Source organism: Kitasatospora sp. NPDC005856 (genome assembly GCF_040629945.1).
Lineage (GTDB): Bacteria > Actinomycetota > Actinomycetes > Streptomycetales > Streptomycetaceae > Kitasatospora.
Genome location: NZ_JBEXWT010000051.1, coordinates 1 through 57671, shown reverse-complemented (window position 1 = coordinate 57671; position 57671 = coordinate 1). Strand labels below are relative to the sequence as shown.

Genomic DNA, 57671 nt, shown 5'->3' with positions numbered 1-57671 from the left:
GCCAGCTCCGGCCAGTCCTCGCCGGGCGCGCCGGCCGGGGCCTGCGGCCGGGCCGGCGCGTCGGCGATCGCGGCCGTCCCCCGGCCGGCCGCGCTGAACACGCCGTGGCCGACGATGTCGATCGGCAGGACGGACGGCGCCGGGTGCTCCCGGTCGTCGGCCGGGCCGGCGGAGGGGGCCGCGTCGAGCAGAGTGGTTCCGGTCATGCGTCGACCTTCCCTAGCAGGAGGACCGCGTTGTTGCCGCCGAAGGCGAAGCCGTGGTTCTGCACGACGCGGGGAGCGGCGGCCCGGGCGGTGCCGGGGACGACGTCCACCTCACCGAGCTCCGGGTCCACCGTGCGCAGCGTCGCGCTCGGCGGCAGGAACCCCTCGTGCAGGGCGGCGCAGGACACCAGCGCGCCGAAGGCCGCGGCCGCGCCCATGGTGTGACCGAGCATCGACTTGATGGAGCTGATCGGGGGCAGGGCGTCCCCGAACACCTCCCGCACGGCGCTCACCTCGGTGACGTCGTTGGCCCGGGTTCCGGTGCCGTGCGCGCAGATGTAGTCGACGTCCCCCGGCTCGACCCCGGCGTTGGTGTGCGCGATCCGCACGCACTCGGCGATGGTCGCGGCGTTGGGGTTGGTCATGTGCTTGGCGTCGCAGGTCATGCCGTAGCCGAGCACCTCGGCGTAGATCCGCGCGCCGCGGCGCAGCGCCTCGTCGAGGGGCTCCAGGACGAGCGCCGCACCGCCCTCGGCGGTGACGATGCCGTCGCGGTGCTCGTCGAAGGGGCGCGGCACGGTCTCGGCGAGCGCGCCGAGCGCGTGGAAGCCCGCGTGGGTGGCCCGGTTGGAGGCGTCCGCGCCGCCGCAGACGGCGAGGTCGGTCTCGCCCGAGCGGATCAGGTCGTAGGCGTAGCCGATGGCGTAGTTGCCGGCGGCGCACGCCGTGCCGAAGGTGATCGCCTCACCGGTGAGGCCCAGTTCGGCCGAGACCGCGCCGGCGATGTTGCCCGGCGAGGTGCGGGCGATCTGCTCCGGCTGGAGCGCGGCGGGCCCGTCGGCGACCCAGCGGGCCACCGCGTGCTCGACCGCCTGGGACTCGCCGTTGGTGGTGCCGAAGCAGCTGACACCGCCGTCCGGGAGCCCCTCCGCGGTGTCCAGGCCGGCGTCGGCGACGGCCATCCTCCCCGCGGCGGCGGCGAGTTGACCACTGCGCCCCCAGCGCTCCGGGGCGGTGCGGCGCAGGTGCTCCGACGGGTCGAAGCCGCGGACCTCACCGGCCAGGGTGTGCTCGAAGCCCGTCGGGTCGAACTGCTCGATCGGACCGATGCCGCTCCGGCCGTGCCGGATGCCCTCGATCAGCTCCCCGACCCCGAGCCCGAGGCCGCTGACGGCCCCGAGCCCGGTGACGACGACCCGCCGGGGCGCCCTGCTACGCACCTACGGCCTCCGCGGCGTAGTGCTTGGCGACGAGCTCGTAGGCCTCGGGGAGGGTGTCCAGCTCGGACAGGTCGTCCTTGGGGATCTTGATGTGCAGGTCACGCTCGAACCTCGAGATGATCTCGATCACCAGGAGCGAGTCGGCGTCGAGGTCGTCGACGAAGCTCTTCTCGTCGCTGAGGTCGGCAATGTCCGCTTCGAGCACCTCGGCGACGATTTCGCGGACCTTCTCCCGAATTTCGCCCGGAAGCTGGCTGCTGCCCATATTCCTCATCCCCTCAATTGGTCACGACTGCCGGTAATCCGGCCCTCCGGATTTCCCCGGAGCCGGTCGGCGAGTGCCCCGCAATTCGAATCCAGCAACCAGGGAGGCGGCAACCCGTCAATAGTTGCAGGCGGTCGTGTGTCGAAGGTGGCATGGCCCAAATCGGCACATTCGGGCCGTTCGCCCGGGAGTTGACGCCGTTTTTTAACCCGCTTCTATCTGCCCGCCGCAGACTCGGTCGGGAAGTACCCGCAGAGCGAATTTCCGGAAGGAGGTCGGGGATGAGGCTGGCGGAACCGGTGAGCATCACGGCCGCGGCGCTGTGGCTCCCCGAGGAACGCGACCGCGTCGAGTGCGCGGTCCAGGAGGGCCGGCTGACGCCCCGGCACGCCCGGGACCTCGGTCACGAGGACGTCCCCGCCGCCGTCGAGGAGACGGCGCCCGACATGGCGGTCGCCGCCGCCCGCAAGGCCATGGACGCGGTCGGCGTCCAGCCCAAGGAACTCGACCTGACCTTCCACGCGAGCATGTACTACCAGGGGCACGACCTGTGGTCGCCCGCCCACTACATCGCGCACCGGATCGGCGCCGACCGCGCCCTGCCGATCGGCATCCAGCAGGTGTGCAACGGCGGCAGCACCGCCATCCAGCTCGCTTCGACGTACCTGACCGCGGGCGGCGGCGGGGTCACCCCCAGGCGCGCCCTGGTCACCACCGCCGACCGCTTCACCGCGCCCGGCTTCGACCGCTGGGCCAGCGACTACGGTGTGGCCTACGGCGACGGCGGCACCGCGGTCGTGCTCAGCGGCCCCGGCGCGGAGACCGACGACGGGCTGCTGCTGCGCTCGACGGCGAGCACCGCCGCCGCCGAGCTGGAGGCCATGCACCGGGGCGTCGACCCCTTCGCCCCGGTCTCGCGCGGCGTGCGCGACCGGGTCGACATGCGGATCACCAAGCGCGCCTACCTGCGCGAACACGGCAACGAGCGGTTCGTCGAGGTCAACCGGCGCAGCATCCGCACGATCATCGCCGACGCCCTGGACGGCGCCGGCATGCACCCGGGCGACCCCCGGCTGCGCTACGCGGTGCTGCCCCGCTTCGGCCGCAAGACCCTGCAGGACTCCTGGCTCACCATCCTGGCCGAGGAGACCACGGCCGAGCCGCTGGACTTCGGCCGCTCCACCGGCCACCTCGGCGCGGGCGACGCGGTGGCCGGACTCGCGGACCTGCTGGAGGCGGACGTGCTCGCCCCCGGCGAGGCCGCCCTGGTGTTCAGCGCGGGCGCCGGGTTCACCTGGTCCTGCCTGCTGGTCCAGGCCCCGGAGCGCTGACCGCGCCCGCTCCGTCCGCACGCCCGCCGACGGCTCGGCGGGCCGCACCGAACGACCACCTCATGAAAGGCGACCCACGAACCATGTCTCGATCAGTCTTCATCACCGGGGCCAACCGCGGCATCGGTCTGGCGGTGGCCCGCGCGATGGCGGCGGACGGCGACCGGGTCGCGGTCGGCCACCGTGGCGGAGACGTCCCGGAGGGCTTCCTCGGGGTGCGCTGCGAGGTCACCGACCAGGCGTCGGTGGACGAGGCGCTGGAGACCGTCGCCCGCGAGCAGGGCCCGGTCGAGGTGCTGGTCGCCAACGCCGGGATCACCCGGGACACCCTGCTGCTGCGGATGGACGACAAGGCCTTCGACGAGGTGCTGGACGTCAACCTGCGGGGCGTGTTCCGCACGGTGCGCGCGGCCTCCTCGACCATGCTCGCCGAGCGGCGCGGCCGGATCGTGCTGCTCTCCTCCGCGCTCGGCTTCCTCGGCTCCCCCGGCCAGACCAACTACGCGGCCACCAAGACCGCGCTGCTGGGCTTCGCCCGGTCGCTGGCCTGGGAGTTGGGGCCGCGCGGCATCACCGTCAACCTGGTCGCCCCGGGCATCATCGAGACCGACATGACCAAGTCGCTGTCCGACCGCCGGATGCGCGACACCATGAAGATGACCCCGCTCGGCCGCCCCGGCACCGACCGCGAGGTGGCCGCCGCCGTGCGCTTCCTCGCCAGCGAGGAGGCCAGCTACATCACCGGCGCGGTCCTCCCGGTCGGCGGCGGCATCGGCATGGGCATCTGACGCGACCGCGTCCGCCCACCCCCTCAGACTCCCGGTCCGGGCACCGACCGGGCGGGCACCCGCCCGCCCGGTGTCGATGCCCCCGCTCCGCCCGGACCGGGCAGATTCATCGCGTGACCAGCCCACCGGCCGGCTCCGGGGAGCCGGCCGGCCCCCACTCGGCACTAGGGAGTCGGAACCGATGGACCAGCCGCCCGTCGACGGACAAGCCCTCGACGGGGCGCCCGACGTCCCCATCGCGGTGATCGGACTGGCCTGCCGGTTCCCCGGAGCGTCCTCCCCCGAGGCGTACTGGCGGCTGCTGCGCGAGGGCCGCAGCGCCGTCGGCCCGACCCCGCCCGAGCGCTGGGACGCCGAGGCCTGGTACGGCGACGGCGACCTCGACGCCCCGGGCCGGGCCGACCTGCGGCACGGCGGCTTCCTGGACTGGCCCACCGTCACCGGCTTCGACGCGGAGTTCTTCGGCATCGGCCCGCGCGAGGCCGCCGCGATGGACCCCCAGCAGCGGCTGGTGCTGGAACTCGGCTGGGAGGCGCTGGAGGACGCCCGCCTGGTGCCCGAACGGCTGGCCGGCAGCGCGACCGGCGTCTTCGTCGGCGCGATCTGGGACGACTACGCGGCCCTGCTGCGCCGCGACGGCGCCGGTGCGACCACCCGGCACTGGGCGGCGGGCCTGCAACGCGGCGTGATCGCCAACCGGCTCTCCCACGCCCTGGGGCTGGCCGGGCCGAGCCTGGTGGTGGACACCGCCCAGTCCTCCTCCCTGGTCGCCGTGCACCTGGCCTGCGAGAGCCTGCGCCGCGGCGAGAGCACCCTCGCCCTGGCCGGCGGGGTGAACCTGGACCTCGCGGTGGAGAACGCCGTCACCGCCGCCAAGCTCGGCGGCCTGTCCCCGGACGGCCGCTGCTTCACCTTCGACGCCCGGGCCAACGGCTACGTCCGCGGCGAGGGCGCCGGCCTGGTGGTGCTCCAGCGGCTCGACGACGCGCTCGCGCAGGGCTCGCCCGTCCTGTGCGTGATCCGGGGCAGCGCGGTGAACAACGACGGCGGCGGCGCCGGCCTGACCGCGCCCGACGCGCGCGCCCAGGAGGCCGTGATCCGGCGGGCCTACCACCGCTCCGGGGTCGACCCGGCCGAGGTCCAGTACGTGGAGCTGCACGGCACGGGCACCCGGGCGGGCGACCCGGTGGAGGCGGCCGCCCTCGGTGCCGCCGTGGGCCGAGCGCGCGGGGACGCCCCCGACGGTGCGGCCGACGGCCCGCTGCGGGTGGGGTCGGCCAAGACCAACCTCGGCCACCTCGAGGGCGCGGCCGGCATCGCCGGCCTCCTCAAGGTCGCCCTGAGCATCCGGCACCGGCTCGTCCCGCCGAGCCTCAACTACCGCACGCCCAACCCGGACATCCCGCTGGACGAACTGAACCTCGCCGTCCACACCGAGCTGTCGCCCTGGCCGCGGCAGGACCGCCGACTCGTCGCCGGGGTCAGCTCGTTCGGACTCGGCGGCACCAACTGCCACGTGGTGCTGACCGAACCGCCGGCCGCCCCGGCGGGCGAGACCGACCGGCCGCCGGCCGAACCGGCCGCCGTGCCGTGGCCGCTGTCCGCCCGCAGCGGCGCCGCGCTGCGCGCCCAGGCCGCCCGCCTCGCCGACTTCCTGACCGGACACCAGGACGCCGGGCCGGTCGAGGTCGGACACGCCCTGGCCACCACCCGGTCGGTGTTCGAGCACCGCGCGGTGGTGGTCGGCACCGACCGCGCCGAGTTGCTCGCCGGTCTCACCGCCCTGGCCGAGGACCGGCCCGCCCGCAACGCCGTGGCGGCCACCGCCGCCGCCGTGCGGGGCCGCACGGTGCTGGTCTTCCCCGGCCAGGGGTCCCAGTGGGCGGCCATGGGACGGGAGCTGCTGGCGGACAGCGAGGTCTTCGCCGAGCGGATCGCCGCGTGCGAGGAGGCGCTCGCCGAGTTCGTCGACTGGTCGCTCACCGCCGTGCTGCGCGGCGAGCCCGGGGCGCCGTCCCTGGAGCGGGTGGACGTCGTGCAGCCCGCCCTGTGGGCGGTCATGGTCTCGCTCGCCGCGGTCTGGCGGGCCCACGGCGTGACGCCGGACGCGGTGGTCGGCCACTCGCAGGGCGAGATCGCCGCCGCCCACGTCGCCGGGGTGCTGTCGCTGCGGGACGCCGCCAAGATCGTCGCCCTGCGGTCGCAGGCGCTCACCCGGCTCGCCGGGACGGGCGCGATGGTCTCCGTGCCGCTGCCCGTCGCCGAGGTCGCCGAGCGGATCGCGCCCTGGCGCGACCGGGTCGCGGTGGCCGCCGTCAACGGCCCCTCCGCCACCGTGCTCGCGGGCGACGGCGACGTCCTCGACCGGTTGCTCGCCACCTACCAGGCGGAGGACGTCCGGGCCCGGCGGATCGACGTCGACTACGCCTCGCACTCCCCCGGTGTCGAGGCCGTCCGGGACGAACTGCTCGCCGCCCTCGCCGACATCACCCCGCTCCCGGCCACGGACGTCGCCTTCTACTCGACCGTCACGGCCGGCCCGGTCGCCGACACCACCGCGCTGGACGCCGACTACTGGTACCGGAACCTGCGCGGGACGGTCTGGTTCGAGCAGACCGTCCGCGCCCTGCTCGCCGACGGCCACCGGCTCTTCGTGGAGTCCAGCCCGCACCCCGTCCTCGCCGTCGGCGTCCAGGAGGCCGCCGAGTCGTGGACCACCCCGCAGGACCCGGCCGCCGTCGTCGGCACGCTCCGGCGTGAGGACGGCGGCCGGACCAGGCTGCTCAGCTCGCTCGCCCAGGCCCAGGTCGCCGGCGCCGCCGTGGACTGGACGCCGTTCTTCGGTGCCACCCGGCCGGTCGCACTGCCCACCTACGCCTTCCAGCGCACGCCGTACTGGCTGCCCGGGACCACCGCTGCCGCCCCGGCGGCACCCGCCCCCGCCGCCGAGGCCCCCGAGCCGCGCGCCTCGAGCGCCGACCGGCCCGGGGAGCCGCGGCCACTGGCCGAGCGGCTGACCGCGCTGCCGCCGTCCGAGCGCGACGACCTGCTGCTCGACCTGGTGCGGGAGCAGACCGCGGCCGTCCTCGGCCACGGTTCCGGCGCCTCGGTCGGCCCGGGCCGCGCCTTCAAGGACGCGGGCTTCGACTCGATCGCCGCCGTCGAACTGCGCAACCGGCTGAACGCGGCGACCGGACTGCGGCTGCCGACCACCGCCGTCTTCGCCCACCCCACCCCCCGCGCACTGGCCGCCCACCTGCTGACCGGGCTGCTCGACACCCCCGCCGCCGCGCCGTTCGAGGCCCCCGTCGCCCCGACCGCCCCCGACACCGACGACCCGGTGGTGATCGTCGGCATGGCCTGCCGCTTCCCCGGCGGAGCCGGCGGCCCCGAGGAGCTGTGGCGGCTGGTCGCCGAGGGGCGGGACGCCGTCGGCGGCTTCCCCGACAACCGGGGCTGGGACCTCGACGCGCTCCACCACCCCGATCCGCAGCACCCCGGCACCTCCTACACCCGGCACGGCGGCTTCCTGCACGACGCCGACCGCTTCGACGCCGAGTTCTTCGGCATGTCCCCGCGCGAGGCGCTGGCCACCGACCCGCAGCAGCGGCTGCTGCTGGAGGTCGCCTGGGAGGCCTTCGAGCGGGCCGGGATCGACCCCGCGCCGCTGCGCGGCAGCCGGACCGGCGTCTTCACCGGGCTGATGGCCTCCGACTACGGGCCGCGCCTGCACAAGGGCGAGGACGGCACCGACGGCTACCTGCTCACCGGCAGCGCGGGCAGCGTGGCCTCCGGCCGGCTCGCCTACGTGTTCGGGCTGGAGGGCCCGGCCGTCAGCATCGACACCGCCTGCTCGTCCTCGCTGGTGGCGCTGCACCTGGCCGCCCGGTCGCTGCGCTCGGGCGAGTGCTCGCTGGCGCTGGCGGGCGGGGTGACGGTGATGTCGACGCCGGGCACCTTCGTCGAGTTCAGCCGCCAGCGCGGACTGTCCGAGGACGGGCGCTGCAAGGCCTTCGCCGCCGGGGCGGACGGAACCGGCTGGGGCGAGGGCGTCGGCGTCCTGCTGTTGGAGCGGCTCTCCGACGCGCGGCGTCACGGGCACCGGGTGCTGGCCGTGGTGCGCGGCTCGGCGGTCAACCAGGACGGTGCCAGCAACGGCCTCACCGCCCCGAGCGGCCCCGCCCAGGAACGGGTGATCCGCCAGGCCCTCGCCGACGCCGGCCTGACCCCCGCCGACGTGGACGCGGTCGAGGCCCACGGCACCGGCACCCGCCTCGGCGACCCGATCGAGGCCCAGGCCCTGCTCGCCACCTACGGGCAGGAGCGTGAACTCCCGCTGCTGCTGGGCTCGGTGAAGTCCAACCTGGGCCACCCCCAGGCCGCCGCCGGCGTGGCCGGCGTGATCAAGACGGTCATGGCCATGCGCCACGGCGTCCTGCCCCGCACCCTCCACGTGGACGAACCCACTCCCCACGTCGACTGGACCTCCGGCGCGGTCACCCTGCTCACCGAGAACACCCCCTGGCCCACCGGCGACACCCCGCGCCGGGCCGCCGTCTCCTCCTTCGGCATCAGCGGCACCAACGCCCACGTCATCCTGGAGGAGCCCCCGGCCGAGCCCCGGCTTCAGCCCGAACCCGAACCCGTCCCTGCGGCTGCCGCCGGCCCGCTGCCGCTGGCGCTGTCCGCGAAGACGCCCGAGGCGCTGCGCGAGCAGGCCGTACGGCTCGCCCGGCACCTGACCGCCGACCCCGGGGCCCGGCCGGTCGACGTGGCGTACACCCTCGCCACCGCCCGCGCCGCCTTCGAGCACCGCGCGGTGGTCCTCGGCACCGACCGCGCCGAGCTGCTCGCCGGGCTCGCCGCCGTCGCCGCCGGCACCGAGGGCGTGACGGCCCCCGCCGAGGGCGCCGCCGGCCTGATGGTGGCCGCCGCCGAGGACTTCGTCCAGGGGCTCACCGTGGACTGGGCGGTGCTGTTCGCCGACGCCGGCGCCCGGGTGGTCGAGCTGCCCACCTATCCGTTCCGCCGGGACCGGTACTGGTGGCAGCCCGCCGACCGCCCGGGCTCCGGCACCGCCGCGCCCGACGAGGCCGAACAGCGGTTCTGGGCCGCGGTGGAGCAGGGCGACACCGAGGCCGTCGCCGCCGAGCTCGACCTCGGCTCCGCCCCGGACGCCCCCGCCGCCGAGGCGCTGTCCGCCGCGCTGCCGGCGCTGTCCCGCTGGCACGGGCGCCGACGCGCGCGGGCGGAGCTGAACTCCCTGCGCTACCGGGTCCGCTGGCACCGGGTCGACCCGCTCCCGGCCGCCGCCCCGGGCGGACGCTGGCTGGTGGCCGTCCCCGCGGACACCGCGCGCAGCGGCCCCTGGGCACGGGCGGCCGTCCGGGCGCTGACCCTCCGCGGCGCCGAGGTCCGGCAGGTCGCCGTCGACCCGGCCGCGGACCGGGCCGGCGTCGCCGAGCGGCTGCGCGCCGCGCTGGACGGGTTCCACCCGACCGGAGTGCTGTCCCTGCTCGCCCTGGCCGAAGGGCCGCTGGCCGGCCACCCGTCCGTACCCGTCGGTCTGGCCGCCTCGCTCGCGCTGACCCAGGCCCTCGGCGAGCTGGAGCCGGTCGTCCCGCTCTGGTACGCCACCAGCGGCGCCGTGGGCACCGGCGCCGGGGACGGGGTGCGCGACCCGGAGCAGGCCCAACTGTGGGGCCTGGGGCGGATCGTCGCCCTGGAGCACCCCGAGCGCCGGGGCGGCCTGGTCGATCTGCCGGCCGAGGCCGACGACGCCTCCGCGGACCACCTGGCCGAGGTGCTGTCCGGTGAGGGCGCGGAGGACCAGCTCGCGGTCCGGCCGCTCGGCGTGTTCGCCCGCCGCCTCGAACGCTCCCCCGCCCCGCCGCAGGCCCACCGCGCCTGGCGCACCCGGGGCACCGCCCTGGTCACCGGCGGCACCGGGGCGCTCGGCGCGCTGGTCGCCCGTCGGCTGGCGGCGGCCGGCGCCGAGCACCTGCTGCTGGTCAGCCGGCGCGGCGAACAGGCGCCCGGCGCCGAGGAGTTGCGCGCCGAACTGGCCGCGCTCGGCGCCCGCGTCACGCTCGCCGCCTGCGACGCCGCCGACCGGGACGCGCTCGCCGCCGTCCTCGCCGCGCTGCCGGACGACCTCCCGCTGACCACCGTGGTGCACGCCGCCGGGCAGCTCGACGACGCCCTGCTCGACGCCCTCACCCCCGACCGGCTGGACCGGGCGCTGCGCGCCAAGGCCACCGCCGCGCGGAACCTGGACGAGCTGACCCGGGACGCCGACCTGTCCGCCTTCGTGCTCTTCTCCTCCGTGGCCGCCACCTGGGGCCTGCCCGGGCAGGGCGGCTACGCCCCGGGCAACGCCTTCCTCGACGCCCTCGCGGAGCACCGCCGCGCCCAGGGCCTGCCGGCCACCTCCATCGCCTGGGGGCCGTGGGCCGGTGCCGGGATGGCGGCCGGTACCGCCGTCGCGGACCAGCTCCACCGCCTCGGCCTGCCCGCTCTCGCCCCCGAGCAGGGCCTCGCCGCACTGGAGGGGGCGCTCGTCGCCGGGGACGACTGTGTGACGGTGGCGCGGGTCGACTGGGACGTCCTCGTCCCCGCCCTCACCCTCGCCCGCCCGCGCCCGCTGTTCGACACCGTCCCCGAGGCCCGCCGGGCGGCCGCCGCCCCGGCCGCCGCGGGCCCGGACGGCGAGGAGCTCGCCCGACGGCTGGCCGGACTCGATCCGCAGCTCCGCGCGGAGGCGGTGTCGGAGCTCGTGCGCGGGGCCGTCGCGACCGTCCTCGGCTTCGCCTCCGCCGAGCAGGTCCGGGAGCGCCGGGTCTTCTCCGAGCTGGGCCTCACCTCGCTGACGGCCGTGGAGCTGCGCAACCGGCTGAACGCCGCGACCGGGCTGCGGCTGTCCCCCACGCTGGTCTACGACCACCCCACCCCGCAGGCGGTCGCCGAGGCCGTCCTCGCCGGGCTCACCGGCGAGGACGCCCGCCCGGCCCCCGCCCTCGTGGCGCCGGCCCCCGCCGACGAACCGATCGCCATCGTCGGCATGGCCTGCCGCTACCCCGGCGGCGTCACCTCCCCCGACGGCCTGTGGGACCTCGTCCTCTCCGGCACCGACGCGATCGGCGAACTGCCCGACGACCGCGGCTGGGACGTCGGGCGGCTGTTCCACCCGGAGCCCGGCCGGCCCGGCACCTCGTACAGCCGGCACGGCGGATTCCTGTACGACGCGGGCGAGTTCGACGCCGCGTTCTTCGGGATCAGCCCGCGCGAGGCGCTCGCCATGGACCCGCAGCAGCGGCTGCTGCTGGAGACCGGCTGGGAGGCCGTCGAACGGGCCGGCATCGACCCGGCCACCCTGCGCGGCAGCGACACCGGGGTCTACGTCGGCGCGTCCAACGGCGAGTACGGCCCCCGCCTGGCGGAGCCGGCCGGCACCGCCGAGGGCTATGTGCTGACCGGCAGCGCCGCAAGCGTGGTCTCCGGCCGGCTCGCCTACGCGCTCGGGCTGGAGGGCCCGGCCGTCAGCATCGACACCGCCTGCTCCACCTCGCTGGTGGCGCTGCACCTGGCCTCCCGGTCGCTGCGCTCGGGCGAGTGCTCGCTGGCGCTGGCGGGCGGGGTGACGGTGATGTCGAGCCCGGGCGTCTTCGTCGAGTTCTCCCGGCAGCGCGGGCTCGCCCCCGACGGCCGCTGCAAGCCCTTCGCCGCCGGGGCGGACGGCACCGGCTGGGGCGAGGGCGTCGGCGTCCTGGTCCTGGAGCGGCTCTCCGACGCCCGCGCCAACGGCCACCCCGTGCTCGCCGTGGTCCGCGGCTCGGCGGTCAACCAGGACGGCGCCTCCAACGGCCTCACCGCCCCCAACGGCCCCGCCCAGCAGCGGGTGATCCGCCAGGCCCTCGCCGACGCCGGCCTCACCCCCGCCGACGTGGACGCGGTCGAGGCCCACGGCACCGGCACCCGCCTCGGCGACCCGATCGAGGCCCAGGCCCTGCTCGCCACCTACGGACAGCACCGCCCGGCGGAACGACCCGTTCGCCTCGGTTCGGTGAAGTCCAACATCGGCCACCCCCAGGCCGCCGCCGGCGTGGCCGGCGTGATCAAGACGGTCATGGCCATGCGCCACGGCGTCCTGCCCCGCACCCTCCACGTGGACGAACCGACCCCCCACGTCGACTGGACCTCCGGCGCGGTCACCCTGCTCACCGAGAACACCCCCTGGCCTACCGGCGACACCCCGCGCCGGGCCGCCGTCTCCTCCTTCGGCATCAGCGGCACCAACGCCCACGTCATCCTGGAACAGCCCGAGCCCCGGCTTCAGCCCGAACCCGAACCCGTCCCTGCCGCCGCCGGCCCGGCGGTCCTCCCGTGGGTGCTCTCCGGGCGGACGCCCGGCGCGCTGCGGGCCCGGGCCGAGCAACTGATCGCCCTGGCGGCCGATCGGCCCGGGCTCGACCCGGCAGCCGTGGCCCGGGCGCTGGCCACCACCCGGTCGGTCTTCGAGCACCGCGCCGTCGTGGTCGGCCGGGACGGTGCGGAGCTGCTCGCCGGTCTCGCCGCCGTCGCCGCCGGCACCGAGGGCGTGGTGGGCTCCGCCGGACAGGTACCGGCCGCCGCCGAGGACTTCGCCCAGGGACTCGCAGTGGACTGGACGGCCCTCCTCGGCCCGGCCGACGGTCCCGCGGTCGAGCTGCCCACCTACCCCTTCCAGCGCACCCGGTACTGGCTGGACGCCCCCACCGACCCGGCCGGGGCCGCGCCGCGCGCGACCGGTCAGCGGCCGGTGGACCATCCGCTGCTGTCCTCGGTGCTGCACCTCGCCGGCACCGACGAGTACGTCCTCACCGGCCGGCTGGCCGAACGGGCGCAGCCCTGGCTGGGGGACCACCGGGTCGCCGGCGCCGTCCTGCTGCCCGGCACCGCCTTCGTCGAACTCGCCCTCCTCGCCGGCGAGCAGGTCGGCTGCGCGCTGCTCGACGAGCTCGGCCTGACCGCGCCGTTGCTGCCCCCGCCGGCCGGCGGCGTCGCCCTCCAGGTCGCGGTGGGCGCGGCCGACGGGACGGGCCGCCGGAGCATCCGGATCTTCTCCCGCGCCGAGCACGCCGGGGCGGGCCTGCCGTGGACCCAGCACGCCACCGGGCTGCTCGCCCCCGGGCCGGAGCAGCCGCCCGCCCCGGCCGAGGAGTGGCCGCCGCCCGGCGCCGCGGAGATCGACACCGCGGACCTGTACGAGCGGCTGGCCCGCCGGGGCTACGGCTACGGCCCGGCCTTCCGGAACCTGGTCCGGGCCTGGCGCAGTGGTCAGGACGTCCTCGCCGAGGTCGTCCTGACCGGCGCCGAGCAGGCCGAGGCCGAGCGGTACGCGGTGCACCCGGCCCTGTTCGACGCGGCCCTGCACACCATCGGCCTGGTGGCGGACGACGGGGCTCCGGCCGTACTGCCGTTCGCCTGGCAGCGGGTGTCGGCGCCGGTCCGTGGCGCGGCCGCGCTGCGGGTCCGGCTCGGCCTCGCCGGACCGGGCGAGGCGACGCTCACCGCCCACGACGCGGACGGGCACCCGGTGGCGTCCGTCGGGGCCCTCGTGCTGCGCCCGGCGCCGGCGGACCTCGCGGCCGGGCGACCGGAGGCCGGGGAGAGCGGGCTCTACCGGCTCGACTGGCCCGCCGCCCCCGCCCCGGTGGCGCCGGCCCCGACCGGGCGGCGGGCGGTGCTCGGCGCGGACGACCTGCTGCCGGACGACCTCCTGCCGGGTGAGCCGGCGCCGCGCTGGGCCGATCTCACCGCGCTGCGCACCGCGCTCGACGCCGGCGAGCCGGTGCCGGACCAGGTGTTCGCCGCCACGCGCCCGGCGGGCACCGCGGAGACCGGCTCCGCCGCCGACCGGGCCCTGGCGACGACGGAGCGGGCGCTGGCCCTGGTCCAGGAGTGGCTGGCCGAGGAGCGGTTGGCCTCGGCGCGGCTGGTCCTGGTGACCCACCGCGCCGTGGCCGCGGCCGACGGGGAGACGCCCGACCCCGCCGAAGCCGCCGTCTGGGGGCTGCTGCGCTCCGCGCAGACCGAGCACCCCGGACGCCTGGTCCTCGCCGACCTCGACGACGCCCCCGCCTCCGCCCGTGCGCTGGCGGCCGCGACCGCCGGCGAGGAGCCCCAACTCGCCCTGCGCGCGGGCACCGTACGGCTGCCACGACTGGCCCGGGTGGACGTCCCCGAGCTGCGGTCGGCCCGTCCGCTCGACCCGGAGGGCACGGTGCTGATCACCGGCGGGACGGGGCTGCTCGGCCGGCTCGTCGCCCGCCACCTGGTCGCCGAGCACGGCGCCCGGCACCTCCTGCTGGTCAGCCGCAGCGGCGAACGAGCGCCGGGCGTCGAGGAGTTGCTGACCGAGCTGACCACCCTGGGGGCCCACGCCACGGTGGCCGGCTGCGACCTCGCCGACCGCGAGGCGGTGGCGGCCCTGCTGGCTGACGTGCCCGCCGAGCACCCGCTGACAGCCGTGGTGCACGCGGCCGGGGTCCTGGACGACGGGGCGATCGGCTCGCTGACCCCCGAGCGACTCGCGGGCGTCCTGCGACCCAAGGCCCATTCCGCCTTCCACCTCCACGAGTTGACGCAGGGTCAGCCGCTCTCGGCATTCGTACTGTTCTCCTCGGCCGCCGGGCTGCTCGGCTCGGCCGGCCAGGGCAACTACGCGGCCGCCAACGCCTTCCTGGACGCCCTCGCCGGACACCGCCGCGCCCTCGGCCTGCCCGCCACCTCGCTGGCCTGGGGGCTCTGGGCGGAGCGCAGCGGGCTGACCTCCGGCCTCGACGCGTCCGACCTGGCCCGGCTCGCCCGGGTGGGCGTGCGCCCGCTGAGCACCGCGCACGGGCTCGCCCTGCTGGACGCGGCCCTGGCCGCCGACGAGCCGCTCCTCGCACCGGCGCGCCTCGACCCCACCGCCCCGGCGGCGGCCGGCGCGGGCGCTCCCGGCCTCGCCCCGGCCCCGCCGCTGCTGCGCGCCCTGGTCCGTCCGGAACCGGCCCACCGCCCGGCCCGGACGCCCGCCCCGGCGGCCGAACTGTCCGGCCGGGTGCGCACCCTGGACGAGGCGGAGCGACTGCGCGAGCTGACCGCCGTGGTGCGGGCCGAGGCCGCGGCCGTCCTCGGTCTCGACGCCCTGGACGACACCCAGGACGGCCGGGCCTTCGCCCAGCTGGGCATGGACTCCCTGACCGCGCTCGAACTGCGCAACCGCCTGGGCGCGTTGACCGGTCTGACGCTCCCCGCCGGCCTGGTCTTCGACCGCCCCACCCCGCAGGAGCTGGCGGGCTACCTGGCGTCCCGGCTGCTGGGCGACGCCGAGGAGGCCGCGCCGGTCCGGGCGCGCGCGGCGGCGACCACCGCCGAGGAGCCGATCGCGATCGTCGCGATGGCCTGCCGCTACCCCGGCGGCATCACCTCCCCCGAGGGCCTGTGGGCGCTGGTCGCGAACGGCCTCGACGCCGTCGGCGAACTGCCCGAGGACCGGGGCTGGGACCTCGCCGGACTGTACGACCCGGAGCCGGGCACGCCGGGCAGGAGCTACGCGCGCCACGGAGCGTTCCTGCGCGACGCCACCGCCTTCGACGCCGCGTTCTTCGGCATCAACCCGCGCGAGGCGCTCGCCATGGACCCCCAGCAGCGGCTACTCCTGGAGACCGGCTGGGAGGCCGTCGAACGGGCCGGCATCGACCCGACCAGCCTGCGCGGCAGCCGGACCGGCGTCTTCGCGGGCGTGATGTACCACGACTACGGCTCGTGGGCCCGCCGGGTGCCCGAGGAGGTCCAGGGCTACCTCGGCTCCGGGACGGCCGGCAGCGTGGCCTCCGGCCGGGTGGCGTACGCGCTGGGGCTGGAGGGGCCGGCCGTCTCGGTCGACACCGCCTGCTCCTCCTCGCTGGTGGCGCTGCACCTGGCCGCCCAGTCGCTGCGCTCGGGCGAGAGCGATCTGGCGCTGGCCGGCGGCGTGACCGTGATGTCCACGCCCACGCCGTTCATCGAGTTCTCCCGGCAGCGCGGGCTCGCCCCCGACGGCCGCTGCAAGCCCTTCGCCGCCGCGGCGGACGGCACCGGCTGGGGCGAGGGCGTCGGCGTCCTCCTGCTGGAGCGGCTCTCCGACGCCCGCGCCAACGGCCACCCCGTCCTCGCCCTGGTCCGCGGCAGCGCGGTCAACCAGGACGGTGCCAGCAACGGCCTCACCGCCCCCAACGGCCCCTCCCAGGAACGGGTGATCCGCCAGGCCCTCGCCAATGCCGGCCTCACCACCACCGAGGTGGACGCGGTCGAGGCCCACGGCACCGGCACCTCGCTCGGCGACCCGATCGAGGCGGAGGCGATCCTCTCCGTCTTCGGCCCCGACCGCGCACCGGAGCGGCCGCTGTACCTCGGATCGGTCAAGTCCAACCTCGGCCACACCCAGGCCGCGGCGGGCGTCGCCGGCGTGATCAAGATGGTCATGGCGATGCGCCACGGCGCGCTGCCCCGGACGCTCAACGTGGACGAGCCGACCCCGCACGTCGACTGGTCCTCCGGCGCGGTGACCCTGCTCACCGACAGCGTGCCGTGGCCCGCCGCGGGCCGCCCGCGCCGGGCCGGGGTCTCCTCCTTCGGCATCAGCGGCACCAACGCCCACGTCGTCCTCGAACAGGCCCCGGTGGAGCGGGCCGTGCCCGGGGCCGCCGCGCCGCCGCGCGGTGCCGACGCGCCGGCCGTCCCGTGGCTGCTGTCCGCCCGCAGCGCCGAGGGGCTGCGCGCCCAGGCCGTCCGGCTGCGCGAACGCCTCGACGAGCGCCCGGACCTGCGTCCGCTCGACCTCGGCTTCTCGCTGGCCACCGGCCGGACGGCCTTCGAGCACCGCGCCGCGCTGGTGTCCACGACCCGTGAGGACTTCCTGGAGCGGCTGGACGAACTGATCGCCGACCCGGCGTCGCCCGGGCGGAAGGCCGGCGGGCGGCTGGCCTTCCTGTTCGCCGGCCAGGGCAGCCAGCGGCTCGGCATGGGCCGCCGGCTCCACGCGCGCCATCCGGTGTTCGCCGCGGCCTTCGACGAGGTCTGCGCCGAGCTGGACCGGCACCTGCCGCGTCCGCTGCGGGAGGTCCTGGACGCCGGACCGGACACCGAGGCGGCCGCACTGCTGGACCGCACCGAGTACACCCAACCCGCCCTGTTCGCGGTCGAGGTGGCGCTGTTCCGGCTGCTGGAGTCCTGGGGCGTGCGGCCGGACGTCCTGGCCGGCCACTCCATCGGGGAGCTCGCCGCCGTACACGTCGCCGGGGTGCTGGACCTGGCCGACGCGGCCGTGCTGGTGACCGCCCGGGCGCGGCTGATGCAGGCCCTTCCGCCGGGCGGGGCGATGGTGGCGGTGGCCGCCGCCGAGGCCGAGGTGCTGCCGCTGTTGACCGAGGGCGCGGCCGTCGCCGCCGTCAACGGGCCGTCCGCCGTGGTCCTCTCCGGCCGGACGGACGCGGTGCTGGCGATCGCCGAACGGCTGGGCGAGCGCGGCCACCGGACCACGCGGTTGCGGGTCAGCCACGCCTTCCACTCCCCCGCCATGGATCCGATGCTGGACGAACTCCGCGCGGTGGCCGAGACCTTGACATTCCGTCAGCCCACCGTGCCGATCGTCTCCACGGTGACCGGACGCCCGGCGACGGCGGAGGAGCTCGGCTCGCCGGACTACTGGGCGCAGCAGGTCCGCCGCCCGGTCCGGTTCCACGACGCCGTACGGCAGCTGGCCGAGGACGGCGTGACCACCCTGCTGGACGTCGGCCCGGACGGCTCGCTCGCCACCCTCGCCGCCACCGGCGACGAGGCCGGGCGGGCGGTCGCCGCGCTGCGCCGCGACCGGCCCGAACCGGACGCACTGGCGGACGCGTTGGGCCGGCTGCACGTGCGCGGCGTGGCCGTCGACTGGGCCGCGTACTTCGCCGGCTCCGGCGCGCGGCGGGTCGACCTGCCGACCTACGCCTTCCAGCCGGAGCACTACTGGCTGCCCGCGACGTCCGAACCGGCCCCCGACGGCCCCGACCGGGCGAGCGCCGGCCTCGACACCTCCGGCCATCCGCTGCTCGGCGCCTTCGTCGAACTGCCCGACAGCGACGAGCTGGTGTGCACCGGACGGCTCTCCCTCGCCACCCGCCCCTGGCTGGCCGACCACGCCGTGCGCGGCGAGGTCCTGCTGCCCGGCGCCGCCTTCGTGGAACTCGCGCTGGAGGCGGGTGCCCGCCTCGGCTGCGACCGGTTGGCCGAACTCACCCTGCGCAGCCCGCTGGTGCTGCCCGAGCGGGACCAGGACGGCGTCCGGCTGCGCATCCGGGTCGCCGAGCCCACCGCCGACGGGCGCCGCCCGCTGTCGGTGTACGCCCGCCCCGACCGCGCCGCTCGGGGCGCCCTGTGGACCCTGCACGCCACCGGCGTCCTCGCCGAGGGGACACCCCCCGGAGGGGACCTGGCCGAGTGGCCGCCGCCCGGCGCCGTCCCCCTCCCCGTCGAGGGCCTGTACGAGCGCCTGGAGGCCGCCGGGGTGCGGTACGGCCCGGCGTTCCGGGGCCTGCGCGCGGCCTGGCTCCACGAGGGCCGGGTCCTCGCCGAGGTGGCCCTGCCCGAACAGGCCGCCGCCGGGGCCGGCCGGTACGGCCTGCACCCCGCCCTGCTCGACGCCGCCCTGCACGCCGCGGTCCTGCACGGCGCCGCCGTGCCCGGTGCCGTCCCGCCCGGTGCCGTCCCGCACGGTGCCGTCCCGCACGACGCCGGGCAGGACGGCCCGGACGCGGACGCGCCCGCCACCGCACCGCGACTGCCGTTCACCTGGTCGGAGGTGGCCCTGCACGCCACCGGCGCGGACCGGCTGCGGGTGCGGATCGCCGTCCAGGGCGACACCCTGGCGCTCGACCTCGCGGACGCCACCGGGGCGCCCGTGGCGACCGTCGGCTCGCTGCTGCTGCGCCCGGCCGGACCCGGCCGGACCGCCGACCGCCCGCTGTACGAGCTGGGCTGGCGCCCCCTGTCCGCCGACCCGACCCCCGTCGAGGAGTGCTGGGCCGCGATCGGCCCGGACGCCCCGGCCGGACCGCCCGGCGCCCGGACCGTCCGGTACGCGGACATCGACGCACTGTTCGCCGCCGTCGAACACGGCACCCCGGCGCCGGACGCCGTGTCCATCCGGGTGACCACCGGAGCCGGCGACAACGTTCCGCAGCGCACCCGGGCGGCGGTCAACCACACCACCGCCCTGCTCCGCTGCTGGACGTCCGACCAGCGCCTGGACGCCACCCGCCTGGTCCTGGCCACCCACGACGCGGTGGCCACCACGCCCGAGGACGGGACGGTCGATCCGGTGGCCGCCGCGGTGTGGGGCCTGGTGCGCTCCGTCCAGAGCGAGCATCCCGGCCGGGTCGTGCTGGTCGACACCCCGCTCGGCGCCGACACGGCCCTGCCCGCGGCCGTCGGCACCGACGAGCCGCAGTTCGCCCTGCGCGCCGGAGCCGTCACGGTGCCCCGGCTCAGCGCGGCGCCCGCCCCGTCCGGCCCGCCCGCCGAGCCGGTGTTCGGGCCCGAGGGCACCGTGCTGGTCACCGGTGGAACCGGCGGCCTGGGCGCGCTGCTCGCCCGGCACCTGGTCACCCGGCACGGCGTCCGCTCCCTGCTGCTGGTCGGCCGACGCGGCCCGGCCGCGCCCGGAGCCGACCGGCTCGCGGCCGAACTCGGCGACCTGGGCGCCCGGGTGCGGATCGCCGCCTGCGACGTGTCCGACCGCTCCGCCCTCGCGGGGCTCCTCGACACCGTGCCCGCCGACCGGCCGCTCGCCGCCGTGGTGCACTGCGCCGGGGCGCTCGACGACGGCGTGCTCGAATCGCTCACGCCCGAGAGCCTCGACCGGGTGCTGCGCCCCAAGGCCGACGCGGCCTGGCACCTGCACGAGCTGACCAAGGAGCTCAAGCCCGCGGCGTTCGTGCTGTTCTCCTCCGTCGCCGGCACGCTCGGCTCCGCCGGGCAGGGCAACTACGCGGCCGCCAACGCCTTCCTGGACGGCCTCGCCGCGCACCGCCGCGCGCTCGGCCTGCCCGCCACCTCGCTCGCCTGGGGCTGGTGGGGCGGGGCGGGCATGGCCGGCGGGTTCGACGACGCCGACCGGGCCCGGCTGGCCCGGGCGGGCGTCGCCGCCCTGGAGCCGTCGGAGGCACTCGCCCTGTTCGACGCCGCGCTCGGCCAGGACGCGGCGGCGCTCGCGCCCGTCCGGCTCGACCCCGCCGTACTGCGGGCCCGGGCCGCCCAGGGCGTCCTCGCCCCGGTCCTGAAGGAGCTGGCCGCCGGCGGCGCCCGCCCCGTCCACCGCCGCGCCGCCGCCCGCCCGGCGCCCACCCCCGCGTGGCGGGAGCGGCTGCGGGACACCGCGCCCGGGCAGCGCGAGCACGTGCTGGTCGACCTGGTGCGCCGCGAGGTGGCCAAGGTCCTCGGGCGGCCCTCGCACGCCGCGGTGGCGGCCCACGACCGGTTGCTCGACCTGGGCTTCGACTCGCTCACCGCGGTCGAACTGCGCAGCCGGTTGGGCGAGTTGTGCGGCCTCCAGCTGCCGACCACGCTGGTCTTCGACCATCCCACCCCGGCGGGCCTGGCCGCCCATCTGCTGGAGCGGCTCGACGGCGGCCCGGCCGGGGCCCAGGCCCCGACCCCGGCCCCGACGGCGCCCGAGCCCGCCCCGGTGCCCGGGTCCGCCCCGCTGCCCGAACGCCCGGCGGCGACCGAACCCGACCCCGCCCTCGCCGACCTCGGCCGGGACGAACTGCTCGCCTTCATCGACGAGAACCTCCGAAGGCCCTGACCGAAACCCGCGACCACCCGCCGGGCCGGCACGCCCGCCCCGTTCCCCGCGACATGACAACGAATGAGGTTCCGATGGCCGACGACGAGAAGGACGAGAAGCTCGTCGACTACCTCCGGTGGATGGCCGGCGACCTGCGACAGACCCGCCGGCGCCTGGACGAGATCGAGGAGGCGACCCACGAGCCCATCGCCGTCGTGGCGATGAGCTGTCGGCTGCCCGGCGGCGTCCACTCGCCCGAGGAGCTGTGGCGGCTGGTGGCCGACGGCACCGACGCCGTCGCCGGCTTCCCCACGGACCGCGGCTGGGACCTCGACGCGCTCTACCACCCGGATCCGGACCACGCCGGCACCTCCACCACCCGGCACGGCGGATTCGTCGACGGCTACGCGGACTTCGACCCCGCCTTCTTCGGGATCAGTCCGCGCGAGGCCCTGGCCATGGACCCGCAGCAGCGCCTGCTGCTGGAGGTCGCCTGGGAGGCCTTCGAGCGGGCCGGGCTGCCCGCCGAGCGGCTGCGCGGCAGCCGGACCGGTGTCTTCGCCGGGGTGATGTACAATGACTACGGCAGCCGCGTCCGCCGGCCGGACGAGGACACCGAGGGGTACCTCGGCACCGGCAGCGCGGGCAGCGTCGCCTCCGGCCGGGTCGCGTACACCTTCGGCCTGGAGGGCCCGGCCGTCACCATCGACACCGCCTGCTCCTCCTCGCTGGTCGCCCTGCACCTGGCCGCCCAGGCACTGCGCCAGGGCGACTGCGACCTCGCGCTCGCCGGCGGGGTGTCGCTGATGGCGACGCCGGCCACCTTCGTCGGGTTCAGCCGCCAGCGCGGCCTGTCGCCGGACGGCCGGTGCAAGGCCTTCGGGGCGGACGCGGACGGCACCGGCTGGTCGGAGGGCGCCGGACTGCTGCTGCTCGAACGGCTCTCCGTCGCCCGCGCCAACGGCCACCCGGTACTCGCCCTGATCCGCGGCAGCGCGGTCAACCAGGACGGCGCCAGCGGCGCGCTGACCGCCCCCAACGGGCCCGCCCAGCAGCGGGTCATCCGGCAGGCGCTGGACAACGCCCGGCTGCGGCCCGCCCAGATCGACGCGATCGAGGCGCACGGCACCGGCACCACCCTCGGCGACCCGATCGAGGCCCAGGCGCTGCAGGCGGTGTTCCGGGAGGACCGCGCGGCCGACCGGCCGCTCTGGCTGGGCTCGCTCAAGTCCAACCTGGGGCACACCCAGGCCGCGGCGGGCGTCGCCGGGGTGATCAAGACGGTGATGGCGATGCGCCACGGCGTCCTGCCGCGCACCCTGCACGCGGAACGGCCGTCGCCGCACGTGGACTGGTCGGACGGTCCGCTGGAACTGCTCACCGAGGCCCGTCCCTGGCCCGACTCCGACGAGCCGCGCCGGGCCGGCGTCTCCGCCTTCGGCATCAGCGGCACCAATGCGCACGTCCTGCTCGAACAGGCCCCGGACGCCCCTGCCGAGGAGGCCGCTTCCGCGGAGCCGCCCGCACCCGCTTCCGCCGAAACGCCCGCACCGGCCGCCACGGAACCCTCCGCCGCCGAACCCGCCACCGCACAGCCGGCCGCCGCCGAGCCCTCCGGCCTCCCGCCGCTGTGGCTGCTGTCCGCCCGCAGCGCCGAGGTCCTGCCCGCCCAGGCCGAGCGACTGGCCGCGCACCTGCGCGCCGAGCCCGGGCTGGACCCCGGCAGCGTCGGCTGGTCGCTGCTGCGCACCCGGACCGGCTTCGCCCACCGGGCCGCCGTGACCGGCCGGGACCGCTCCGAACTCCTCGCCGGGCTGGACGCCCTGGCGGCCGGCACGCCCGCCGCCCGGGTCGCCCGGTCGCTGGCCGGCTCCGGCCGGACCGCCCTGGTCTTCCCCGGCGCCGGCAGCCAGTGGGTCGGCATGGCCGCCGAACTGCTCGACTCCTCACCGGTGTTCGCCCGCCGCCTGGCGGAGTGCGCCGAGGCGCTCGCCCCGTACGTGGACTGGTCGCTCACCGACGTGCTGCGCGGCGTCCCCGGCGCGCCGGCGCCGCAGCGCACCGACGTCGCCCAACCGGCGCTCTGGGCGGTGATGGTGTCCATGGCCGCGCTCTGGGAGTCCTGCGGAGTCGAGGTGTCCGGGGTGCTGGGCCACTCCCAGGGCGAGATCGCGGCCGCCGCCGTCAGCGGCGCGCTGTCGCTGCCGGACGCGGCCCGGGTGGTGGCGCTGCGTGCCCGGGCCCTGGTGTCGCTCGGCGGCCTCGACGGCGGGATGCTCGCGATGTCCGCCACGCCCGCCGAGGTCCGCGAGCAACTTGCCGAATGGCAGGGCGAGTTGACCATCGCGGTGATCAACGGCCCGCGCTCGGTGGTGGTCGCGGGCCCGAACCGGTCGGTGGAGGAGCTGCGGGCGCGCTGCGAGGCCGACGGAGTCTGGGCCCGGCGCATCCCGCTGGACTACGCCTCGCACACCCCGCAGGTGGAGTCCGTCCGGGACGAACTCACCTCCCTGCTGGGCACGGTGACCGCACACCCGCCCAGGATCCCGATGTACTCGCCGGCCACCGGCGGGCTGCTCGAACCGGGTGCCCAGGACGCCGGGTTCTGGTACCGCAGCCTGCGACAGCCGGTGGAGTTCGAGCGGGCCACCCGCGCCATGCTGGCGGACGGCTTCGACCTGTTCATCGAGTGCGGTCCGCACCCCGTGCTCACCCAGGCCCTGCAGGAGACCGTCGAGGAGGCCGGCACCGAGGCCGTCGTCGTCGCCTCGCTGCACCGCGACCACGGGACACCGGACCGGTTCGCCGAAGCGGTCGCCGAGGCGGTGGCGGGCGGCGCCCGGCTGGACGCCGACCGCTACTTCGGCCCGGCGCGGCGCGTCGACCTTCCCACCTACGCCTTCCGGCGCAGCCGCTACTGGCTGCCCGCCGACGAACCCGCCCCGGCCGGCGCACCGTCCGACGCGGCGGCCCCCGGCGGGCCCGAGGCGGCCTGGCGGCTCGCCGTCACCGAGCCCGGCGACCTCGGCACCCTCGCCCCGGTGCCGGCCCCCGAGGCGGACCTCCCGCTCGGACCGGGCGAGATCAGGGTCGCCGTCCGCGCCGTCGGCCTGCACTTCGGGGACGTCCTGGTCGGACTGGGCCTGGCCCTGCACGGCGAGACCGGCGGCGGGCTGGGGCTGGAGGCCGCGGGCGTGGTCCTGGAGGTCGGCGCCGAGGTCGGCGGACTCGCCGCGGGCGACCGGGTGATGGGCCTGTTCCCGGCCGGCGCCGCCGGCCCGGTCGCGGTCACCGACCACCGGTTGACCTGCGCCCTCCCGGCCGACTGGACCTTCGCGCAGGGCGCCGCCGCGCCGCTCGCCCACCTGACCGCCCACCACGCCCTGGTCGGGCTCGCCGGGCTCCGGTCCGGCGAGACGGTCCTGGTGCACGCCGCGAGCGGCGGCGCCGGCCTGGCCGCCGTCCACCTGGCCCGCCACCTGGGCGCGAGCGTCCTCGCCACCGACCTTCCCGAGCACCGCGAGGCTCTGCGGGCACTGGGCCTGCCGGAGGAGCGCCTCGCCTCCTCGGCCGCTCCCGGCTTCGCGCCGCAGCTGCTCGCCGCCACCGGCGGACGCGGCGCCGACGTCGTCCTGAACTGCCTCGCCGGGGAGTTCACCGACGCCTCCCTGCGGCTGCTGCCGCACGGCGGCCGGTTCGTGGAGACCGGACGGACCGACCGGCGCGACCCCGGGCAGGTCGCCGCCGACCACCCGGGCGTGCGCTACCTGGTCGCCGACCTCGCGGACGCCGGCCCGGACCGCCTGCGGGCCGTCCTCGGCGAGCTGGCGGCGCTGTTCGCGGACGGCACGCTGCCCGCGCCCGCCGTCCCCGACTGGGACGTCCAGCAGGCCGCCGAGGCCTTCGAGCACCTGGGCCGGGCCCGGCACGCGGGCCAGGCGGTGCTCACCCTGCCCGCCGCCGCGCGGCCCGAGCGGCCCGCCCCCCCCCCCCCCCCGGCCCCCGACAGCACCCTGCCGGCCCTCGAACCGGCCGCCCGCCGGGAGTACCTGCTCGACCTGGTGCGCACCGAGATCGCCGCCGTGCTCGGCCACGCCGACGCCCGGGCCATCGGCACCGACCAGCGCTTCCAGGAACTCGGACTCGACTCGCTCACCGCCGTCCAGCTGCGCAACCGGCTGGGCGCGGCGACCGGGCTGCGGCTCACCACGACCCTGGTGTTCGACCACCCCACCCCCCGGGCCGTCGTCGACCACGTCCTCGCCCTCACCGGCGCGGCGACCGGCGAGGGCGCCGACACCCCGTCGAGGCCCGCCGGCGACCCCGCCGAACCGCTCGCGATCGTCGCGATGGCCTGCCGCTTCCCCGGCGACGTCCGCTCCCCGGAGCAGCTCTGGGAGGTCCTGGACTCCGGGGCGGACGTCATCGGCGACTTCCCCACCGACCGCGGCTGGGACTTCGCCGGTCTCTACCACCCCGACCCCGACCGGCCCGGCACCACCTACGCCCGCCAGGGCGGCTTCATCGACACCGTCGCCGACTTCGACGCGGCCTTCTTCGGGATCTCCCCGCGCGAGGCCCTCGCCATGGACCCGCAGCAGCGCCTGCTGCTGGAGACCTCCTGGGAGGCGTTCGAGCGGGGCGGCATCGACCCGGTGGCGACCGCCGCCGGCGGCCCGGTCGGCGTCTTCGTCGGCACCAACGGCCAGGACTACCCCCGGGTGCTGGCCACCGGCAAGGACGACCTGGAGGGGTACATCGGCACGGGCAACACCGCCAGCGTGCTGTCCGGGCGCCTGGCGTACGCCTTCGGCTTCGGCGGGCCGGCCGTCACCGTCGACACCGCCTGTTCCTCCTCCCTGGTGGCGCTGCACTGGGCCGGCCAGGCCCTGCGGCGCGGGGACTGCGATCTGGCGCTGGTGGGCGGTGTCACCCTGATGACCAGTCCGCTGCTGTTCACCGAGTTCAACCGGCAGCGGGTGCTCTCCCCCAGCGGCCGGTGCCGCTCCTTCTCCGCCGACGCGGACGGCACCAGCTGGAGCGAGGGCGTGGCCGTCCTGCTGGTGGAGCGGCTGTCCGACGCCCGGCGCAAGGGCCACCGGGTGCTGGCCGTCGTGCGCGGCTCCGCCATCAACTCCGACGGCGCCAGCAACGGCCTGACCGCGCCCAACGGCCCGGCCCAGGAGCGGGTGATCCGCCGCGCCCTCGCCGACGCCGGGCTGACTCCCGACGACGTGGACGCGGTGGAGGCCCACGGCACCGGCACCCGCCTCGGCGACCCGATCGAGGCCCAGGCCCTGCTCGCCACGTACGGCGCCCGGCGGGCGGCCGAACGGCCGCTGCTGCTGGGCTCGCTCAAGTCCAACCTCGGCCACACCCAGGCCGCTTCAGGCCTCGCGGGCATCATCAAGCTGGTCGAGGCGCTGCGGCACGAACGGCTGCCGAAGACCCTGCACCTGACCGAGCCGACCCCGCACGTCGACTGGTCGAGCGGGGCGGTGCACCTGCTCGACGAGGCCCACGCGTGGCCGCGCACCGCCCGCCCCCGGCGCGGCGGGGTGTCCTCCTTCGGGATCAGCGGCACCAACGCGCACGTCGTCATCGAGGAGCCGCCGGCCGTCGAGCCGGACACCCCGCCTGCCTCGCCCGACACCCCGCCCGCCGCGCCGGACCACCGGGTGGTGCCCTGGACGCTGTCCGCCAGGAGCCCCGAGGCCCTGCGCGACCAGGCGCTGCGGCTGGCCGAGCACCTGACGGCGCACCCGGAGGCCGGCCCGCTGGACGTGGCCTGGTCGCTCGCCACCACCCGCGCCGCGTTGCGGCACCGCGCCGTCGTCCTGGCCGAGGACCGTCCGCGGGCGCTGGCCGCGCTCACCGCGCTGCACGAGGGCCGGGACACCGCCGGGGTGGTGCAGGGGCAGGCCGGCGACGGGCGGCGGACGGCGTTCCTGTTCGCCGGCCAGGGCAGCCAGTCCGTCGGCATGGGGCGCGACCTGCACCAGGGGTACCCGGTCTTCGCCGAGGCCTTCGACGCGGTCTGCGCCGCCCTCGAACCGCACCTGGACCCGGGGGCGCAGCGCCCGCTGCGCGAGGTCGTCCTCGCCGAGCCGGGGGACGAGCGGGCCCGGGAGCTGATCGACCGGACGGCGTACGCGCAGCCCGCGCTGTTCGCCTTCGAGGTGGCGCTGTTCCGGCTGCTGGAGTCCTGGGGAGTCGTCCCGGACCAGCTGGCCGGGCACTCGGTCGGGGAGCTCGCGGCCGCCCACGTGGCGGGCGTGCTCTCGCTCGCCGACGCGGCCGAACTGGTCGCCGCCCGGGGCCGGTTGATGCAGGCGCTGCCGGCCGGCGGGGCGATGGCCGCGGTCGAGGCGGCGCCGGCCGAGCTCGCCGACCTGCTCTCCGGCCGGGACGGCGTGGTCGCGGTCGCCGCGGTCAACGGCCCGCGGGCGAGCGTCCTGTCCGGCGAGCACGCGGCGGTGGCCGAGGTGGTCGAGGTGCTGCGCGGACGCGGGAGCCGGGTGTCCTGGCTGCGGGTCAGCCACGCCTTCCACTCCCCGCTGATGGACCCGATGCTCGCCGAGTTCGAGCGGGTCGCGCGGAAGCTGACCTACCGCGCCCCGCGCATTCCGCTGGTCTCCGCCCTCACCGGCCGGCCGGTGACCGCCGGGGAACCGGCCTCGGCCGACCACTGGGTCCGCCACGTCCGGGACGCCGTGCTCTTCCACGACGCCGTGCTCGGCCTGGCCGAGGCGGGCGCCGAGCTGTTCGTCGAGGTGGGGCCGCAGGGCGCGCTCAGCTCGATGGCCGCCGAGAGCCTGGCCCGCCGGGGCACCGTCGTTCCGGCGCAGCGCCGCGACCGGCCGCAGGAGGCGGCGCTGCTGCTCGCCGCCGCCGAACTGCACGTCCAGGGCATCCCGGTGGACTGGCGGGCGGTGTTCGCCGGGCGCGGCGCGCGCACGGTGGAGCTGCCGACGTACGCCTTCCAGCACACCCGCTACTGGCCGCAGCGCGGCTTCGCCCCCCGGCGCGGTCCGCGCGGCGGCGGGCACCCGGTGCTCGACGCCCTGGTGCGACTGGGCGACAGCGACCGCCTGGTGGGCACCGGCCGGCTCTCCGAGGAGACGGCGCCCTGGCTCGCCGAGCACCGGCTGTTCGACGCCACCGTGGTGCCCGGCACCCTCTACGTCGAGCTGGCGGCGCAGGCCGCCGAGGCCGCGGGCTGCCCGCAGGTCCGGGAGCTGACCCTGCACGCGCCGCTCGTCCTCGGCACGCAGGATGAGGCCGAACTCCAGCTGCTGGTCGAGGAATCCGACCCCTCCGACACCTCCGGCGGCCGCGACCTGCGGCTCTACGCCCGCCTGTACGACGCCACCGGCACGGCGCCGTGGACCCTGCACGCGAGCGGCGTCCTGGCCGCGGACGAGCCGGCCCCGGCGGGCCACGACCTGCGCGCCTGGCCGCCCGCCGGAGCCGAGCCCGTCCCGGTGGACGGCCTGTACGAGGCCTTCGCCGCCCAGGGGGTGGCCTACGGCCCGCTGTTCCGGGGCGTCCGCGCCGCCTGGCGCGAGGGCGACACGCTGTTCGCCGAGGTGGCGCTGCCGGACGGCGCCGACCCGCAGGCCTTCGCCCTGCACCCGGCACTGTGGGACGCCGCCCAGCACCCGGCCGCGATGGACGGCCTGGGTTCCGGCACGGGCGCGGCGGTGCCGTTCTCCTGGTCGGGCGTGCGGGTGCACGCCGCCGGGTCCACCCGGCTGCGGGTGCGGATCGCACCGGCCGGGCCGGAGGCCGTCACCATGGCGATCGCCGACGGCCGGGGCGAGCCGGTGGTGGACGTCGAACGGCTGGCCGCCCGGCGGGCGGACGCGCGGGACCTCGACGCCCGGCAGGCCGACGCGGCGGGAGCGCTCTACCGGATCGACTGGGTGCCGGGCGCGTCCGCCGGGGCGGAGCCGGTCACGCTCCGCTGGCTCGGTGACGGCGCCGCACCGGCCCCGCTCGCCGGGCTCCTCGCCGACGGAGGCGACGGAGGCGACGGGGGCGACGGGGACGCCGGGAACACCGGGGACGCCGATGTCACCCTCGTCCCGGTCACCGCCGACGGCGCCACCGGCCCGGCCGCCACCCTGGCGGCGGTGGAACGGTCGCTCGCCGCGGTGCGCTCCTGGCTGGCCGACGGCGGTTCCGCCCGGGGCCGGCTGGCCCTGCTCACCCGGAACGCCGCCGGCTGCGCCCCGGCCGGGGAGCCCGCCTCGCCGGAGCGGCCCGTCGATCCGGCGCAGTCCGCCGTCTGGGGCCTGGCCCGCGCGGCCCAGGCGGAGTACCCCGACCGGATCGTGCTGGCGGACCTCGACGACGAGGACTCCTCCTGGCACGCCCTGCCCGCCGCCCTGGCCACCGGCGAGTCCCAACTGGCCCTGCGCGCCGGCGCGACGTTCCTCCCCCGGCTCGCCAGGGTGGACGCCCCGGCCGAGCCCGCCGGACTGGATCCGGAGGGCACCGTACTGATCACCGGTGGCACCGGCTCCCTCGGCGCACTGCTCGCCCGCCACCTCGTCACCACCCACGGCGTACGCCACCTCCTGCTCACCAGCCGCAGCGGACCGAACGCCCCCGGCGCCGAACAACTCGCCACCGACCTGCGCGCCACCGGCGCCCACGTCACCGTCACCGCCTGCGACACCGCCGACCCCGACGCCCTCGCCACCCTCCTCGCCGATGTCCCCACCGACCACCCCCTCACCGCCGTCGTCCACGCCGCCGGCGTCCTCGACGACGCCACCCTCACCACCCTCACCCCCGAACACCTCCACCGCACCCTGGGCCCCAAGGCCGACGGCGCCTGGCATCTCCACGAACTGACGAAGCATCAGCACCTCGCCGCCTTCGTCCTGTTCTCCTCCGCTTCGGGGGTCATCGGCTCCGCCGGACAGGGCGCCTACGCCGCCGCCAACGGCTTCCTGGACGGACTCGCCCAGCACCGGGCCGCCGCCGGACTGCCCGCCCTGTCACTGGCCTGGGGCCTGTGGGACCAGACCGACGGCGGAATGGCCGGCGGCCTGACCGAGGCCGAACGCGGGCGCATCATCCGCTCCGGGTTCGGGGCGATCGCCTCCGACACCGGCCTGGCCCTGTTCGACGCCGCCCTCGGGCGGCCCGAACCCCTGCTCGTCCCGGCCCGGTTCGACCTGCCGCTGCTCCAGACCCGCGCCGGCGACCCGGACTTCCCGCCGGTCCTGCGCGGCCTGGTGCGCCCCGCCCGCGCCCGCACCGCCGCCTCCGGCACCGCCACCGGCGCCCCCGCCCGGCAGACCGCCGCCTCGCTCGCCGAGCGGCTGCTCCCGCTGGACGACGCCGAGCGCGAGAGCCTGCTGCTCGACCTCGTGCTCACCCAGACCGCGACGGTGCTCGGCCACAGCTCGCCGCGCGCCGTCGCCCCGGACCGGCCGTTCACCGAATCCGGACTGGACTCCCTCGCCGCCGTGGAGATCCGCGGCCGGCTCGACGCCGCCACCGGCGTGCGCCTGCCCGCCACCGCGGTCTTCGACCACCCGACGCCCGCCGGGCTCGCCGCGCACCTCAGGGACGTCCTCGTCCCCGCCGCACCGAGCCCCGCCGAGGCCGCCCTCGCGGACCTCGACCGGCTGCGCGAGTCGGTCCCGGGCCTCGCCGGGGACCCGGAGGCCGCCGAGCAGGTCCGGCTGCGCCTCAAGGCCCTGCTCGCCGCCTGGGAGCAGGCCACCGCCGACCGGGCCGCGCCCGCACCCGGCGAAGACCCGGACGAGGACGGTGGCGACCTCGACGCCGCCGACATCGCCGCAATGCTCGCCATCATCGACGACGAACTGGGGGACGCCTGATGACGGGCACCGACGAGAAGGTCCTGGACTCGCTCAAGCGGCTCACCGCCGAGCTGCGGCAGACCCGCAGGAAGCTGCGCGAGAACGAGGAGGCGGCCCACGAGCCCATCGCCGTCATCGGCATGGCCTGCCGCTACCCGGGCGGCGTCCGCACGCCGGACGAGCTCTGGCAGCTCGTCGCCCAGGGACGGGACGCCGTCTCCGCCTTCCCCACCGACCGCGACTGGGACCTCGACGCCCTGCGCGGACCGGACGACGCGGCCGGCACCAGCACCGCGCACGCGGGCGGATTCCTCTACGACGTCGCCGACTTCGACCCGGCGCCGTTCGGCATCAGCCCGCGCGAGGCGACCGCGATGGACCCCCAGCAGCGCCTCCTGCTGGAGACCTCCTGGGAGGTCTTCGAGCACGCCGGCATCGACCCGGCCACCCTGCGCGGCAGCCGGACCGGCGTCTACGCCGGGATCATGTACCACGACTACGCGGCCCGGCTGCGCGAGTTGCCCGAGGACGTCATGGGCTACCTCGGCACCGGCAGCGCGGGCAGCATCGCCTCCGGCCGGGTCGCCTACACCTTCGGCCTGGAGGGCCCGGCCGTCACCATCGACACCGCCTGCTCCTCCTCGCTGGTCGCCCTGCACCTGGCCGCCCAGGCACTGCGGGCCGGCGACTGCTCGCTCGCGCTGGCCGGGGGCGCCACCGTGATGGCCTCGCCCCTGCCGTTCGTCGACTTCAGCCGCCAGGAGGGCCTGTCCTCGGACGGCCGCTGCAAGTCCTTCGCGGCCGCGGCCGACGGCACCGGCTGGGCCGAGGGCGTCGGCATGCTCCTGCTGGAGCGGCTCTCCGACGCCCGCGCCAACGGCCACCCCGTGCTCGCCGTGGTGCGCGGCACCGCCGTCAACCAGGACGGCGCCAGCAACGGCCTCACCGCCCCCAACGGCCCCGCCCAGCAGCGGGTGATCCGCCAGGCCCTCGCCGACGCCGGCCTCACCCCCGCCGACGTGGACGCGGTCGAGGCCCACGGCACCGGCACCCGCCTCGGCGACCCGATCGAGGCCCAGGCCCTACTCGCCGTCTACGGCCGGGGCCGCGCCGCCGACCGCCCGCTGCGGCTCGGCTCGCTCAAGTCCAACCTGGGCCACACCCAGGCCGCCGCCGGGGTCGGCGGCGTGATCAAGATGATCCAGGCGATGCGGCACGGCGAACTGCCCCGCACCCTGCACGTCGACGAGCCCACCCCGCACGTCGACTGGTCCGCCGGGGCCGTGGAACTGCTCACCGAGCCGCAGCCGTGGCCGCGCCGCGAGACCCCGCGCCGGGCCGGGGTCTCCTCCTTCGGCTTCAGCGGCACCAACGCCCACGCCGTCATCGAGGAGCCGCCCGCGCCCGAGCGGCAACCGGCGACGGCCGCCGAAGCCCCGCCCGCCGAAGCCCCGCCCGCCGACGGCCTTGCGACCGCCGGGGCCGCCGGGGCCGCCACCGCGCCCACCGCCCTGTGGACGCTGAGCGCCGCCACCGAACCCGCGCTGCGCGCCCAGGCCGGCCGGCTCGCCGCCCACCTGCGCCGCGACCCCGCGCCGGGCCCGACCGACGTCGGCCACGCCCTGCTCACCACCCGCGCCGCACTGGACCACCGCGCCGTCCTGGTCGGTCGTGAGCGGGATTCGCTGCTGCACGACCTGGACGCCTTCGCCGCCGGACGTCCCACCGCCGCTGTGCTGCACGAGCGGGCCGGTACCGGCGGCCTGGCCGTCATGTTCACCGGCGGAGGAAGCCAACGCCCGGGTATGGGACGGGAGTTGTACGATTCCTTCCCGGCCTTCGCGGAGGCCTTCGACGCCGTCTGCGCCGAACTGGACCGGCACCTGCCCACCCCGCTGCGCCCGGCGGTCTTCGACGCCCCCACCGGCGGGCCCTCGCCGCTCGCCGGCCAGGCCTACGCCCAGCCCGCGCTGTTCGCCGTCGAGGTGGCGCTGTTCCGGCTGTTCGCCTCCTGGGGCGTGCGGCCCGACCACGTCCTCGGCCACTCGGGCGGCGAACTCGCGGCCGCCCACGTCGCGGGCGTCCTCGACCTGCCGGACGCCGCCGCCCTGGTCGCCGCCCGCGGCCGGCTCACCCAGGCGCTGGCCCCGGGCGGGGCGATGGTCGCGGTCGCCGCGTCGGAGGAGGAGGTCCGCCCGCTGCTCACCGCCGGCGCCGAGATCGCCGCGATCAACAGCGCGGACGCGGTGGTCCTCTCCGGCGACGAGCAGCCCGTCCTCGCCCTCGCCGCGCACTTCACCGCCCTCGGCCGCAAGACGCGTCGGCTGAACGTCAGTTACGCCTCCCACTCGGCCCGGGTGGACCCGATGCTGGCCGAGTTCCGGCAGATCGCCGCCGGCCTGGAGCCGCGGCCGCCCCGGATCGGCTTCGTCTCCACCGTCACCGGCGAGCCCGCCACCGGGGCCGAGCTCCGCACCCCCGAGTACTGGGTGCGCAACGCGCGCCGGCCCGTCCGGTTCGCCGACGCCGTCCGGCACCTGGAGGCCCAGGGCACCCGCACCTTCCTCGAACTCGGCCCGGAGGCCGCCCTCACGCCCATGGCGGAGGCCTGCTTCACCGAGGCCGGCTCCGCCGCCGTCCCCGCCCAGCGCGCGGACCGCGACCAGGCCGTCGAGGTCACCACCGCCCTCGGCCGGCTGCACGCGCGCGGCACCGCGATCGATCGGCCGGCGTACCACCGGGACGGCGGCGCCCGCCGGGTCGACCTGCCGACCTACGCCTTCCAGCGGGAACGGCACTGGCTGGAGGCCCCGGCCGGGAACCGACTCGACGTCACCCCGGCCGGACTCGGCTTCCCCGACCACCCGCTGCTCGGCGCCAGCATCGTCGTCGCCGACTCCGAGGAGTTCCTGTTCACCGGACGGCTGGATCTGCGGACCCAGCCGTGGCTGGCCGACCACACCGTCGGCGACGCCGTCCTGCTGCCCGGCACCGCCTTCGTCGAACTCGCCCTGCGGGCCGGCGAACAGGCGGACTGCGACCACCTCGACGAACTCACCCTCACCGCACCGCTGGTCGTCCCGGCGCAGGGCGCCGTCACCTTGCAGATCCGCCTCGGCGCGCCCGACCGGGCCGGCCGCCGCGCGGCCGAGGTGTACGCCCGCGAGGAGGACGCCCTGCCCGGGCGGCCCTGGACCAGGCACGCCTCCGGATCGGTGTCGGCCGGCTCCCCGGCCACCCGCTCCCCGCTCGACTCCCGCTCCCCGCTCACCACCTGGCCCCCGACCGGCGCCGAAGCCCTCGAGATGGAGGGCCTGTACCAGCGCCTCGCCGCCGAGGGACTGCGCTACGGCCCGGCCTTCCAGGGGCTGCGGGCCGCCTGGCGGCGGGACGACGAGCTGTTCGCCGAGGTCGTCCTGGACGCCGAGCAGGACGGCGCGGCCGGCGCCTACGGGCTGCACCCCGCCCTCCTCGACGCCGCGCTGCACGCCTTGGGCCTCGGCACGCTCCCCGGCGCCCCGGAGAGCGCGAGCCTGCCGTTCGACTGGCGCGGCGTCGCCCTGCACGGCGTCGGCGCCACCACCCTGCGGGTCCGGCTCACCCCGGCCGGGCCGGGCGCGGTCGCCCTGGAGGCCGACGACGCCTCCGGCCGGCCCGTCCTCACCGTGGAGTCGCTGCTGCTGCGGCCCGCCGGCCGGCTCGCCACCACCGGGGCCACCGCGCGCGAACCGCTGCTCCACCTGATCTGGACGGATCCGCAGCCGCACGACCTCGCGACACCGGGCCGGACCGGACTGCTCACCGACGCCCTCGGCTCCACCGCGCCACCGCCCGACACCCTGGTGCTCCCGCTCCTCGACGCCCCGACCGAGCGCCGGCCCGACCGCGCGGCGGCCGAGTCCACCGCCCGGACCCTCGGCCTCGTGCAGGCCTGGCTCGCCGACGACCGGTTCGCCGACACCCGCCTCGTCGTCGTCACCGGCGGCGCGGTGGCCGTCGGGCCGGAGGAGGACGTCCACGACCTGCCGCGCGCCGCCGACCGGGGCCTGCTGCGCTCCGCCCAGTCGGAACACCCGGGCCGGATCGTCCTCGTGGACACCGACGCACCGGACGACTGGCCCGCGGACCTCGCCCGGGCGCTCGGCGCCCAGGAGCCGAGCGTCGCCCTGCGCCGGGGCCGGCTGCTGATCCCCCGGCTGGCACCCGCCCCCGAGGCCGTCTCCGACGCCGCCCCCGACCGGCCCGCGCCCGGGCTGGATCCGGAGGGCACCGTACTGATCACCGGTGGCACCGGCTCCCTCGGCGCACTGCTCGCCCGCCACCTCGTCACCACCCACGGCGTACGCCACCTCCTGCTCACCAGCCGCAGCGGACCGAACGCCCCCGGCGCCGGACAACTCGCCAGCGACCTGCGCGCCACCGGCGCCCATGTCACCGTCACCGCCTGCGACACCGCCGACCCCGACGCCCTCGCCACCCTCCTCACCACCGTCCCCACCGACCACCCCCTCACCGCCGTCGTCCACGCCGCCGGCGTCCTCGACGACGCCACCCTCACCACCCTCACCCCCGAACACCTCGACGCCGTCCTCCGCCCCAAGGCCGACGGCGCCTGGCACCTCCACGAACTGACGAAGCATCAGAACCTCGCCGCCTTCGTCCTGTTCTCCTCCGCCGCCGGCCTCCTCGGCGCCCCCGGACAGGCCAACTACGCCGCCGCCAACGGCTTCCTGGACGCCCTCGCCCAGCACCGGGCCGCCGCCGGACTGCCCGCCCTGTCACTGGCCTGGGGCCTGTGGGAGGGCGCCTCCGGCATGGTCACGGGCGTCGACGACGCCTCCCGCCGCCGGCTCGCCGCCCTCGGCATGCGGCCCATCCCCGCCGCCGAGGGGCTGGCCCTGTTCGACGCCGCCCTCGCCGGCACCGAGCCGCTGGCCGCGCCGCTCCACCTGGCCCCGCACGGCCTCGACGGCGACACCGTGCCGCCGCTGCTGCGCGCCCTGGCCCGCCCCCGGCGCCGGCGGCGCCGCGCGGCCTCCTCGGCACGCCCCGCCCCGACCGGCCTCGCCCAGCGGCTCGCCGCCCTGCCCGCGGCCGAGCGGCTGCGCGAACTGACCGAGCTGGTCCGCGCCGAGACCGCCGCCGTCCTCGGCTACCGGAGCCCGCAGGACGTCCCCGACGACCGCGCGTTCTCCGAGCTCGGCTTCGACTCGCTCGCGGCCGTCGACCTGCGCAACCGCCTCGGCGCCGCCACCGAGCTGCGGCTGCCGACCACCACCGTGTTCGACCACCCCACCCCCGGCGCCCTCGCCGTACGGCTGCGCGACCTGCTCCTCGGCGCCGCCGAGCAGGCAACCCCCGGCATCGCCGCGGGCACCGCCGCCCGCCTCGCCGACGAGCCGATCGCGATCGTCGGCATGGCCTGCCGCTACCCCGGCGGAGTGACCTCCCCCGAGGAGCTGTGGCAGCTCGTCCTGGCCGACCGGGACGCCACCGGCGACATGCCCCGCGACCGCGGCTGGGACATCGACGGGCTGTACCACCCCGAGCCCGGCCGGCGCGGCTCCTTCTACACCCGCCGCGGCGGCTTCCTGGCCGACGTCGCCGACTTCGACGCCGGGTTCTTCGGCATCAGCCCGCGCGAGGCCCTCGCCATGGACCCGCAGCAGCGGCTGCTGCTCGAAGTCTCCTGGGAGGTGTTCGAGCGGGCCGGCCTGGACCCCCTGGCGATGCGCGGCAGCGACACCGGGGTCTTCACCGGCGTGATGTACCACGACTACGGCTCCTGGGCGCAGCGCACCCCCGAGGGCGTCGAGGGCTACCTCGGCGCAGGGACCGCCGGCAGCGTCGCCTCCGGCCGGGTCGCCTACACGCTGGGCCTCGAAGGGCCCGCGGTGACCGTGGACACCGCCTGCTCCTCGTCCCTGGTCGCCCTGCACCTGGCCGCCCAGGCACTGCGGGCCGGCGAGTGCTCGCTCGCGCTGGCCGGCGGCGCCACCGTGATGGCGACGCCCGGCCCCTTCGTCGAGTTCAGCCGCCAGCGCGGCCTCGCTCCGGACGGGCGGTGCAAGTCCTTCGCCGCCGGCGCCGACGGCACCGGCTGGGCCGAGGGCGTCGCCGTGCTGCTGGTCGAGCGGCTCTCCGACGCCCGCCGCAACGGCCACCCGGTGCTCGCCGTGGTGCGCGGCACCGCCGTCAACCAGGACGGCGCCAGCAACGGCCTCACCGCCCCCAGCGGCCCCGCCCAGCAGCGGGTGATCCGCCGGGCGCTCGCCGTCGCCGGACTGACGGCGGGACAGGTCGACGCGGTCGAGGCGCACGGCACCGGCACCGTCCTGGGCGACCCGATCGAGGCCCAGGCCCTGCTCGACACGTACGGCCGTGAGCACACCGCGGACCGGCCGCTGTGGCTGGGCTCGCTCAAGTCCAACCTCGGCCACACCCAGGCCGCCGCCGGGGTCGGCGGCGTGATCAAGATGGTCCAGGCGATGCGGCACGGCGTCCTGCCCCGCACCCTGCACGTCGACGAGCCCACCCCGCACGTGGACTGGTCCGCCGGCGGGATGCGACTGCTGACCGAGCCCACCCCCTGGCCCACCACCGGCGAGCCCCGCCGGGCCGGGGTGTCCTCCTTCGGAATCAGCGGCACCAACGCCCACGCCGTCCTGGAACAGGCCCCGGACGAGGCCGCCTCCGCCACCGGGCCGACCCCGGCTCCTGCCCCGGCACCCGCTGTCGTCCCCGCGTCCGCGCCGTGGCTGCTGTCCGGGCGCACCCCGCAGGCCCTGCGCGGCCAGGCCAGGCGCCTGCTCGAACACCTCCGCGCACACCCCGACACCCCCGACGCCGACCTCGCCCTCAGCCTGGCCACCACCCGGGCCGCCCTCCCGCACCGCGCGGCCGTCCTCGGCGCCGACCGGGCCGGCCGTCTGGCGGCCCTGGCAGGACTCGCCGACGACGGCGCCGCGCCCGGCACCCCGACCGGGCGGGCCGACGGCGGACGGGTGGCCTTCCTGTTCAGCGGCCAGGGCAGCCAGCGGCCCGCCATGGGCCGTGAACTCGCCGCCGTGGATTCCGAGTTCGCCACCGTCCTGGACGAGGTCTGCGCGGTCTTCGACCCCCTGCTCGACCGACCGCTGGGCGAGCTCCTCGCCGCCGAGCCCGGCACCGAGGCCGCCGCCCTCCTGGACCGGACCGAGTACACCCAGCCGGCCCTGTTCGCCGTCCAGGTGGCCCTGTTGCGGCGCCTCGCCGCCTGGGGCGTACGGCCGGACGTGCTGTCCGGGCACTCCATCGGCGAACTCGCGGCCGCCCACGCGGCGGGCGTCCTCGACCTGCCGGACGCCGCCGCCCTGGTCGCCGCCCGCGGCCGGCTGATGCAGGCGCTGCCGGACGGCGGGGCGATGGCCGCGGTCGACGCCCCGGAGGAGGAGGTCCTGCCGCTGCTCACCGACCGGATCGCCCTCGCCGCCGTCAACGGCCCGTCCTCGGTCGTGCTGTCCGGCGACGCCGACGCCCTGGAGGAGCTGCTCGCCCGGCTGACCGACGCCGGTCACCGCACCAGGCGACTGCGGGTGAGCCACGCCTTCCACTCCCCACGGATGGACGGCATGCTCGACGAGTTCCGGCGGGTCGCCGAGGGCCTCACCTTCCGGGAACCCTCCCGGCCCGTCGTCTCCGGTGCGACCGGCCGGACCGCCACCGCCGCCGAGCTGCGCTCGCCCGAGTACTGGGTACGCCAACTCCGGCAGCCGGTCAGGTTCCTGGACGCCGTCCGGCGCCTGGAGGCCGACGGTGTGACCACCTTCGTCGAACTCGGCCCCGGCGCCACGCTCACCGCCCTGGTCCGGGACTGCCTGACCGATCGGGAGCGCGCCTCGGTCGCGCTGCTGCGTCCCGGCACACCGGAGCCGCAGGCCCTCACCACGGCCGTCGCCGAACTGCACGTCCGGGGCGTCGCCGTCGACTGGACGGCCGTCCACGCCGGTTCGGGCGCCCGCCGGGTCGAGTTGCCGACCTACGCCTTCCAGCGCCTGCGGTACTGGCTGCCGGCCGGCCCTCCGCAGGGCGACGACCGCCACCACCCGCTGCTCTCCGCCGCCATCGCCGCCCCCGGCCTCGACGGCACGGTGTTCACCGGCACGCTGGACGCCCGCGCCCTGCCCTGGCTGGCCGAGCACCGGATCGGCGGCACGGCGGTCCTGCCCGGCTCCGCCTTCGTCGAGCTGGCCCTGCGCGCGGGCGGCGAACTCGGCTGCCCCGCCGTGGAGGAGCTGGTGGTCCAGGCCCCGCTCGCGGTGCCCGAGGGCGACGCGGTGCCGCTGCGGCTCTCCGTCCGGCCGCCGGACGAGACCGGCCGACGGACCTTCAGCCTCTTCGCCCGCGCCGTCGACGACACATCCGACACCGACACATCCGACACCGATGCGGCCGGCACCGATGCGGCCGCCGCCTCGGCCGCCGACGAGCGGTGGACCCCGCACGCCACCGGCACCCTGGCCCCCGCCGACCCGGCGGTCCCGGCCGAACCGGCGGAACCGGCCGACCGGGACGCCCCCTGGCCGCCCGTCGGCGCACAGCCCGTCGACCTCACCGACCTGTACCGGCACCCCGCCGAGGCCGGGCTGTCATACGGCCCGAGCTTCCAGGGCCTGCGCGCCGCCTGGCGCTCCGGGGACGAGCTCTTCGCCGAGGTCGCGCTGCCCGACACCACTGCCGACGCCACTGCCGCCACCGCCCTCGACGCCACGCCCGACACCTTCGCCCTCCACCCGGCCCTGCACGACGCGGCCCTCCAGGCCCTCGGCCTGCCCCGGGACGGCGCGGCCGCACCGGCCGTCCTGCCCTTCTCCTGGCGCGGCGTCCGGCTGCACCGCACCGGCGCACGGGCCCTGCGGGTCCGACTGACCCCGGACGGCGACACGGTGGCCGTCGAGCTGACCGACCCGACCGGCGCCCCGGTCGCCTCCGTCGAGGCCCTGACCCTCCGCCCGGTCGCCGCCTCGGGCCTCGCCCTGGGCCTCGGCCCCGACCGCGCAGCCCTGCGGCGCCTCGCCTGGGAGCCGCTCACCGCCGCCCCCGGCCCCACCACTGCCGCCACCACCGGCCCCGGCGCCCCTGACCCGATCACCTGGACGGTCCTCGGTCCGGCCGACACCCCACCGCCCGGGAGCTACCGGCGCGCCCCCGACCTCGACTCCGTGCCCGACGACGCCGAGGCCGTCGTCCTGGTCCCGTTCCTCGACGCGCACCAGCCCGTCGACCCGGCCCCGGTGTCCCGGGCGCTGGAGCTGGTCCAGGCCTGGCTCTCCGACACCCGGTGGAAGAGCTCCCGGCTGGTCGTGCTCACCCGAGGCGCCGTCGCCGCCTCACCCACCGAGGACGTCCCCGACCTCGCCCACGCCCCGCTCTGGGGCCTGCTGCGCTCGGCCGCCGCCGAACACCCGGGCCGTTTCGGCCTGGTGGACGTGGACGGCACCGAGGCGTCCTGGCAGGCGCTGCCGACGGCCGTCGCCGCCGAGGCCGCCCAGGTGGCGATCCGGGACGGCGCAGCGCACGCCCCCCGGCTGACGCCCCTCACCCCTCCCGCCACCGCCACCGGCCCCGCCGGCCCCGACAGCCCCGCCGACCCCGACAGCCTGGGCTTCGCCCCCGAGGGCACCGTCCTGATCACCGGCGCCGCCGGCGCCCTCGGCGGTCTGACCGCCCGGCACCTGGCGACCGCCCACGGCGTACGGCACCTGCTGCTCGTCGGCCGCCGCGCCGACGACACCCGGCTGACCGCCCTCGCCGCCGAACTGGAACGGATCGGCGCCACGGCCACCGTGGCCGGCTGTGACGTCGGCGACCGCGCCGACCTGGCTCGCGTCCTGGCCACCGTCCCCACCGGGCACCCGCTCACCGCGGTCGTCCACTGCGCGGGCGTCCTGGACGACGGCGTGGTCTCCGCCCTCACCCCGGAGCGGCTCGTCCGCACCCTGCACGCCAAGGCCCGGTCCGCCTGGCACCTGCACGACCTGACGCTCGGCGACGACCTCGCCGCCTTCGTCCTCTTCTCCTCCGCCGCCGGCGTACTCGGCGCCCCCGGCCAGGCCAACTACGCCGCCGCCAACACCTTCCTGGACGCCCTCGCCCACCACCGCCGGCACCTCGGACTGCCCGCCCACTCCCTGGCCTGGGGCCCCTGGGACCAGGGCGGCGGCGGCATGGCGGGCACCGGTGAACTGGAGCGCCTCAGCCGCAACGGTGTCCGGGCCTTCACCCCCGCCCAGGGCCTCGCCCTGCTCGACGCCGCCCTCACCAGCGCGGCCGCGGACCCCGTCCTCGTGCCGCTCCGCACCGACCCCGCACACCGCCTCCCCGGCACCACCGGCATCGCCGGCACCGCCCCCGCAACGGTGGAGACCGACCTGACGTCCGTCGTGCGCACCGAGGTCGCGGCCGTCCTGGGCTTCCCGTCCCCCGAGGTCGTCGACGAGCACAGCTCGCTGCCCGAACTCGGCCTCGACTCGCTCACCGCCGTCGAACTGCGCAACCGACTCGACGCCGCCACCGGTCTGCGCCTGGCCGCCACCGTGGCCTTCGACCATCCCACCCTCCCGGCCCTGGTCGACCACCTGCGCGCCCGACTGGCCACCCGTACCGCCGCCCCTGTCCTCACCCCGACTCCCACCGACACCGGTACCGACGCCGACGCCGCCACCGCCGCCGCCACCACCGGCACCACCGGCACCACCGGCACCACCGGCACCACCGGCAGCATCGACACCACTGCCGCCCTCACCGCCCTCGCCGCCCTCTTCCAGCAGGCCCGCGGCACCGGCCGCATCCTGGAGGGGATCGGCCTCCTGCGCACGGCCTCCCGCTTCCTGCCCGCCTTCCGCACCCCCGCCGAGCTGCCCGCGCCACCCCGGCCCGTCCGGCTCGCGGCCGGCCCGACCGACCCGGCGCTGATCTGCCTGCCCGCCGTCGTCGCCCACTCGGGGCCGCACCAGTTCGCCCGGTTCGCCGGCGCCCTGCGCGGCCTGCGCGAAGTGGTGGCGCTGCCGCAGCCCGGCTTCCTACCCGGCGACCCGCTGCCGGCGGACCTCGAGGCGGTCGTCGCCGCCCAGACCGAGGCCGTCCTGCGGTACACCGACGGCGCCCCGGTCGCCCTGCTCGGCTACTCCTCCGGCGGCTGGGTCGCCCACGCGGTGGCCGCCCGCCTCGAAGCGTCCGGCCGGGGCCCGCGGGCCCTCGTCCTGCTCGACACCTACCTGCAGGGCGACACCGACGACACCCTGGCCACCGCCTTCACCGACGGCCTGTTCGCCCGCCGGGCGGAGGACGACTCGACTGCCGAGCCGCACTCCCTCACCGCCATGGGCGCCTACTTCCGGGTGTTCGAGGACTGGAACCCCGGCCCCGTCACCACCCCCACCCTCTTCCTGCGCGCCACCGACACCCTGCCCGGCACCACGCCCCCGGCGACGTCCTGGGCCGGTACCGCCACCGTGCGGGAGACCCCGGGAGACCACTTCTCCCTCCTCGAGGAGCACGCCGCTCCCACCGCCCGAGCCGTCCACAGCTGGCTCACCCGCCCGCTGACCAACGAACAGGAGCCGACCCCATGACCGAAGTCACCCCCGAGCTGGTCGAGAAGGCCTACGTCGCACTGATCTCCTGCGACCGCACCGAGGCCGCCCAGTACTGGTCCGAGGACGTCCGCTTCTCCGTCCCCGGCCGCCACCTCCAAGCCGGCTGGCACGTCGGTCTGGACGCCCTCCTGTCCTTCCGCCGCGCCCTCACCGAGACCGCCGGCGGCAACTTCGAGGTCGAACTGCTCACCTCGATGATCAGCGGCAACCAGAACATGGACGTCGTCCACGTCCACGCCGTCCGCCCCGGCGCCCCGGAGGGCAGCACCTCCCCCTACGACGTCCTCGACGCCCGCGGCGTCCAGGTCTTCCACTGGGAGAACGGCCTGATCGTCGAGGGCCACGCCGGCTTCTTCGGCGACGGCGCCACCAACTACGACCAGTGGTGGTCCCCCCTCGACGGCACCGGCGAACGCCGCTACGCCTGACCCGCCCTTCCGGCGTCCCACCCGGGACGCCGGAAGGCCCCGGCCCACCCGCCCGGCCGCCCGCACCTCAGGCCGACGCGCCGTCCCTCACCCCCCGCGTCGCGGCCACCGGCGCGGCCTGCGGCTTCGCCGGGGTGCGCAGCACCGTCACCGCGACCACCAGGGCGCCGAGCACGAAGCAGGCGGCGACCCGGAAGGCGAGCTGGTAGCCACTGGTGTAGGCGGTCCCGGGGGCCGTGCCGTCGGCGATCAGGTTCCCGGCGCGCGAGGCGGCCAGGGTGCTGAGGATCGCCAGCCCGAGGGCGGCGCCGACCTGCTGCACGGTGTTGAACACGCCCGACGCGAGACCGGAGTCCTGCGGGGTCGCGCCCGACATGGCCAGGCCGGCCAGCGCGGGCATCGCCATGCCGAACCCGATGCCGAGCAGCAGGGTGGCGGGGAAGACGTCGGTGACGTAGGCGCCGTCCGCCGAGACCTGCCCCAGGGCGCCGAGCCCGATCGCCATCAGCACCAGCGCGACCAGCAGCACCGGCTTGGCGCCGAACCGCGCGATCAGGCGGGGCGAGAGGAACAGCGACATCAGACCGATCAGCACCGACACCGGCACCACGCCGAAGCCGGTCCGCACCTGGTCGAAGCCGAGCACGTTCTGCATGTACAGCACGGCCAGGAACTGGAAGCTGAACATGCCGGAGATCAGCAGGGTGTGGGTGCCCAGCGCGCCCGAGACGTTGCGCAGCCGGAACATCCGCGGCGGCAGCAGCGGAGCCTCGGCCTTCAACTGGCGGACCACGAACGCGACGATCAGGGCCAGCGAGCCGAGGCCGAACCCGAGGGTGTGGCCGGAGCCCCACCCGTGGTCCGCCGTCCCGACGATGGTGTAGACGGCGCCCATCAGGGCCGATGTGATCAGCACCGCGCCGACCACGTCGGTGCCCCTGCCCAGCCCGGTACCGCGCTCCGCGCCGAGCTTGCGGACGGCCGTGAGGACGGCCACCACACCGATCGGCACGTTCACGAAGAAGATCCAGTGCCAGCCGATGCTCTGGGTCAGCACACCGCCCGCGAGCAGGCCGATGGTGCCCCCGGCGGACTGGACGAAGCTGTAGACGCCGATCGCCTTGGCCCGCTCCCCGGGCTCGGTGAACATCGTCACGATCACCGCGAGGGTGACCGAGGAGGTCACCGCGCCGCCCACGCCCTGGACGAACCGCGAGACCAGCAGCATCCCCGGGCTCTGCGCCAGCCCGCACAGCAGCGAGGCCACGGTGAAGACGCTCAGCCCCGCGACGAAGACCCGCTTGCGGCCGACGAGGTCGCCGAAGCGACCGGACAGGAGCAGCAGCCCTCCGAAGGGGATCAGGTACGCGTTCACCACCCAGGCCAGACTCGACTGGCTGAACCCGAGATCCCCCTGGATCGACGGCAGCGCCACGTTCACGATCGTGCCGTCGAGGATCACCATCAACTGCCCCGCGCACAGGATGGCCAACGCCGACCACCGCGACACCGACCGACCCGGCGACACCACCTCAGGCGACATGCCTGCCCACCTCTCCTTAGGGCACTTCTTGTAACAGTGCCCATCATGTGTGACCATGACCGCGGCCGGAAGGAGGCACTTCAATGTCCCGCAGTCACACGGATGTGACGGCCCACCAGGGCGGCGTCGCGTGCACGGTCAGCGAGGTCATCGACCGCGTGGCCGGCAAATGGAGCATCGGCATCCTGGTCGCCGCCGCCGAAGGCCCGGTCAGGTTCAGCGAGTTGGAGCGCCAGATCACCGGCATCAGCCGCCGCATGCTCACCCTGAACCTGCGCAAGCTGGAACGGGAGGGCCTCCTGATCCGCACGGTCTACCCCACCGTCCCGCCCCGCGTCGAATACACCTGCACCGACATGGCCCTCGAGCTCCACGAAACCCTCTCCACCCTCGTCACCTGGGCCGAACGCCACGCCCCCGACATCGCCAAGGCCCACGCCACCTACGACGCGGCCCACACGGCACCCCGACAGCCCGCCTGATCCGAAACCGTCTCAAGTCGCCGATGTCAGCCATCGCGGTCCTCCACCCGCCCGGAGCCCATCCGCGGTCCGCCCTGCCGTTGTAGGTTTGGCCCTGTCATCAGCGCGGCCCGCCGGGCTTCCCTCCAGGGACATGCCCCCACCCGCACGAGTCACTTCGTGCTGCCTGGGAGCATTCCTTGCTGTTCCGCGACTCCGCGTCCGCGGTCGCCGCCGAGAGCCTGGCCGGATCACTGTTCGTGCGCCTCATCGACCAGTTCGTCCACAAGCACGGCCACAAGCCGAGCACGTCCGAGGTCCGTTCCTGGGAGCGGAGCGTCCCGGCCCTGACCAACGCGCTCCTGGACGCCGGGCTCGGCATGGTGGAGGTACTGCTCGAGTACTCGCTGCCGCTCAACAGCAAGCGCGCGGACGTCATACTCGCCGGCGTCCACCCGAGCACCGGCGAACCGTCGTACGTGGTGGTCGAGCTCAAGCAGTGGAGCAGCGCGCTTTCGGAGGACGGCGAGCCGCTGCTCTGCCGGGTCGACGCGTACACCCGACCGGTGCTGAACCCCATCGAGCAGGTCCGCGGTTACTGCGACTACCTCGTCTCCTTCAACGGCGCACTCGCCGCCCATCCCGAGCGGCTGTCCGGTGTGGCGTTCCTGCACAACGCGACGGAGTTCGGCGTCCAGGGCCTGTACGAGGTGCCGCAGGACGAGCGCGGCCGGCTCTTCACCGCCGAGCGCCGTGGGGAGTTCGTCCAGTACCTCCGCTCGAAGCTGAAGCCGGTCTCCGGCGCCGAGGCGGCGGACCAGTTGCTCGCGGGCAAGGTGGCCCCGTCCAAGCAGCTGATGGCGGTGGCCGCCGACGAGGTCCGCGAGCGCGAGCAGTTCGTCCTGCTGGACGAGCAGCGGGTCGCCTACGAGCTGGTGCTGCGAGCGGTCCGTCAGGCGCAGCAGTCCGATCACAAGGAGGTCGTCGTGATCACGGGCGGCCCGGGGACCGGGAAGAGCGTCATCGCGCTGTCCCTCCTGGGCGATCTGTACCGGCGCGGTGTCACGGCTCTGCACACGACCGGATCCAGCTCGTTCACCACCACGATGCGTCGGATGGCCGGAGCGCGGAAGAAGCAGGTGCAGGAGCTGTTCAAGTACTTCAACAGCTTCATGACCGCGGAGCGCAACGGGCTGGACGTGCTGATCTGCGACGAGGCCCACCGGATCCGGGAGACGTCGGCGAACCGCTACACCCGGGCCGCCCAGCGCACCGGCAAGCCCCAGATCGAGGAGCTGATCGACGCCGCCCGGGTACCGGTGTTCCTGCTGGACGAGCACCAGGTGGTCCGGCCGGGCGAGATGGGCACCGTGGCCCAGATCCGTGCCGCCGCGGCCGTGAAGGGCCTGAACTGCCAGGTGGTCGAACTGGACAGCCAGTTCCGCTGCGGCGGCAGCGACGCCTACCTGCACTGGGTGGTGCGCCTCCTGGACCTCGAACCCGGCGGCCCCCTTGACTGGGAGCCCGACGGCAAGGTCGCCCTGGAAGTCGTGGACAGCCCCCAGGAGCTGGAGGCCTTCCTCGACGCCCGGCGCGCGGAGGGATACGGCGCCCGCATGTCGGCCGGCTACTGCTGGAAGTGGACCACGAAGGTCGCCCCGGGAGACCCGCTCCCCCTCGACGTACACATCGGCGACTGGGCCCGTCCCTGGAACGTGTACGGCGACCGCTCGATCGCCGGCGCCCCACCGGCCGCGCTGTGGGCCACCGACCCGGCCGGCTTCGGCCAGGTCGGCTGCGTGTACACCGCCCAGGGTTTCGAGTACGACTGGAGCGGCGTCATCCTCGGGCCGGACCTCGTCTGGCGGACCGACCGCTGGATCACCGACCGGACGGCATCCAAGGACCCTGTCTTCCGCAAGTCCACCACCGACGCCGACATCGACCGCCTGATCCGCAACACCTACAAGGTGCTGCTCACCCGCGGAATGATCGGCACGGTCGTGTACTCGACGGACCCCGAGACGCGCACCAAGCTGCGGGATCTGGTCAGGCAGCAGGCAGGCCAGATCACAATGGAGCACGGCCGCCACGGCTGACGACCACCCACTGACTCCACCTGGTGGGCCTGGTGCCGTCCGGTCCGCACGGCCGGAAACAAGCCGTGCGGAACAGAGTTGGACAGCACGTGGTCAACACCGACTGGTCGGCGAACGGACAGCCTCCCTCAACCAGCATGCGCCGGGATCAGGGGCTCCCGGGGCTCGCCCCGGAAGACCTGCTCGGCATGCCACTGCCGGTGCCGGCCCGCGACCGACGGAATCCCCGCCTGCGGGCCGATGACCAGCCGTCCGGCCAACGCGAGCACATGCTGCCTGCTGGCCTCACTACGCCCGACGAAGCGCTGTGAGACGAGTATGCGGCGCCCCTCCCCCAGTCCCAGGACGCCCTTGTCGAAGAGCTTGTGGTGCAGGGAGCACAGGCACAGGCCGTTGTCGACCTCGTCCGGCCCGTCGTACGACCACCAGCGCACATGCGCGGCCTCCAGGCCGACCGTGCTCGCCCCCAGCATCCCGTCATAGCCGCAGAAGGCGCACTGGAACTCGTAGGCAGTCAGGACGAGTTCACGCATTCGCCGATCCCGCTGGCGTCCCGCCGCCCGCTCTGCCCGGCCCGGGGCTCCGGTCACACCCTCGGCCTCGGCCAGGTCCAGGTCGAGTCCGACGGCCTCGCACAGGTCGGTATGCAGCGATGGCGGGAAGTGGAAATCCAGGAGCACCCGCGCCAGACGCTCCAGGAGCGCCGGCTCCTTCCTCAGAGCCGTTCGCAACTCGGGTACGAGCCTGCCGGTCGCGCCGCTAGAACGGAGAACCCGCACTCCGCTTCCAGGGCTCCCGGCCCCGTGATCGGTCCTGACTTCCCACACCCCGTCACTGACCAGATGGTGAAACGGGTACGCCGGAGTCGTCGGATGCGACGGCCCGTACTCTTCGAGCAGCCGCTTCAACTCCTCCTCGACAGCGCTGTACCTCAGTTCGCCATCGGCATCGCGCTGGAAACTGCCCAGCGCGTACAGCAGCAACAGCGGTTTGTGCGGCGCCCGAATATCGTTGTTCGTCCACCGTCTCAGCTTCGCCACCCGCTCCAGCCAGTCCATGGCCGCCTAGCGTATTCCGGGACGCCGACACGACCGCAGCCTCAAACCTCCGCGTAGGACGTCGTCCGGGCGCCGCCCTGACATGCACCCGCCATGGATGCCGAAGCCCCACCTGGATATCCGCGTCAGACAGTCCGCTCTCCGCTGCGCCAGGGGCGTCGTACACGAGATGCGCCCCGAACCGGCCGCGCAGATCCACCGCCCCATCCCCAGCCTCACCACGTAGCGCTCCCTGCTCCGTGCACCTTGAGATCCCCCAATGCGCCCTTGATCCACCGTGCCGATCAGCGGACTGTCAGACCCTGAGGTTGGTCATAGGACGATCGATCGGGGATTCTCATGTCGGACGCAAACTCCGCCAGTCCGTGGGCGCGCACGGTCGTCGGCCCCCTCGCCTCCGAGATCACGACAACCGTGCCCGCATGCCTTGTCCGAGCCCACGAACGTGCCCAAGGCGGCCACGAAGGCGTTCACACGCAGACGCTCGAAGCGTACGGGCACGGGCTCTACGCCGCACAGTACGAGGAACTGTCAGCCGGCCTTTCTCAGCTTCCCAGCGTCGAGCTGGTGCGCCTCCAGGCGCGTACCGTCGCAGTGGTCGCTGACCATGTCGTCTACCCCTACCGGTACGCGAAGAAGGACGTGCCCGTGACTGCCGCCAGGCTCCACAGTGCGTCAGGGCTTCGCGCTGACCTCATCCGCAGGCATGGTCCCGACCCGCGCCAGGAAGAGCTGGATCTCGGCATCGACCTGCCGGACGAGGACGAGCCCCATACGGATCTCGCGCGCCTCTCACCGGACGCCATGCTCGTCCTCGTCGCCTACGCCTGCTCCCTGGCCGACGGCGTGGTCCGCCTCGAATGGGGATCCGCGGAACTCCACCGCGAGAATCGATCACTGATCTGACACCACCACGATCCCCTGCCCATCCCGCGACAGCACTGACGCAAGACCTTCTAAGTGGGCGTTTTGGCAGTTCTGATCCCATGAATGGCTTATGGTCACGACGCTTTGATTACGCTATGTCCGATAGGTGAATAACATCCACCCTTCGATCGGAGGATCGGCTGTCCGTCTCGCCCATATCTGTGTCCTGAAGTCCGTCTGGTTTGAAGAAGTCATAGAAACGCCGATCTGGCAGTGGAACGGGATCCTCCGCCCCATCAGTGCTGACGCTGTGTCATGGCCGAGCGTAAGCCGTACCCAAGCGATCTGTCCGACGCCCGATGGGCCCTGATCGAGCCGATTCTGACGGCATGGAGAAAGGCCCGGCTTGACCGTCGGCCGACCGGCCAGCCGGCGAAGGTCGAACTGCGCGACGTGTTCAACGCGATCCTCTACGTCAACCGCACCGGAATCCCCTGGAAGTACCTCCCGCACGACTTCCCGAACCGCGGCACCGTCTACGCCTACTACGCCGCCTGGCGCGACGAGGGGATCTTCGCCCAACTCAACTACGACCTCACTGGATTGGCCCGGGCAAAGGAAGGGCGCAAGCCCGAGCCGACCGCCTCGGTGATCGACACGCAGAGCGTGAAGACCTCCACCAACGTGCCCCTGAGCAGCCAGGGAACCGACGCCGCGAAGAAGATCGTCGGCCGGAAGAGAGGCATCCTCACCGACACCATCGGACTCATCCTCGTCGTCACCGTCGCCGCCGCGAGCCTGTCCGAGAACGCCCTGGGAATACGCCTCCTCGACCAGGCCAAGAAGACCTATCCCAGCATCTCCAAGAGCTGGGTCGACACCGGCTTCAAGAACGCCATGATCGAGCACGGCGCAAGCCTGGGCATCGACGTCGAGGTCGTTCACCGGAAGTCCGACGTCCCCGGATTCCACGTGGTGAAAAGGCGGTGGGTAGTCGAACGAAGTCTGGGGTGGATCATGCAACGCCGTCGGTTGGCCCGCGACTACGAGACCCTGCCGGCCAGCTCCGAAGCCATGATCCACATCGCCTCGATCGACAACCTCACCAAGCGCATAACGGACGAGACCACACCAACCTGGCGGGGAACCTACTAGGGCATAAAGGGCAATCCGCCTACACCAAACGCCCTCTGAGTGCTTCACGCACTGCCCAACGCGCTCTGCCGCCACACCCAACACAGCAGCCACTCTGGTCCCAGATTCACTACCCAGTCCGGGAGAAGGGGAAGCTCATGGGACAGCGTGCGCAGCGGGGCAGGGTGTACCGGCCGTGTGGGTGCCGGGACGAGGGCGGGAAGCAGTTGGGAGCATGGTGTGTGCGGTTGCTGGAGGAGGCGGAGCACGGGTCGTGGACGTACTTGGTCGACCTGGCGCCGGAGGACGGCCGGCGGCGTTCCCGGCGGCGGGGCGGGTTCGCGACGGAGGCCGAGGCTGCGCAGGAGCTGGAGGGTGAGCTGAGCGGGGCGTACGAGGAGCGCCGTACCACCGTGGCCCAGTACCTCCGGGAGTGGCTGGCGGCGAGGAAGGATGAGCTCACCGCGAACACCTACGCCGGCTACAAGGCCTACGTGGAGAGGGACCTGGTCCCCGCGTTCGGGCGCTGCCGGCTGCTGGACCTGCGGCCGAAGCAGATCGAGGACTGGATGGCCGCGCAACGCAAGGCCGACCGGGGCAGGGTCACGCTCTACCGGGACGTCTCGACGCTGCGCAACGCGCTGAACCACGCGGTGCGCTCCTGGCGCCTGAAGTTCAACCCGGCCGAGCACTGCGTACCCACCAAGCCCCGCACGCAGGAGCGCACGTGCTGGACGCCGAAGGAGGCCGCGGCGTTCCTGCGGCACAACGCGGAGCAGTACGCCGACCAGCTGGCCGACCTGTTCGAGGTCCTTCTCGGCACCGGCATGCGCCGCGGTGAGGTCCTCGCCCTGCACTGGCCGGACGTCCACCTCATAGACCGCAAGCTCTACGTCCGCTGGACCCTGTCCGCGATCGACAACGGCGACCTCCACTTCAACCAGCCCAAGACCGAAGCCAACCGCGCCTGGATCAGCCTCTCCCCCAGAGTCATGACCGCCCTCCACCACCAGGCCGACCTCCAGATGACCGCCCACCCCGAAGGCCAGCTGGAGGGCCTGGTCTTCGCCCACGCGGACGGATCGCCCCCTGCGGCCGCAGTGGGTCCTCGACCAGCTCCGCAAACGCACCGCCGAACTCGCACTCCCCCGGATCGGGCTGCACGACCTGAGGCACACCGCCGCCAGCATCATGATCGCCGAAGGCATCCCCATCGCCATCGTCTCCAAGCCCCTGCGCCACTCCACCCTGGCCACCACCATCAACCTCTACGGCCACCTCTTCAAGGACTCCGCCGACCAAGCCGTCAACGCCCTCGCCCGAGCCCTCGACCAAGCCCAACCGAACCGGCTCCGAGCCCTCCCCCGTGGCGACGACGACCTGCCGCTCGCCGCATAGCGGTAGTCACGACCCGACTTGGCGTTTAGCCCTGGTGAGCTTGGCGTTCTTGATCGTTTTGGCGCGTTTAACGGTTTTGCCGACGTCGTGGTGCCTGGCGCGTTGCTTGTTCTTCGAGCCGGGTGGCCGTCCCGGGCCCGACCGGGAGGGTTTCGGTGCGGCCGCTGGACGGGCCGCGGTCGCGCGGATGTTGCAAAACCCCCGTCGGACCCGGGCGGGGGTGAGCCTGCGGGGCCCGGCTGGGCGTTCCCAGGGGCGGCGTAGGTCCTCGGCGAGCGGGCGGGCCAGGCGGAGTTGGGTGTGGGCGGCGATGACCAGCCAGGTCCACAGGTCGGCGCTGTCGGCGTGGCGGATCTTCGGAGCGGTCCAGCCGAGGGTCTGCTTCATCAGCCGGAAGGTGCGTTCGAGATCGAATCTGCGGAGGAACGCCTGCCACCAGCGGTCCACGTCCGCCGACGTGGCGGCGGTTGACGAGACCCAGAGCCAGACCGACTTCGGGGCGCGGTCTCCGGGCAGACGCTCCACCTTCAAGCGCATCAACGTGCCGTGAAATACGGACAGTTCGTCCTCGGCGAGGTCCAGCCAGGGGCCGCGGTGGGCGAGCCGGGGGTGCATCCGGTCCCAGGCCATCACCTCGGCCTCGCCGTAGCGGGTGGTGTCGGTGAGCGTGGTGACCTCGGGTTCATGCCAGCTGTCGGGCCGGGCGAAGGACAGGACACCCCCGTGTCTACGGGGCCGGCCGCCCTTCGGACCGGAGCGGGCGGGCCCGGCGTCGCGGAGCATCACGCGGTCCGAGCGCAGTCTCCCTACCAGCACGACCGGCAGGTCCGCCAGCGCGTGGGAGAGGTAGGCGGCGTCGTAGCCGGAGTCCAGGACGACCCAGATCTCAGGGTCGCCATCGTGCCACTGACCGGCCTGTCTCAACCTGTTTACCACGTCGCGAAGTTGGTCGGCGGTGACCGCAGTTGCGTCGTCCGCGGGCCCGAGACGCACGGCGTCCAGTAGCGCGGTCCAGGAGGTCCGGCCGGTCTCCAGGGCCGCGACGAAGGAGTACGGCCAGCCGGGCAAGCTGGTCCTTGCTGCGGTCTCCGCGCCCGTAGACGTGGCAGAACAGCCGGTCGTCGCTGGTGGGGGCGTCGGGCCGGAGCCAGTTGCTCACGTCGACGGCCAGGACGATCCGTCCGTCGGCCGCGCGGGGCAGCGGCAGGCCGGCCAGGGTGCGGCGCAGGCGGGCGGGCTCGCACCAGCCCTGGTCCAGCGCGGCATACAGGGCTCCGTGCCCGCGCCGGTGCTCGGGGGCCCGCGACGCTCGACCAGCGTCTTCACCGGCCCGTCCGTGCACAGCACCGCGTCGGTGAGCTCGAAGAGCGAGTCCTGGCGGGCGTAAAGGCACTCGTAGAACTCAACCCGAAAGCGGGACAAGACATCCAATGCCGCACTTTCGGGCGCATCGACCGGGATACTCATAGGCAGTGGCCGTTCTCTCTCGCGCTTCGTGACTCGACATCTCGAAGCGTGGAGAACGGCCGCCTCCGCTGTCTCGGGAAGAACCGCAGATCAGCAGGTCGGGTGACCTGCAAGGTTAAACGCCAAGCTCAGGGCTGCGGGGCCCGCCGACCTGTACTGCCGCGAGGGAGGGAGTGTCCTTTGCTTCAGCCGTACGGGGATTGGCCCAGGTGTTTGCCACACCGGGTGCTGTTCTCGTCGGTACTGCGAGGGTGCGGTTCGGCTGGTTGCCGGGTAGATCCGTGGACCGTCGTCCGCCGGCCCCGAAGCAAGCAAGGATGAGTGCCGTTGAATCCGCGGGGGCCGGCTGGGGGTCTGGGTGAGTGGTGGCGAGTACGGGCGGATGGCCGGGACGAACGGAGGGGGCATGCGTTCCGGCCCGCTGACCGGCGGCACGCATGTGAGCAACCGTCTGATCGACGGTACTGTGCATGGCGCTGTTGTGCAGGCAGGGTGCGTTGACATAGTGATGCAGGCACCGGCTGCGGCAGCGACGCCGGTGACGGTCTCGCCGCCGCTGGGCCTGCGGGATGCGGGCCGACCACTTCGAGGCCGTGAGGACATACTGGTGCGGCTGGAAGCCGAGCTGGCAGCCTCGAAGGAGCGGGTGCTGGTGCTGTGCGGGATGGGCGGGTGCGGGAAGACCGCTGTCGCGCTGGAGATCGCTGCCCGCCGGAGCGCCGCCGGGTGCCGGGTTTGGTGGGTCGATGCGCGCAACGGCCCCGCCCTGGAAGCCGCCCTGCGTGCTGTCGCCCGCCAGGCCGGCGCCAATGCGGGCGAACTCGACCGCGGCGACACCGCCGACCTCCTGTGGTCCCATCTGACGCGCATGGATGCGCCATGGCTGCTGGTCGTCGACAACGCCGACGACCCGACCCTGCTCGACGGCCCGGGCGCGCTGAACGCCGGCACCGGCTGGATCAGGCCCGCTGCTGGCCGTGGCGCCGTCCTGGTCACCTCCCGCGACAGCACTCCGGACACCTGGGGACCCGCGGCCCGGGTCCACCTCCTGCAGCCTCTGACCGGTGACCGCCTTGACGACGCTGCCCGTGTCCTGCGCGACCACGCCCCGGACGGCGCCGGCACCGAAGCCGAGGCCCAAGCCCTCGCTGCGCGCCTGGGCGGTCTCCCGCTCGCCCTGCGCCTGGCCGGCACGTACCTCGCACAGGCCAACCGGACGCCCCCACCGTTTCGGGCGCGCGGCACCCTCACCACCTACACCGAGTACCAGCGGGCCTGGGAGGAAGGTCTTGAGTTACCGGAACCAGGGCATGCTCTCGCCCGCGCCTGGACAATGTCTGTGGACCTGCTCCAACAACGTGGCCACACCCGTGCCCGGCCTCTCCTGAGACTCATCGCCTCGTTCGCCGACGCCGACCTGCCCTACACCCACCTGCTCACCCCTGACCGCCTCGCCGACGCCGGCGCACTGGCCGCACTCGACGGACCCACCGTCTGGCAGCACCTCACCGCCCTCGCCGCCCTCGGCCTGGTCGACCTGCCCGAACCCGTCCCGGGCACGCCCCCGGTGCTGCGTATGCACCCGCTCGTCCGTGATGCCTCCCGCACCCCTGACACTGTCACGGCCGCCACCGGCATCCTGACCGCCGCAGCACTCGCGGACGAGACAGGGGAACCGGAGGAACCGGAGCACTGGGCCGTGTGGCGGCTTCTGGCCCCGCACATCCTCGACGCCTTTCACCGGGCCGAAATCAGCGACGTCACCGAAACCGCTCTCCTGGGCCTTGCCGGAAGCGTCGACCGGGCCGCCCGGCACCTGCACGTCGAAGGCCTCCAGAATCAGGCTCGCACCGAGTTCGAGGCACTCCTCGCCATCCAGCGCGAGCGGTGGGGCGACAGTCATGCCAGTACGGTCACCACTCGCCACCACTTCGCCCTGCTCCTGCTCGATCAGGGCGAGCCGGAAGCGGCCCGCGCCGAACTCGAAGCAGTCCTCGCGATCAAGCGCGAACAGTACGGCAACACTCACCTCCACACACTCTCCACCCGCCACGAACTCGCCCGCGCACTCCAGCGCCAAGGGGAACTGGAGGCGGCCCGCACCGAATTCGAAGCGATCCTCGCCGTCCCGGAAGGTCGACTCCACGACACCCTCGCCACGCGTCACAGCCTTGCCACGGTTCTCTGTGAGCAGGGAGACCTGGTGGTCGCCCGCACCGAGTTCGAGGAGATCCTCGCCATCCAGCGGAGCCAGCTCGGCGACACCCACCCCGACACCCTCAACACCCGCCACTCACTCGCCCGTGTCCTGCTCGCCCGGGGCGAGCTGGAGGCAGCCCTTGGCGAGTTCGAGGCAGTCCACGCAACGATGCGTGCGCAGCTCGGCGACACCCACCCCAACACCCTCACCGCCCGCCACAACGTCGCCGTGACGCTGTTCGACCACGGAGACACGGCAACGGCCCTAGCCGAACTCAAAACGGTCCTCGCCATCCGGCGAAGCCAGCTCGGCGCCACCCATCCCAATATCTTGACCCTTCGCAAGCACCTCGCCCGTACCCTCCTCGACCATGGCGAGGCCGAGGCCGCCCGCATGGAGTACGAGGAGATCCTCGCCATCCAGCGGAACCTCCTCGGCGACACCCACCCCGACACCCTCAACACCCGCCACTCACTCGCCCGTGTCCTGCTCGCCCGGGGCGAGCTGGAGGCAGCCCTTGGCCAGTTCGAGGCAGTCCACGCAACGATGCGTGCGCAGCTCGGCGACACCCACCCCGACACCCTCACCGCCCGCCACAACGTCGCCGTGGCGATGTTCGACCACGGGGATGCGGAAGCTGCCTTTGCCGAACTCAAAGCAGTACTCGCTCTTCAACGCAGCCGGCTCAGCGACACCCACTCTGCGACCATTGCTATGCACCGCAACCTTGCCATGAAGCTGTTCGACCACGGGGATGCGGAAGCTGCCTTTGGCGAACTCAAAGCAGTACTCGCTCTTCAACGGAGCCAGCTCGGCGACACCCACCCCGATACGCTCGCCACACGGCACAGCCTCGCCTGTGCCCTCTTCGACCACGGCGAGGCCGAGGCCGCCCGCGTCGAGCTCGAAGCTGTCCTCGCCATCCGGCGGGCCCACCTCGGTGACGCCCACTCCGCCACCCTCACCACTCGCCACAACCTCGCGCGTGTCCTGCTCGGCCAGGGCAAGCAGGCGGCGGCCTTTGCCGAGCTCAGAGCAGCCCTCGCCGCCCGGCGGAGCCGGCTCGGCGATACCCACCCCGATACCTTGGCCCTCCGCCACCACCTCGCCCGTACCCTCTTCGACCACGGCGAGGCGGAATCTGCCCACACCGAGCTCGAAGCGGTCCTCGCCATCCGGCGGAGCCAGCTCGGCGACACCGCCGCCAAGTGGGCAGTGGCAGACGGCTGACCGGCCCCTCGGATCGCCACCACATGATCAGTAATCTCATCCCATTGGGCTTGATTCGCTTTGACGGACACCCCTGATCAGGGGCTTCGGCCCCGGTAAGGATGATGTCCATCATGGAGAGCATGGGGAAGAAGAAGCCACGCCCTCGCCGCTCGTTCACGTCCGAGTTCAAGGCGGAGATCGTCGAGCTGTGCCGACGCGGTGACCGCTCGGTCGGTCAGGTCGCCAAGGACTTCGACCTCACCGAGACTGCGGTGCGGGACTGGGTGAAGCAGGCTGAGGTCGATGCCGGCGAGCGCGACGGCCTGACCGGCGACGAGCGCGAGGAGCTCGCGAGGCTGCGGCGGGAGAACCGCCGGCTGCGTGAGGACGTGGACATCCTCAAGCGGGCCACGGCTTTCTTCGCGACGGAGACCCGGTGACGGTGCACCCGTTCATCGAGGCGGAGAAGCAGGCAGGTCACAACGTCAAACGGGCGTGCGAACTGCTCCAGGTCTCCCGAGCCGCCTTCTACGCCCGCCGAACCGCCACCCCCGGCCCCCGCGCCGTGCGCGACGCGGAACTGACCGAGAAGATCACCAAGGTCCACGAGACCTCCAGTGGCACTTACGGCGCCCCGCGCGTCCACGCCGCCCTACACCGCGACGGCCAGCGGTGTGGCCGGCGAAGGGTCGCACGTCTGATGCGCCAGGCGGGCCTCGAGGGCCGCCACCGGCGACCGCGTCAGCGCACCACGATCCCCGACCCTCGCGCCGGCACCCGGCCGGACCTGGTCCTGCGCGACTTCCAGCCCCACCCTGCGGCCCTCGACACGCGCTGGTGCGGCGACATCACCTACATTCCCACCGGCGAGGGCTGGCTCTACCTGGCCACCGTCATCGACATCGCCTCCCGCCGCGTCGTCGGCTGGGCCACCGCCGACCATCTGCGGACCGAGCTGGTCGCCGATGCCCTGCGGGCCGCCTGCCACACCCGCCGCCCGACCGGGCCGGTGGTGTTTCACTCGGATCGGGGCTGCCAATACACCAGCCGTGAATTCGCCACTCTCGCAGCAGAGTTCGGAGTTCGCCTGTCGGTCGGCCGGACCGGCCAATGCTGGGACAACGCACTCGCCGAGTCCTTCTTCGCCACGCTCAAACGGGAGCTGCTCGGCGACCGCCCCTGGGCCAGCCGAGCCGCAGCACGGACCGCGATCTTCGAATGGATCGAAGCCTGGTACAACATTCGCAGACTGCACAGCAGCCTCGGCTACCGCAGTCCCGCCGAATACGAGACTGTCCTGGCGGCCTGACCACCACACCAACGGTGTCCGTCAAAGCGGAGCAAGCTCACATGTCCGCTGACGAGTCTTCAACGGCGCTGGATCGGTTCGTATATCGGCTGGGCGAATAGCAGCCGCTGACCAGCCAGTGCTTCCTGTGCGGTGTGCCGCTCTCACCTTCGAGCCGCACCGACGAACACATCTTCCCGCAGTGGCTCCTACGGCGCTTCGATCCCTGGAACGCAAAGATCAATCTGCTCAACGGCACAACCCTTCCCTACTCCCAGCTCAAGATCCCGTGCTGCGGCTGAGCTGCCCCGACTTCCGTGGAGTCCGCGATCGTGTGATCAGGCGGCTTGAGGGGCTTGCTCCAGTCTCGCCCAGTACGCCTGTTCGTACTCGT

18 protein-coding genes and 3 pseudogenes (1 of these 21 running past the window's edge) are annotated in these 57671 nt (G+C 75.0%); 15 read left to right on the top strand and 6 right to left on the bottom strand.

Features of this window, described 5'->3' with window-relative positions; all coding sequences use genetic code 11:
- The 3 genes in view from ABZ449_RS26575 to ABZ449_RS26565 are tightly spaced (each overlapping or abutting the next) and all read right to left on the bottom strand, a layout consistent with a single transcriptional unit that may run on beyond the window.
- Positions 1 to 206, bottom strand: the start of a protein-coding gene (locus ABZ449_RS26575) for a beta-ketoacyl synthase N-terminal-like domain-containing protein (protein ID WP_360350691.1). 961 nt of this gene lie to the left of the window's left edge; 206 of the gene's 1167 nt are visible here — the first part of the coding sequence; it begins with the start codon at positions 204 to 206; its stop codon lies off the left edge, out of view.
- The gene (locus tag ABZ449_RS26570; protein WP_360350688.1) at positions 203 to 1426 is read right to left on the bottom strand and encodes a beta-ketoacyl-[acyl-carrier-protein] synthase family protein; all 1224 of its coding nucleotides are present in this window, start codon (positions 1424 to 1426) and stop codon (positions 203 to 205) included. The genes ABZ449_RS26575 and ABZ449_RS26570 overlap by 4 nt, the downstream gene beginning before the upstream one ends.
- Positions 1419 to 1691 (bottom strand): acyl carrier protein, encoded by a 273-nt coding sequence (locus tag ABZ449_RS26565; protein WP_360350686.1) that lies wholly within the window; start codon positions 1689 to 1691, stop codon positions 1419 to 1421. The genes ABZ449_RS26570 and ABZ449_RS26565 overlap by 8 nt, the downstream gene beginning before the upstream one ends.
- A gap of 281 nt (positions 1692 to 1972) precedes the next feature.
- Here ABZ449_RS26565 and ABZ449_RS26560 point away from each other — a divergent pair, with 281 nt between their 5' ends.
- The 6 genes from ABZ449_RS26560 (at position 1973) to ABZ449_RS26535 (ending at position 42550) form a co-directional block, all read left to right on the top strand.
- Positions 1973 to 3022: a ketoacyl-ACP synthase III family protein gene (locus tag ABZ449_RS26560; protein ID WP_360350683.1), complete on the top strand. Its 1050-nt coding sequence runs from the start codon at positions 1973 to 1975 to the stop codon at positions 3020 to 3022.
- Positions 3023 to 3105: 83 nt separating this feature from the next.
- Positions 3106 to 3810: an SDR family oxidoreductase gene (locus tag ABZ449_RS26555; RefSeq protein ID WP_360350680.1), complete on the top strand. Its 705-nt coding sequence runs from the start codon at positions 3106 to 3108 to the stop codon at positions 3808 to 3810.
- Positions 3811 to 3991: 181 nt separating this feature from the next.
- The gene (locus ABZ449_RS26550) at positions 3992 to 20662 is read left to right on the top strand and encodes an SDR family NAD(P)-dependent oxidoreductase (RefSeq protein WP_360350677.1); all 16671 of its coding nucleotides are present in this window, start codon (positions 3992 to 3994) and stop codon (positions 20660 to 20662) included.
- Between the two features lie 74 nt (positions 20663 to 20736).
- Positions 20737 to 30504 (top strand): SDR family NAD(P)-dependent oxidoreductase, encoded by a 9768-nt coding sequence (locus ABZ449_RS26545; protein WP_360350674.1) that lies wholly within the window; start codon positions 20737 to 20739, stop codon positions 30502 to 30504.
- A complete protein-coding gene (locus tag ABZ449_RS26540) occupies positions 30504 to 42098 on the top strand; it encodes an SDR family NAD(P)-dependent oxidoreductase (protein ID WP_360350671.1) in 11595 nt (3864 codons plus the stop codon). The genes ABZ449_RS26545 and ABZ449_RS26540 overlap by 1 nt, the downstream gene beginning before the upstream one ends.
- Complete coding sequence (locus ABZ449_RS26535) at positions 42095 to 42550, top strand: nuclear transport factor 2 family protein (RefSeq protein WP_360350668.1); 456 nt, start codon at positions 42095 to 42097, stop codon at positions 42548 to 42550. The genes ABZ449_RS26540 and ABZ449_RS26535 overlap by 4 nt, the downstream gene beginning before the upstream one ends.
- 67 nt (positions 42551 to 42617) lie before the next feature.
- Here the strand turns inward: ABZ449_RS26535 and ABZ449_RS26530 are convergent, their stop codons facing one another.
- Positions 42618 to 44093 carry an MFS transporter gene (locus tag ABZ449_RS26530; RefSeq protein WP_360350665.1) on the bottom strand — a complete coding sequence of 492 codons (1476 nt, stop codon included), beginning with the start codon at positions 44091 to 44093 and terminating at the stop codon, positions 42618 to 42620.
- An 83-nt stretch (positions 44094 to 44176) separates the two neighbouring features.
- On the opposite strand from ABZ449_RS26530, the gene ABZ449_RS26525 reads away from it, so the two are divergent.
- A complete protein-coding gene (locus ABZ449_RS26525) occupies positions 44177 to 44575 on the top strand; it encodes a helix-turn-helix domain-containing protein (protein WP_360350662.1) in 399 nt (132 codons plus the stop codon).
- A gap of 179 nt (positions 44576 to 44754) precedes the next feature.
- The gene (locus ABZ449_RS26520; RefSeq protein WP_360350659.1) at positions 44755 to 46653 is read left to right on the top strand and encodes a DUF2075 domain-containing protein; all 1899 of its coding nucleotides are present in this window, start codon (positions 44755 to 44757) and stop codon (positions 46651 to 46653) included.
- 128 nt (positions 46654 to 46781) lie between these two features.
- Here ABZ449_RS26520 and ABZ449_RS26515 read toward each other — a convergent pair whose 3' ends face one another.
- Positions 46782 to 47711, bottom strand: a complete 930-nt coding sequence (locus tag ABZ449_RS26515; RefSeq protein ID WP_360350656.1) for a phosphorothioated DNA-binding restriction endonuclease — start codon at positions 47709 to 47711, stop codon at positions 46782 to 46784.
- Between the two features lie 339 nt (positions 47712 to 48050).
- On the opposite strand from ABZ449_RS26515, the gene ABZ449_RS26510 reads away from it, so the two are divergent.
- The 4 genes and pseudogenes from ABZ449_RS26510 to ABZ449_RS26495 all read left to right on the top strand — a co-directional run bounded on the left by ABZ449_RS26510 (position 48051) and on the right by ABZ449_RS26495 (position 51110).
- On the top strand, positions 48051 to 48617 hold the full coding sequence (locus tag ABZ449_RS26510; protein WP_360350654.1) for a hypothetical protein: 567 nt from the start codon (positions 48051 to 48053) through the stop codon (positions 48615 to 48617).
- Between the two features lie 276 nt (positions 48618 to 48893).
- Complete coding sequence (locus ABZ449_RS26505; protein WP_360350651.1) at positions 48894 to 49733, top strand: IS5 family transposase; 840 nt, start codon at positions 48894 to 48896, stop codon at positions 49731 to 49733.
- A gap of 137 nt (positions 49734 to 49870) precedes the next feature.
- A pseudogene (locus ABZ449_RS26500) lies at positions 49871 to 50272 on the top strand (hypothetical protein); the annotation flags it as partial.
- Positions 50273 to 50801: 529 nt separating this feature from the next.
- Positions 50802 to 51110 carry a tyrosine-type recombinase/integrase gene (locus ABZ449_RS26495; RefSeq protein WP_360350712.1) on the top strand — a complete coding sequence of 103 codons (309 nt, stop codon included), beginning with the start codon at positions 50802 to 50804 and terminating at the stop codon, positions 51108 to 51110.
- 6 nt (positions 51111 to 51116) lie between these two features.
- On the opposite strand, the pseudogene ABZ449_RS26490 reads toward ABZ449_RS26495, so the two are convergent.
- Positions 51117 to 52577: pseudogene (locus ABZ449_RS26490) on the bottom strand (NF041680 family putative transposase).
- 406 nt (positions 52578 to 52983) lie between these two features.
- Between ABZ449_RS26490 and ABZ449_RS26485 the strand changes: the two are divergent.
- The 3 genes and pseudogenes from ABZ449_RS26485 (at position 52984) to ABZ449_RS26475 (ending at position 57298) form a co-directional block, all read left to right on the top strand.
- Positions 52984 to 56007: a tetratricopeptide repeat protein gene (locus ABZ449_RS26485; RefSeq protein ID WP_360350648.1), complete on the top strand. Its 3024-nt coding sequence runs from the start codon at positions 52984 to 52986 to the stop codon at positions 56005 to 56007.
- A 101-nt stretch (positions 56008 to 56108) separates the two neighbouring features.
- Positions 56109 to 56408: pseudogene (locus tag ABZ449_RS26480) on the top strand (transposase); the annotation flags it as partial.
- Positions 56409 to 56425: 17 nt separating this feature from the next.
- A complete protein-coding gene (locus ABZ449_RS26475; RefSeq protein WP_360350646.1) occupies positions 56426 to 57298 on the top strand; it encodes an IS3 family transposase in 873 nt (290 codons plus the stop codon).
- The last annotated feature ends 373 nt before the right edge of the window (positions 57299 to 57671 follow it).

Bases quoted from the DNA above. Each gene is read 5' to 3' on its own strand.
- ABZ449_RS26565 (WP_360350686.1), bottom strand. From the start codon at position 1,691: ATGGGCAGCAGCCAGCTTCCGGGCGAAATTCGGGAGAAGGTCCGCGAA.
- ABZ449_RS26560 (WP_360350683.1), top strand. From the start codon at position 1,973: ATGAGGCTGGCGGAACCGGTGAGCATCACGGCCGCGGCGCTGTGGCTC.
- ABZ449_RS26555 (WP_360350680.1), top strand. From the start codon at position 3,106: ATGTCTCGATCAGTCTTCATCACCGGGGCCAACCGCGGCATCGGTCTG.
- ABZ449_RS26550 (WP_360350677.1), top strand. From the start codon at position 3,992: ATGGACCAGCCGCCCGTCGACGGACAAGCCCTCGACGGGGCGCCCGAC.
- ABZ449_RS26545 (WP_360350674.1), top strand. From the start codon at position 20,737: ATGGCCGACGACGAGAAGGACGAGAAGCTCGTCGACTACCTCCGGTGG.
- ABZ449_RS26540 (WP_360350671.1), top strand. From the start codon at position 30,504: ATGACGGGCACCGACGAGAAGGTCCTGGACTCGCTCAAGCGGCTCACC.
- ABZ449_RS26535 (WP_360350668.1), top strand. From the start codon at position 42,095: ATGACCGAAGTCACCCCCGAGCTGGTCGAGAAGGCCTACGTCGCACTG.
- ABZ449_RS26530 (WP_360350665.1), bottom strand. From the start codon at position 44,093: ATGTCGCCTGAGGTGGTGTCGCCGGGTCGGTCGGTGTCGCGGTGGTCG.
- ABZ449_RS26525 (WP_360350662.1), top strand. From the start codon at position 44,177: ATGTCCCGCAGTCACACGGATGTGACGGCCCACCAGGGCGGCGTCGCG.
- ABZ449_RS26515 (WP_360350656.1), bottom strand. From the start codon at position 47,711: ATGGACTGGCTGGAGCGGGTGGCGAAGCTGAGACGGTGGACGAACAAC.
- ABZ449_RS26510 (WP_360350654.1), top strand. From the start codon at position 48,051: ATGTCGGACGCAAACTCCGCCAGTCCGTGGGCGCGCACGGTCGTCGGC.
- ABZ449_RS26505 (WP_360350651.1), top strand. From the start codon at position 48,894: ATGGCCGAGCGTAAGCCGTACCCAAGCGATCTGTCCGACGCCCGATGG.
- ABZ449_RS26485 (WP_360350648.1), top strand. From the start codon at position 52,984: ATGCGTTCCGGCCCGCTGACCGGCGGCACGCATGTGAGCAACCGTCTG.